This is a genomic window from Pseudonocardia sp. ICBG1034, from assembly GCF_020131375.1.
GTDB classification, from domain to species: domain Bacteria; phylum Actinomycetota; class Actinomycetes; order Mycobacteriales; family Pseudonocardiaceae; genus Pseudonocardia; species Pseudonocardia alni.
Window position 1 is genome coordinate 1081166 of record NZ_JAHLEK010000017.1, and the last position, 57225, is coordinate 1138390.

General features: G+C 76.2%; 50 protein-coding genes and 2 pseudogenes (1 of these 52 running past the window's edge). 27 read left to right on the top strand and 25 right to left on the bottom strand.

Annotation, left to right across the window (positions count from 1 at the left end):
- From KPF22_RS19755 to KPF22_RS33225, 4 genes are all read left to right on the top strand, one after another.
- Positions 1-1121: the 3' portion of a HAMP domain-containing sensor histidine kinase gene (locus tag KPF22_RS19755; protein ID WP_224402920.1), read on the top strand. The gene continues 175 nt to the left of window position 1, outside the view; the window shows 1121 of its 1296 coding nt (coding positions 176-1296); its start codon lies off the left edge, out of view; its stop codon occupies positions 1119-1121.
- A gap of 84 nt (positions 1122-1205) precedes the next feature.
- The gene (locus tag KPF22_RS19760) at positions 1206-1574 is read left to right on the top strand and encodes a hypothetical protein (protein WP_208824480.1); all 369 of its coding nucleotides are present in this window, start codon (positions 1206-1208) and stop codon (positions 1572-1574) included.
- A 112-nt stretch (positions 1575-1686) separates the two neighbouring features.
- Positions 1687-2373, top strand: a complete 687-nt coding sequence (locus tag KPF22_RS19765) for a hypothetical protein (RefSeq protein ID WP_224402921.1) — start codon at positions 1687-1689, stop codon at positions 2371-2373.
- Positions 2374-2552: 179 nt separating this feature from the next.
- On the top strand, positions 2553-3167 hold the full coding sequence (locus KPF22_RS33225; protein WP_308010436.1) for a C40 family peptidase: 615 nt from the start codon (positions 2553-2555) through the stop codon (positions 3165-3167).
- Positions 3168-3234: 67 nt separating this feature from the next.
- Here the strand turns inward: KPF22_RS33225 and KPF22_RS19775 are convergent, their stop codons facing one another.
- Positions 3235-3639, bottom strand: coding sequence for an STAS domain-containing protein (locus KPF22_RS19775; protein ID WP_224402922.1), 405 nt, complete (start codon positions 3637-3639; stop codon positions 3235-3237).
- Positions 3640-3956: 317 nt separating this feature from the next.
- Here KPF22_RS19775 and KPF22_RS19780 point away from each other — a divergent pair, with 317 nt between their 5' ends.
- Positions 3957-4646, top strand: coding sequence for a TVP38/TMEM64 family protein (locus KPF22_RS19780; RefSeq protein ID WP_208824475.1), 690 nt, complete (start codon positions 3957-3959; stop codon positions 4644-4646).
- A 4-nt stretch (positions 4647-4650) separates the two neighbouring features.
- Here the strand turns inward: KPF22_RS19780 and KPF22_RS19785 are convergent, their stop codons facing one another.
- From KPF22_RS19785 to KPF22_RS19795, 3 genes are read right to left on the bottom strand one after another with little or no spacing between them, the layout of a single operon-like run.
- On the bottom strand, positions 4651-5442 hold the full coding sequence (locus KPF22_RS19785; protein ID WP_224402923.1) for an endonuclease/exonuclease/phosphatase family protein: 792 nt from the start codon (positions 5440-5442) through the stop codon (positions 4651-4653).
- An 8-nt stretch (positions 5443-5450) separates the two neighbouring features.
- A complete protein-coding gene (locus tag KPF22_RS19790; protein WP_307799692.1) occupies positions 5451-7016 on the bottom strand; it encodes an FAD-dependent oxidoreductase in 1566 nt (521 codons plus the stop codon).
- On the bottom strand, positions 7013-7897 hold the full coding sequence (locus KPF22_RS19795; RefSeq protein WP_224402924.1) for a carotenoid biosynthesis protein: 885 nt from the start codon (positions 7895-7897) through the stop codon (positions 7013-7015). Before KPF22_RS19795 ends, KPF22_RS19790 begins: the two co-directional genes overlap by 4 nt.
- A 126-nt stretch (positions 7898-8023) precedes the next feature.
- On the opposite strand from KPF22_RS19795, the gene KPF22_RS19800 reads away from it, so the two are divergent.
- Both KPF22_RS19800 and KPF22_RS19805 read left to right on the top strand, forming a co-directional pair.
- Positions 8024-9163, top strand: coding sequence for a glycosyltransferase family 2 protein (locus tag KPF22_RS19800; protein ID WP_224402925.1), 1140 nt, complete (start codon positions 8024-8026; stop codon positions 9161-9163).
- Complete coding sequence (locus KPF22_RS19805; RefSeq protein WP_224402926.1) at positions 9160-10713, top strand: NAD(P)/FAD-dependent oxidoreductase; 1554 nt, start codon at positions 9160-9162, stop codon at positions 10711-10713. The genes KPF22_RS19800 and KPF22_RS19805 overlap by 4 nt, the downstream gene beginning before the upstream one ends.
- Here the strand turns inward: KPF22_RS19805 and KPF22_RS19810 are convergent.
- Positions 10613-11293, bottom strand: coding sequence for a CDP-alcohol phosphatidyltransferase family protein (locus KPF22_RS19810; RefSeq protein ID WP_224402927.1), 681 nt, complete (start codon positions 11291-11293; stop codon positions 10613-10615). The two genes, KPF22_RS19805 and KPF22_RS19810, sit on opposite strands and share 101 nt — an antisense overlap.
- A 36-nt stretch (positions 11294-11329) precedes the next feature.
- On the opposite strand from KPF22_RS19810, the gene KPF22_RS19815 reads away from it, so the two are divergent.
- Complete coding sequence (locus KPF22_RS19815) at positions 11330-12142, top strand: YhjD/YihY/BrkB family envelope integrity protein (RefSeq protein ID WP_208824465.1); 813 nt, start codon at positions 11330-11332, stop codon at positions 12140-12142.
- A gap of 25 nt (positions 12143-12167) precedes the next feature.
- Here the strand turns inward: KPF22_RS19815 and KPF22_RS19820 are convergent, their stop codons facing one another.
- A complete protein-coding gene (locus tag KPF22_RS19820) occupies positions 12168-12962 on the bottom strand; it encodes an SDR family NAD(P)-dependent oxidoreductase (protein ID WP_062402044.1) in 795 nt (264 codons plus the stop codon).
- 153 nt (positions 12963-13115) lie between these two features.
- On the opposite strand from KPF22_RS19820, the gene KPF22_RS19825 reads away from it, so the two are divergent.
- Positions 13116-13751 (top strand): TetR/AcrR family transcriptional regulator, encoded by a 636-nt coding sequence (locus KPF22_RS19825; RefSeq protein ID WP_208824463.1) that lies wholly within the window; start codon positions 13116-13118, stop codon positions 13749-13751.
- A gap of 10 nt (positions 13752-13761) precedes the next feature.
- On the opposite strand, the gene KPF22_RS19830 is transcribed toward KPF22_RS19825, so the two are convergent.
- Complete coding sequence (locus KPF22_RS19830; RefSeq protein WP_178375313.1) at positions 13762-14541, bottom strand: SDR family NAD(P)-dependent oxidoreductase; 780 nt, start codon at positions 14539-14541, stop codon at positions 13762-13764.
- A gap of 135 nt (positions 14542-14676) precedes the next feature.
- Between KPF22_RS19830 and KPF22_RS19835 the strand changes: the two genes are divergently transcribed.
- Together KPF22_RS19835 and KPF22_RS19840 are read left to right on the top strand one after the other, a co-directional pair.
- The gene (locus KPF22_RS19835; RefSeq protein WP_224402928.1) at positions 14677-15918 is read left to right on the top strand and encodes a CdaR family transcriptional regulator; all 1242 of its coding nucleotides are present in this window, start codon (positions 14677-14679) and stop codon (positions 15916-15918) included.
- Positions 15919-15991: 73 nt separating this feature from the next.
- Positions 15992-16822: an alpha/beta fold hydrolase gene (locus KPF22_RS19840; RefSeq protein ID WP_224402929.1), complete on the top strand. Its 831-nt coding sequence runs from the start codon at positions 15992-15994 to the stop codon at positions 16820-16822.
- 6 nt (positions 16823-16828) lie between these two features.
- On the opposite strand, the gene KPF22_RS19845 is transcribed toward KPF22_RS19840, so the two are convergent.
- The 5 genes from KPF22_RS19845 to KPF22_RS32745 form a co-directional block, all read right to left on the bottom strand.
- Complete coding sequence (locus KPF22_RS19845) at positions 16829-17596, bottom strand: IclR family transcriptional regulator (RefSeq protein ID WP_224402930.1); 768 nt, start codon at positions 17594-17596, stop codon at positions 16829-16831.
- Positions 17597-18802: a cytochrome P450 gene (locus tag KPF22_RS19850; RefSeq protein WP_224402931.1), complete on the bottom strand. Its 1206-nt coding sequence runs from the start codon at positions 18800-18802 to the stop codon at positions 17597-17599.
- Positions 18803-18840: 38 nt separating this feature from the next.
- Positions 18841-19821, bottom strand: coding sequence for a 2Fe-2S iron-sulfur cluster-binding protein (locus KPF22_RS19855; RefSeq protein WP_374107513.1), 981 nt, complete (start codon positions 19819-19821; stop codon positions 18841-18843).
- 54 nt (positions 19822-19875) lie between these two features.
- Positions 19876-21546 (bottom strand): FAD-binding dehydrogenase, encoded by a 1671-nt coding sequence (locus KPF22_RS19860; protein ID WP_224402933.1) that lies wholly within the window; start codon positions 21544-21546, stop codon positions 19876-19878.
- A gap of 140 nt (positions 21547-21686) precedes the next feature.
- Positions 21687-23090, bottom strand: coding sequence for a CARDB domain-containing protein (locus tag KPF22_RS32745; RefSeq protein ID WP_224402934.1), 1404 nt, complete (start codon positions 23088-23090; stop codon positions 21687-21689).
- Positions 23091-23487: 397 nt separating this feature from the next.
- Here KPF22_RS32745 and KPF22_RS19870 point away from each other — a divergent pair, with 397 nt between their 5' ends.
- Together KPF22_RS19870 and KPF22_RS19875 are read left to right on the top strand one after the other, a co-directional pair.
- Complete coding sequence (locus KPF22_RS19870; RefSeq protein ID WP_224402935.1) at positions 23488-24387, top strand: serine protease; 900 nt, start codon at positions 23488-23490, stop codon at positions 24385-24387.
- Between the two features lie 53 nt (positions 24388-24440).
- Positions 24441-25352 (top strand): arsenic resistance protein, encoded by a 912-nt coding sequence (locus tag KPF22_RS19875; RefSeq protein WP_307799897.1) that lies wholly within the window; start codon positions 24441-24443, stop codon positions 25350-25352.
- Positions 25353-25365: 13 nt separating this feature from the next.
- Here KPF22_RS19875 and KPF22_RS19880 read toward each other — a convergent pair whose 3' ends face one another.
- The 4 genes from KPF22_RS19880 to KPF22_RS32750 all read right to left on the bottom strand — a co-directional run bounded on the left by KPF22_RS19880 (position 25366) and on the right by KPF22_RS32750 (position 30724).
- A complete protein-coding gene (locus KPF22_RS19880; protein ID WP_208826136.1) occupies positions 25366-26565 on the bottom strand; it encodes a homogentisate 1,2-dioxygenase in 1200 nt (399 codons plus the stop codon).
- Complete coding sequence (locus KPF22_RS19885; RefSeq protein WP_224402936.1) at positions 26540-28258, bottom strand: FAD-dependent monooxygenase; 1719 nt, start codon at positions 28256-28258, stop codon at positions 26540-26542. The genes KPF22_RS19880 and KPF22_RS19885 overlap by 26 nt, the downstream gene beginning before the upstream one ends.
- 24 nt (positions 28259-28282) lie before the next feature.
- The gene (locus tag KPF22_RS19890) at positions 28283-29242 is read right to left on the bottom strand and encodes an MBL fold metallo-hydrolase (protein ID WP_224402937.1); all 960 of its coding nucleotides are present in this window, start codon (positions 29240-29242) and stop codon (positions 28283-28285) included.
- A 171-nt stretch (positions 29243-29413) separates the two neighbouring features.
- Entirely contained in the window at positions 29414-30724 is a 1311-nt protein-coding gene (locus KPF22_RS32750; protein ID WP_308010438.1) for a TetR family transcriptional regulator, read from the bottom strand.
- A gap of 212 nt (positions 30725-30936) precedes the next feature.
- Between KPF22_RS32750 and KPF22_RS19905 the strand changes: the two genes are divergently transcribed.
- Positions 30937-33453 carry a hypothetical protein gene (locus KPF22_RS19905; protein ID WP_224402938.1) on the top strand — a complete coding sequence of 839 codons (2517 nt, stop codon included), beginning with the start codon at positions 30937-30939 and terminating at the stop codon, positions 33451-33453.
- Between the two features lie 120 nt (positions 33454-33573).
- On the opposite strand, the gene KPF22_RS19910 is transcribed toward KPF22_RS19905, so the two are convergent.
- Positions 33574-34290, bottom strand: a complete 717-nt coding sequence (locus KPF22_RS19910; protein ID WP_062401998.1) for an alpha/beta fold hydrolase — start codon at positions 34288-34290, stop codon at positions 33574-33576.
- Between the two features lie 166 nt (positions 34291-34456).
- Between KPF22_RS19910 and KPF22_RS19915 the strand changes: the two genes are divergently transcribed.
- The 6 genes from KPF22_RS19915 to KPF22_RS19940 all read left to right on the top strand — a co-directional run bounded on the left by KPF22_RS19915 (position 34457) and on the right by KPF22_RS19940 (position 39589).
- Positions 34457-35647: an FAD-dependent monooxygenase gene (locus KPF22_RS19915; RefSeq protein ID WP_224402939.1), complete on the top strand. Its 1191-nt coding sequence runs from the start codon at positions 34457-34459 to the stop codon at positions 35645-35647.
- 110 nt (positions 35648-35757) lie between these two features.
- Entirely contained in the window at positions 35758-36678 is a 921-nt protein-coding gene (locus tag KPF22_RS19920) for a LysR family transcriptional regulator (RefSeq protein WP_224402940.1), read from the top strand.
- Positions 36675-37778, top strand: a complete 1104-nt coding sequence (locus KPF22_RS19925) for a mandelate racemase/muconate lactonizing enzyme family protein (protein ID WP_224402941.1) — start codon at positions 36675-36677, stop codon at positions 37776-37778. Before KPF22_RS19920 ends, KPF22_RS19925 begins: the two co-directional genes overlap by 4 nt.
- Positions 37779-37804: 26 nt before the next feature.
- Positions 37805-38644 (top strand): catechol 1,2-dioxygenase, encoded by an 840-nt coding sequence (catA, locus tag KPF22_RS19930; RefSeq protein ID WP_224402942.1) that lies wholly within the window; start codon positions 37805-37807, stop codon positions 38642-38644.
- On the top strand, positions 38644-38928 hold the full coding sequence (locus KPF22_RS19935; RefSeq protein ID WP_208825673.1) for a muconolactone Delta-isomerase family protein: 285 nt from the start codon (positions 38644-38646) through the stop codon (positions 38926-38928). The genes catA and KPF22_RS19935 overlap by 1 nt, the downstream gene beginning before the upstream one ends.
- Before the next feature lie 226 nt (positions 38929-39154).
- Positions 39155-39589: a hypothetical protein gene (locus KPF22_RS19940; RefSeq protein ID WP_224402943.1), complete on the top strand. Its 435-nt coding sequence runs from the start codon at positions 39155-39157 to the stop codon at positions 39587-39589.
- On the opposite strand, the gene KPF22_RS19945 is transcribed toward KPF22_RS19940, so the two are convergent.
- A complete protein-coding gene (locus KPF22_RS19945; protein ID WP_208825669.1) occupies positions 39576-40208 on the bottom strand; it encodes a TetR/AcrR family transcriptional regulator in 633 nt (210 codons plus the stop codon). The two genes, KPF22_RS19940 and KPF22_RS19945, sit on opposite strands and share 14 nt — an antisense overlap.
- 117 nt (positions 40209-40325) lie before the next feature.
- Here KPF22_RS19945 and KPF22_RS19950 point away from each other — a divergent pair, with 117 nt between their 5' ends.
- Both KPF22_RS19950 and KPF22_RS19955 read left to right on the top strand, forming a co-directional pair.
- Complete coding sequence (locus tag KPF22_RS19950; protein ID WP_224402944.1) at positions 40326-42356, top strand: fatty acid desaturase; 2031 nt, start codon at positions 40326-40328, stop codon at positions 42354-42356.
- Positions 42353-42625 carry a hypothetical protein gene (locus KPF22_RS19955; protein ID WP_208825665.1) on the top strand — a complete coding sequence of 91 codons (273 nt, stop codon included), beginning with the start codon at positions 42353-42355 and terminating at the stop codon, positions 42623-42625. The genes KPF22_RS19950 and KPF22_RS19955 overlap by 4 nt, the downstream gene beginning before the upstream one ends.
- A gap of 8 nt (positions 42626-42633) precedes the next feature.
- Here KPF22_RS19955 and KPF22_RS19960 read toward each other — a convergent pair whose 3' ends face one another.
- Together KPF22_RS19960 and KPF22_RS19965 are read right to left on the bottom strand one after the other, a co-directional pair.
- Positions 42634-42837, bottom strand: coding sequence for a hypothetical protein (locus KPF22_RS19960; protein WP_139282678.1), 204 nt, complete (start codon positions 42835-42837; stop codon positions 42634-42636).
- A gap of 204 nt (positions 42838-43041) precedes the next feature.
- Positions 43042-44475, bottom strand: coding sequence for an amidase (locus KPF22_RS19965; protein ID WP_208825661.1), 1434 nt, complete (start codon positions 44473-44475; stop codon positions 43042-43044).
- A 98-nt stretch (positions 44476-44573) separates the two neighbouring features.
- On the opposite strand from KPF22_RS19965, the gene KPF22_RS19970 reads away from it, so the two are divergent.
- Both KPF22_RS19970 and KPF22_RS19975 read left to right on the top strand, forming a co-directional pair.
- Positions 44574-45521, top strand: a complete 948-nt coding sequence (locus KPF22_RS19970; RefSeq protein ID WP_208825658.1) for a helix-turn-helix transcriptional regulator — start codon at positions 44574-44576, stop codon at positions 45519-45521.
- A 146-nt stretch (positions 45522-45667) separates the two neighbouring features.
- Positions 45668-50689 carry a SpoIIE family protein phosphatase gene (locus KPF22_RS19975; protein WP_224402945.1) on the top strand — a complete coding sequence of 1674 codons (5022 nt, stop codon included), beginning with the start codon at positions 45668-45670 and terminating at the stop codon, positions 50687-50689.
- 49 nt (positions 50690-50738) lie between these two features.
- Here the strand turns inward: KPF22_RS19975 and KPF22_RS19980 are convergent, their stop codons facing one another.
- Entirely contained in the window at positions 50739-51683 is a 945-nt protein-coding gene (locus KPF22_RS19980; RefSeq protein ID WP_224400897.1) for an alpha/beta hydrolase, read from the bottom strand.
- On the opposite strand from KPF22_RS19980, the gene KPF22_RS33230 reads away from it, so the two are divergent.
- The 3 genes from KPF22_RS33230 (at position 51663) to KPF22_RS19995 (ending at position 53453) form a co-directional block, all read left to right on the top strand.
- Positions 51663-51938 (top strand): hypothetical protein, encoded by a 276-nt coding sequence (locus KPF22_RS33230; RefSeq protein ID WP_224400896.1) that lies wholly within the window; start codon positions 51663-51665, stop codon positions 51936-51938. The genes KPF22_RS19980 and KPF22_RS33230 overlap by 21 nt on opposite strands.
- Before the next feature lie 244 nt (positions 51939-52182).
- Positions 52183-53241, top strand: coding sequence for an acyl-CoA desaturase (locus KPF22_RS19990; protein ID WP_224400895.1), 1059 nt, complete (start codon positions 52183-52185; stop codon positions 53239-53241).
- A 50-nt stretch (positions 53242-53291) separates the two neighbouring features.
- Positions 53292-53453 (top strand): RGCVC family protein, encoded by a 162-nt coding sequence (locus KPF22_RS19995; RefSeq protein WP_224400894.1) that lies wholly within the window; start codon positions 53292-53294, stop codon positions 53451-53453.
- A gap of 35 nt (positions 53454-53488) precedes the next feature.
- Here the strand turns inward: KPF22_RS19995 and KPF22_RS20000 are convergent, their stop codons facing one another.
- The 4 genes and pseudogenes from KPF22_RS20000 to KPF22_RS33650 form a co-directional block, all read right to left on the bottom strand.
- Positions 53489-55735, bottom strand: coding sequence for a methyltransferase (locus KPF22_RS20000; RefSeq protein ID WP_224400893.1), 2247 nt, complete (start codon positions 55733-55735; stop codon positions 53489-53491).
- Positions 55666-56202 carry an ATP-binding cassette domain-containing protein gene (locus KPF22_RS32220; RefSeq protein ID WP_308010439.1) on the bottom strand — a complete coding sequence of 179 codons (537 nt, stop codon included), beginning with the start codon at positions 56200-56202 and terminating at the stop codon, positions 55666-55668. Before KPF22_RS32220 ends, KPF22_RS20000 begins: the two co-directional genes overlap by 70 nt.
- A 31-nt stretch (positions 56203-56233) precedes the next feature.
- Positions 56234-56884: pseudogene (locus KPF22_RS33645) on the bottom strand (ATP-binding cassette domain-containing protein); the annotation flags it as partial.
- Positions 56853-57152 (bottom strand): annotated as a pseudogene (locus KPF22_RS33650) (ATP-binding cassette domain-containing protein); the annotation flags it as partial. The pseudogenes KPF22_RS33645 and KPF22_RS33650, both read right to left, overlap by 32 nt.
- Positions 57153-57225 lie beyond the last annotated feature (73 nt).

A 57225-nucleotide genomic window follows, 5' to 3' on the forward strand; every position in this document is an offset into this window, starting at 1 on the left:
GGGTCCCGGCCCGGCTGCCCGACGGCCGCGACGACGACACCGCCGTCGCGCTCTACGACTCCGACGGCGACCGCACCACCGGCGACGGCCCGCCGGAGGGCGACGAGGGCGTCGACCGGGTCCTGGACCGGGGTCTGTCCTCCTCCCCGCCGGGGCAGCTCGTCGCGGTGTCCCCGGTGACCGACGGCGACGACGTCGTCGGGGTGGTGCGCGCGGCCCGCCCGACCTCGGCGGTGTGGTCCTCGCTCGTACCCCTCTACCTCGGCATGGTCGCGCTGGCCGGGCTGGTGCTGGTCGCGGTGTGGGCGCTCGCGATGCGCCTGGCCGCGCACCTGTCGGCGCCGCTGGAGTCGATGGCCCGCGACGCGGCCCGGCTCGGCGAGGGCGACTTCGGGGTCCGTCCCGCGCCCACCGGCATCGGGGAGCTCGACCGCGTCGGGTCCGCGCTCGGCCACACCGCAGGCCGCCTCGACGACCTGCTGGCCCGCGAGCGGGCGTTCTCCGCGGAGGCCTCGCACCAGCTGCGGACGCCGCTGGCCGGGCTGCGGCTGCGGCTGGAGTCCGCGCTCGACGACCCGGCGCTGCTGCGGCCGGCGACCGTGGAGGACGGGCTGGCCTCGGTCGACCGGCTGGAACGCACCATCGACGAGCTGCTGCTGCTCGCCCGCGAACGCAGCCGTGACGCCGTACCGGTCGACCTCGCCCGGCTGTTCGACGAGGCGCAGGCCGAATGGGGCGACCGGCTGGCCCGCGCCGGGCGGTCGTTCTCGGTGTCCCGCGACGGCGCCCTGCCCGACCCTCCCGCCTCCGCCGCGGCGGTCCGCCAGGTCGTCGCCGCGCTGCTCGACAACGCCGTCCAGCACGGGGCCGGCGCGGTCACGCTGACCGCCCGGGAGGCCGGGCCGGACGCCGTGGCCGTCGACGTCGCCGACGAGGGGCCCGGGGTGGCCGAGGAGGACCTGTCGGGCAGCGACGGCCGGCGCGGCCTGGGGGTCGCCCTCGCCCGGCGGCTCGCCGAGGCCGAGGGCGGACGGCTCACCGCCCGCCGGTCGCCGTCGGTGGTCACCCTGCTGCTGCCGCTGGAACCGGTCCGGGACGGCCGATCGCTTACCTCCTCCTAACCTCCACCTCATCCCCCGTGGCACACGGGCTCCCTACCGTCGGTACCGGACATGATCGACGACGGTCGGCACCGGGAGGCCCGCATGACCACGACGCCCGACCAGCGGATCCGCGACGCCCTCGCCACCGACCCGGTCCTGCGGACCCTCGGGTTCGACCACCGCACCGTCGGGTCCGCGCCCCCACCCGCGGGGCCGGGCATCGTGCTCGGCTGGTCCGGGCAGTGGGCCGCGTCGGGTTCGGCGGCGCTCGGCACGGTGGTCGTCGACGTCGTCGGCGTCGACGGACGCACCCGCACGGCGGTGCTGGCCCGGATCGAGGTCGTGCTGTCCGGGCTGCGCGACGGCCCCGTGCGACGGGTCGGGGCCGGGTCCCCCGCGGACGGTGTCACCGTGCTCGCCGGCACCGGCGAACCCGCCGGCCGGACCGCGGCCGGCGCGACCGTCGGGTAGCGACCGGTCACCGCCCCCATCCGGTGACGGGCCCGACGGAACGGACACGACGGCGTATCCGCCCAGGTGGGGGGCCGTCACGGCGATCTTGACCTCGCGTACGGTGCGGCCCATGGCTTCCGACACGAGCAGGCCCACGGACGGCAGCACGGCGACCGGCACCCCGGAGACCGACGACGCGGCCGGCTCCGTCGCGACGGACCGGGCGACCGCCGACGGCCCCGCCACGACCGACACCGACACCGCCGATGGCGCGGCCACCGGCTCCACCGCCACCGACGGCACCGCGACCGCGGGCGCGGCCACCGATGACGCCGCCGGCACCCGCCGCGCCGCCCCCGTGCGCACCGCGGCCGCCACCCCCGCCGGGGCCCCGGCCGACACCGCCTCCGGCGGCGGCCTCGCCGGGGCGGGCGCCGTCGTCGCCGCGGGGCTCGGTCTCGCCTCGCTGACCGGCACCTCGGTGGGCGACATGCTGCGCGAGCGCGAGTCGCTCGTCGGGCAGATCCAGGCCGCGACCGGCGGCCCGGGCGACACCATCGAATCCTTCTACGGCGCGCCCTGGGACGTCGCCGCCGTGGTCAACGGCGTCGTCGCGCTGGTCGCGGTCCTCGTCGGGCTCGTCCTGGTCCTCGGCCCGGCCGCCCGGCCCGCCGCGGGCGCCTGGGTCCGGCCGGTCGCCCTCGGCGGCCTGGTGCTCGGCGTCCTGGGACTGCTGGTGTCCGGCGGCATGTACCTCGACCTGTTCGCCTCGACGCCGGTGCTCCCGCAGATGCCGGGCATCCCGGGCCTGGGCTGACCCGCCCCGGTCGGTGCCGCGCCGGTCCCCGGACCCACGCGGCACCGACCGGGTCACCCCGTTCACCCGCTCGATCGCTTCCGCTTCCGGTCGCCGCGGTCCCGTCCCTAGGTTCGGCGCAGGTCACCGCCCGGTGGCCCCGTCGCACCCGCCGACCGCGGGCGACCGGGAGGAACGCCGTGCCGCTTCGGTCCCCGTTCGCGACGACGCTCGCCGCCGTGGTCCTGCTGCTGGTCACCGGCGGTGTGGCCGCGGCCGGGCCGGCGGTGACGCCCGAGCAGCGTGCGGCCACCGCGGTCGAGGTCGCCCTGCGCCAGATCGGGCTGCCGTTCGTGTGGGGCGGCAACGGGCCGGAGAACGGCGACCGCGGCTTCGACTGCTCCGGGCTGACCGCGTTCGCCTACGGCAAGGCCGGCGTCGTCCTGCCGCGGACCGCGCACGCCCAGTACCGCCGCGGCCCGCGGGTCCCCGCCGGCTCCCCGCTGCGCCCGGGTGACCTGGTCTTCTACGGCACCGTCGCCAAGGTCCACCACGTCGGGCTGTTCGTCGGGCAGGACCGGATGGTGAGCGCTCCGACGTTCGGGCGGCCGGTGCAGACCTCCTGGTACCGGTGGCGCGGCGACGACTACCTCGGCGCGACACGACCGGCGCAGGCCACCGACGGCGTCGGGGACCCGGCGGTCCGGGAGACGCCGGACCCGTCGATCCCGGACGAGCCCTGGTTCGACGCCCCCGCCGCACCGCCGCTGCCCCCGTCACCGGCGGCCCCGCGGCAGGCCCCGGCGCCCCGCTGACGCCGCCGGTGGCACCGGCGGCGTGGACCGGCGGCGTGGACCGGCGACGGCGGCGGCACCCGCCCGGTCAGGACGCGTCGGCCACCGGGGTGTCGACCGCGACCACGGTGAGACCGAGGCAGGGCACCAGCCTCAGTGCCCGGGCCGCAGGCGCCGCCGGGTCCAGTACCACCACGACCGCGGTCCCGTGGTCACGGGCGCGGTCGGCGGCCGCGCGCAGGATCGAGACCCCGCGCAGCCCGAGGAAACGGACGGCGTTGAGGTCGAGTACGACCCGGCCACCCGCCGCGAGGTCGACGGCGGCGAGCACCCGCACCTCGACCGCGGGTCCGGTGGCGAGGTCGAGGTCGCCGGACACGCCGACGACGACGGTCGCGGCGGGACCGCACCCGACCTCGACCTGCGGGTCGGCGGGAGCGGGGTCGGGCTCGGGGACGAGGAGGAGACGACGGGATGGCGTGGGCGCGGTCATGGGTCCGCCAGGAGGGAGGTGGGGCCGGTCCCGGCTGCGGGGACGGTCGGCCCGTGGTGCCGTCGGGGCACTGAGCTGTACCGGACGGCTGAACGGCGACGGCTCCGAGGAGGCGTCGCCCGAAGGTGCGTCGAGCTGGACCGGGATCGTCACGGTCGACGGGCCCGGTCCGTCACCGTAGCCGTCGCCGACACCGGGTGTCCAGGGTGCGGTCCGCTCCCCCGGCGGTTCGGCGCCCCTGCGGGGATACTCACGACGATGCCGACCGCACCGGAGATCCCCCGGGCCGCCGGGCCCCGACCGCCCGCCGGAGCCCGGTGACCGGGCCCGTCGTCGCCCGCCTCTGGCGTCCCGTCCTGCTGGTGGCGCTGGTGGGTGTCGCGGTCGCCGTCGCGGTCGCCGTCGGGGTGCCCTCGGTGGAGCAGCTCCGCGACGGCCTGGCCGGGACCGGATGGGCGGGACCGCTGCTGTGGGCGGCGCTGTACGCCGGGCTGTCGCTCACCCCGGTGCCGGTCAGCCTGCTCGCCGTGCTCGGCGGGGTGCTGTTCGGGTTCGGCGAGGGGCTGCCCGCCACGCTCGCCGGGAAGTTCGCCGGCGCGGCGGTCGGGTTCGCCCTGGCGCGGCGGCTGGGCCGGGACACGGTGCTGCGGCTGGTGGACCGCTCGGGCCGGGGTGCGGAGCGGATGGCGGTGGTCGACGACGTGGTGCGCCGTCGCGGCCTCCTGGCCGTGGTGGGGGTCCGGCTCGCGCCGGTCCTGCCGTACTCGGTGCTGAACCTGCTGTGGGGGCTGACCGCGGTCCGGTTCCGGCACTACCTCCTCGGCACCGTCCTGGGGGTCACCCCGGGTACGACGGCGCTGGTCGCGGTCGGCGCGTTCGGCACCGACCCCGGGTCGCTGCCGTTCCTGGTGTCGGTGGCCGGGCTCGCGGTCGTCGTGCTGACCGGGGTCGTCCTGGCCCGGCGCCGGCCGGTCCGCTCACGCGCCGACCCGCCCGCGGACGGCTGAGGACTCAGCCGGGCCCGACCGTCGCGGCGACGGCGCGGTGGTCACCGACGTCGAGCTGCAGCACGGCCGGGTCCCGCCCGGTCAGGCGGCCGAGCGCGATCAGGTGGTCGAGCTGGGCGCGCGGCGTCGCCGCCGGGAACGTCCGCCCGTCGACGAGCCGCCGGCCGCCGGTCACCGTCGCGGGGAGCGAGCCGGGCAGGTTCAGGTCCCCGGCGAGGACCACCGGCCCGGGCAGCCGTGCCGTCCAGCGCCGCAGCGCCCGGAGCTGGCGGACCGCCGTCGGCGGGGCGAACGACAGATGGGTCGCCACCACCGTGAGCATCCCCAGCTCCGCGGCGACGGCGACGCGCGGCTCGTCGGGGAACCAGGCGAGCCGGGTCCCCCCGCCGGGGGCGGGCACCGGCACCGGCAGCCGGGCCCGGCCGGCCTCGAACCCCAGCACGTGCCAGCGGCGCACCGGGAGCCGGGAGAACAGCGCGACGCCGTAGCGCGGCCCGGGCGCGGGGTCGCCGGGACCGCGCAGGACCGGGGGGTCGAGCGGGGTCCACGACGGCAGCGGGTCCGGACGCGGCTCGCCGTGCATGGTCGCGGCGCAGCGCCAGTCCACGGCACCGAGCCCGGCCGCGAGCAGCGACGGCTGGTCGTCGCCCGCCGAGCGGGACTGGCCGGTGTCGACCTCCTGCACCGCGACGACGTCGGCGCCGACCCCGGCGACGGCCGCCCCGAGCGCGGGGCCGGTCAGGTACCGCCCGTCCGCCCCACGTCCGGAGGCGAGGTTCAGCGACGCGACCCGCACGGCCGCGGTCAGCGGGTCGCGGCGTGGCGCCCGCGGGCCCCGCGCAGCGCCGGGACGCCGGCGAGCAGCCCGCGCTGCGGGATCCCGTCGACCGGTTCGGCGGCCGCCCCCAGCTCGGCGAGCACGTCGTTCGCCGCGAGCACCCCCGACATCGACGAACGCTCCATCAGCCCGGCGAGGTAGGGCGTCTCCACGAAGTCGCCGGCCACCCGCAGACCGCGCGCGTCGGTCCGCACCCCCGGCCGGGTGCCCGCCGTCCCGGGCGGGAACGCGGGCGCGGTGGCCTCCAGCCGGTCGTACCGGTCGAGGACCGTCGCGTCCGCGGTCTCGGGCCACAGCACGGCCAGCTCGGCGCGCAGCGCCGCCGCGGCGGACGCCGCGTCGGGCTCGGCGCAGGAGTAGGAGTGCAGCTCCACCACCGACCCGCCGGTCCCGGCGGCCCACCGGGCCGAGGGTTCCTCCAGCCGGGAGTAGACGGTGACCGAGTCCAGGGTCGGCTGCCCGCTGACGGCGCTGAACACCGCCCGTCCCGGGTCGACGTCGCGGTCCAGCCACAGCCTGCTGACCGCGAACGGGGGCGCGACGCGCAGCGCCGCACACTGTGCGTGCAGCCGCGGCGCCGTCGTCGCCAGCCCGGGTGAGCCGGTGACCACCGCGCGCAGCGCACCCGGGTCGAGGGCGAGCACGAGGTGCCGGGTGGTGGTCGCCCCGGGGCCCTCGACCCGCCAGCCGGCACCGTCGGGGTGCACCGCGGTGACCCGCGCCCCGGTGCGGACCTGCGCCCCGAGGGAGGTCAGGTGGCGCCACAGCGGCTGCCACACGGCGGTGGCGTGGTCGGTGCACGGGGCGTCGAAGGCGATGCCCTCGGGGTTGCCGAGGAAGTAGTAGTGGAACATCGCGACGAGCTCGGCGGCGGACAGGTCGCCCTGGTTGCAGAAGAACGACCGGGCGAACGCCTCGAACAGCATGCTGCGGGTGCGCTCGGTCATCCCGAGCCGGTCGAGGAACGACGCGGCGTCGACGCCGTCGAGCTCGGTCGTGGTGGTGGCCCGGTCGTAGGCCAGCAGGGCGCGTCCGGCGTCGGGGTCGGCGGAGGTGAGCTCCCGGCGCGACAGGCTCCGGCTGCGCAGCGCCAGCGCGAGCAGGTTGAACGGCGGGGCGGCGGGCAGCCCCGACAGGTCCTCGTCGGGCCACCGCGCGGAGATCACCGGGTAGTGCCCGACCGGGCGCAGGAACGACAGCTGCGGGTCGGCACGGCGCAGGATCGACCGCCAGGTGTAGTACTGCCGGAAGAAGGCGTGGAAGCCGTGCTCGACCTGCGCGACGGTGCCGTCGGAGAGGGTGTGCGGCCAGGCCCCGAGCCGTCCGCCGAGGTGGTCGGCCGCCTCGAGCAGGGTGACCCGCACCCCGCGTTCGGCCAGTACCACCGCCGCGGACACCCCGGCGATCCCGCCGCCGACGACGACCGCCTCCGACCCGGCGGGCACCGCACGCGGCAGCAGCGGGTCGGGGGTCACCAGCCGTCGTCGGCGCATGCGCAGCGGTGCGGCGCGGTGCCGCAGCGGGTCGGTCACAGGGTCCCTCCGGGACGGACGTGCGGACCGTGTCCGCCGGGGTGGCGGGCAGCGGAGTCGTGGGCAGCGGAGTCGTGGGCACCGCGGTGGCGGGCCCCGGGGCGGTGGGCGGCGCGGTCGCGGCGCAGGACGAGCGCGTACGGGACCGCGACCAGCCCCATCAGCACCCCGCCGACCAGGGCCGAGCCGGGCAGGCCGAAGAACACCAGGTGGGCGAGCACCGAGGAGGCGTAGACCCACAGGTACAGCGCGGCCGCGGGCCCCGAGCGCCTTGGGCCGCCGGGCAGCGCACGGTGCAGCGTCCCGACGATCAGCAGCGAGACGACCAGCCAGCCGGCGTAGTTGGTCAGCGGGATGCCGGGCACCAGCGGGAGACCCGGGTCGGGACGCGCCCAGACCCAGTGGCCCGCGTCGACCATCTGCGGGTCGAGGAACACGTCCCAGGCGGCCAGGGCGAACGCACCGACGGCGACGGTCCCCGCCCCGCGCCGGGCCAGCGCCCTGCCCACGACCAGCGCGGGCCACGCCATCATCGCCCAGGCCATCGGCACGACCAGCGGGACACCGGCCACCTCGGCGCCGAGGGTCCCGGTGTAGGCGTAGGCGCCGAACGGCCACCCCGTGGCCAGCCCGACGGACTCCGCGACCAGTCCCCCGCCGCCCGCGACGCCGAGCAGCACCAGCCCGCCCCGGGTGCCGTGCACCCGGACGACGTCGGCGACCGCGGCCAGGAAGAACACCGCCACGCTCAGCACCGTCACCGACGTCCGCAGCGGGGCGGGGGTGAGCGGGTAGAGGATCTGGACGGTCACCGCTCCGGCGACCAGCACCCAGGCGGGCAGGGCCGTGCGCAGTGCCCGGGGGGAAGCGGCCAACGCCACGCGGGAACCTCCACACGGTCCGGTCGGGGGTGGTCCCACGGTGCCACCACCCGGGCACACCCGCGCGTCGTCCGCGGCCGCGGCGACGTCGCGCGGCCGGGCCGCCCCCTCCGTAGGGTCGCCTGCGTGCTCCTCCGCCGGCCGCTGCGCGCCGTCCGTCCGCTCGTGGCCGCCGGGTCCGTCCTCGCCGCGGCCGGGACGGTGCAGGCCTGGGTGAACCGGGCCGGGCTGCGACGCCCGCCCGCCGCGCCGCCCACGGTGACCGTGCCGGTGTCGGTGCTGGTCCCGGCCCGCGACGAGGCACACCGGATCGCGCCGACGGTGCGGGCGCTGACCGGGCAGCGCGGGCTGGCCGACGTCGAGATCCTCGTCCTCGACGACGGCTCCACCGACGGGACCGCCGCCGTCGTCCGTACCGCGGCCGGCGGTGACCCCCGGCTGCGGGTGCTCACCGGCACCCCGCCCCCGCCCGGGGTGCTGGGCAAGCCGCACGCCTGTGCCGCGCTGGCCGCGGCCGCCCGCGGCGAGGTCCTCGTCTTCGTCGACGCCGACGTCGTCCTCGTCCCGCACGCCGTCGCCGCCGCGGTGGCGCTGCTGCGCGACCGGGACCGGCCGCTGGACCTGCTGTGCCCGTGGCCGCGGCAGATCGCCTCCGGCCCGCTCGGCCGGCTGGTGCAACCGCTGCTGGCCTGGTCGTGGCTGACGACGCTCCCGCTGGCCGTCGCGGAACGGTCCGGACGGAGATCGATGGCCGTCGCGAACGGACAGTTCCTGCTGGTCGAGGCGGCCGCACTGGCCCGGGCGGGCGGCTGGGCGGCGGTGTCGGGCGCCGTGCTCGACGACATCGGGCTGGCCCGGGCGGTCCGCGCCGCCGGGGGCCGGACCGGCATCGCCGACGGGTCGCAGGTCGCGTCCTGCCGGATGTACGCGACCGGCGCGGAGCTGCGGGCGGGCTACCGCAAGTCGCTGTGGGCGGCGTTCGGCTCGCCCGCCGGGGCGGTCGCGGTCGGCGCCGGGCTGGTACTGGTCAACGTGCTGCCCGCGCTCGCCGCGCTGACCGGGTCGCGGGCCGGGCTGCTCGGGTACGCCGCCGCCGTCGCCGGGCGGGTGCCCGCCGCGCGGTGGGTCACCGGGCCGTCGGGCGGCGGCGGCGCGGTCGACGCGCTCGCCCACCCGGTGTCGGTGCTGGCCCTGCTCGGGCTGCTCGCGTCCTCGTGGGCGGGCAGGCTGCGCGGCACGCTGAGCTGGAAGGGGCGTGCGCTGTGAGCCGGGTCGTGGTGGTCGGCGCCGGGCTGGGCGGGCTCGCGGCGGCGGCGCGGCTGGCCGCCGCCGGGCACGCGGTCACCGTGTTCGAGCGGGCCGACACCCCGGGCGGGAAGCTCGGCGTCGTCACCCGGGACGGGTTCACCTTCGACACCGGCCCGTCGCTGCTCACGATGCCGGACCTGCTCGACGACCTGTTCGCCGCGACCGGCGGTCCCGCGGACCTGCCGGTCACGCCGGTCGACCCGGCCTGCGGCCACGTCTTCGCCGACGGCACGCGGCTGGACCTCCCGCACGCCACGGCCGCGGTCCCGGCCGCCCTCGACGCCGCCCTGGGCGACGGCGCCGGCGCGTCCTGGACGGCGCTGCACGAGCACTCGCGACGGCTGTGGGACCTCGTCGGCGAGCCGGTCCTGCGCCGCCCGCTCACCACGGCCGCGCTCGCCCGGATGAGCGCCCGCCCGTCCGACCTGCGCGCGGTCGCGCCGTGGCGGACCCTCGACGGGCTGGGCGCGCGGCTGCTGCCCGACCCGCGGCTGCGGACCTGGCTGAACCGCTACGCCACCTACTCCGGTTCCGACCCGCGTCGCACACCGGCGGTGCTGGCGGTGACCGCCTTCGTCGAGCAGGAGTTCGGCGCGTGGTGGGTGCCGGGCGGGCTGCGCCGCATCGTCGACGCCGTCGTGGACCGCTGCGTCGCCCTCGGCGTCACGCTGCACCCGGGCACGGCCGTCGACGAGGTCGTCGTGGAGCGCGGCCGGGCCGCCGGTGTCCGGGCCGGGGGCCGCGAGGTGCGCGCCGACGTCGTCGTCTCCGGGGTCGACGCGCACGTGCTGCACGAGCGGCTGCTCCCCCGCGACGTCGCGCGCCGGGCCCGCAGGCGGCTGCGCCGCACGCCCCGCTCGACCGCCGGGTTCGTGCTGCTGCTCGGGCTGTCCGGCCGGGAGCCCGGGCCGGCGCACCGGGTCTGGTTCCCGCGCGACCAGCACGCCGAGTTCGACGCGATCTTCGGTCGCGAGCCCCGCCCGGTGCCCGACCCGACGGTCTACGTGCACGCCCCCGACGACCCGGCGCTGCGCCCCGACGACGCCTCCGAGGGCTGGTTCGTGCTGGTCAACGCACCCCTGCACGCCCCGGGGCGCGGTGTCGACTGGGACGCCCCCGGGCTCGCGGAGCGCTACCGGGACCGTGTGCTCGGCGTGCTCGCCGCCCGCGGCGCCGACGTGCGCGACCGCCTGCGGTTCGCCGAGGTCCTGACCCCGGCCGAGCTGGAGCGGCGCACCGGTTCGCCGGGCGGCGCGATCTACGGCACCGCCTCGCACGGCCCCCGGGCCGCGCTGCGCCGGCCCGCCAACCGCGGACCGGTGCCGGGCCTCTACCTGGTGGGCGGGTCAGCGCACCCGGGCGGCGGCATCCCGCTGGTGCTGATGTCGGCCGAGATCGTCGCCGGGCTCATCGGCCCGGCGGGGACTCCGGGAACCGCGGCGGGATCGTCCGGACCACGCCCACCGCGAGCTGCGCCAGCCCGACCGCGCCCAGGACCGTCCAGGTGAGGGCGAAGACGGTCCCCCACGACACCCCGACCAGCGGCGGGCCGGCCGGGAGCACCGCCGCACCGAGTGCGGGCAGGGCGACCACGACCAGCCGGGTCGGCCGCTCGGCGACGGTCACCGCGCCCACCCCCGGCATGCCGACCGACTGCGCGCGGGCCCGCAGGAACTCGTGCACGAACACCAGCGCGAGCGCCGCGAGGACCCAGCCGGGCGCGGCGCCGAGCGCGACCAGCACCGCCCCGAGCAGCAGGTCCCCGAGGCGGTCGGCGACGGCGTCGACCACCGCACCCAGCGGCCGGGCCCGCCCGGTGCGCAACGCGACGGCGCCGTCGAGGCCGTCGAGCACCCCCGCGGCGACGACGAGCAGGGCCGTCGCCGCCGTCCACGGCGCCCCGGCCAGCGCGACCGCCCACGCCCCGGCCAGCACGACCACGCCGGACGCCGACAGTACGTCCGGCGGGACCCGGGCCACCGGGCCCGCGGAGAGGACCCGCACCATCCGGAGCCAGCCGCGCACCACCGGGGAGGGCCGGATGCCGCCGTGCAGGACCGACCAGCCGTCGTCGTCCCCGGTCGTCATCGGACCAGCGTGCCAGCGCCGCAGCGGGGGCGCGCCGTGAACCGGGCCCGCGCCCTCGCCCGCCGGCTCGGGAGCACCTTCCCCGGCAGCGACATCGCGCTGTGGGCCGCCGGTGCGACCTACTTCGGGGTGATCGGACTGGTGCCGCTGGCGATGGTCGCGCTGTGGGGCGTCGGCGCGCTGGCCGGGCCGGGGACGGTGACCACGGCGATGGAGGCGGCGATCGGCGGGCTCCCCGGCGGGCACGGCACGCCCGAGGCGCTGCGCACACTGGCCGCGGTGTCGCTGTCGATGGCCTGGTGGCAGGCGCTGGTCGTGCTGTTCCCGGCCAGCCTCTACGGCGAGGGCCTGCGCCGCGCGTTCGTCCAGATGTCCGCAGCCCGCGACCGGCTCACCGGCTGGCGCGGCCGCGCCGGGCTGCTCGGGGTCGCGGCGGTCGCGCCGTTCCTCGTGCTGGTCGTGCTGGGCGCGGCGCCCTACGTCGGGCCGCTCTACGCCGCGGGTGGCTGGTCGCTGGTGTGGGGCGTCGTCGTGGCGTTCCACGTGGTGTGGGTGACGCTGTCGACCGCGCTGCTCGCGGTGTTCGGGCTCGTCGGGCCGGGGCGGCTGGGCCGGCGCGCGCTGGTGCTCGGCGCGTTCGGCACCGGGTCGGTGCTGGCCGGGTTCCTGCAGGGTTTCCTGCTGTTCCTGGCCATCCCGATCGAGTGGTCGGCACCGTTCGCCGGGCTCCCCGTGGTGGGGACGGTGTCGGCGCTGGCGCTGTGGCTCTACCTGCTGCACATCCTGGTGCTGTGCGGGTTCCGCGCCACCGTGGTGCTCGACGAGGTCCTCGCCGCCCGGGACCGGTGATCCCGGGCGGCGGGGACCCGGCGGGTCACATGCCCATGCCGCCGTCGACCGGCAGGCCGGCGCCGTTGACGAACCGGGCGGCGTCGGAGGCCAGGAAGGCGACCGCGTCGGCGATGTCGGCGACCTCGCCGAGCCGGCCCGACGGGGTCAGCTCGACCACCGCGCCGACCGCGGCCTCCGGGCTCTCGAACAGCCCGAGCCCGGCGGTCTCGACGGCGAGCTTCTGCCCCATCGCGGTCGGGACGAGTCCGGGGTACACGCAGTTGACCCGCACCCCGTAGCCGAGCTTGCCCGACTCCATCGCCGCGACCCGGGTGAGCCGGTCGACGCCGGACTTGGTCGCGGAGTAGCCGCCGATGGAGGGGAACGCGATGGTCGCGGCGACCGAGGCCACGTTGATCACGGCCCCACCGCGGCCCGCCGCGCCACCCGGGCGCATGGCACGGAAGGCGTGCTTGATGCCGAGCATCGTGCCGAGCAGGTTGACCTCGAGCATCCGGCGGACGTCGTCGGGCTCGGTGTCGACGAGCAGCTGGGTGACCTCGACGCCCGCGTTGTTGACGACGACGTCGAGGCCGCCGAACCGCTCCACGGTCTCGGCGACCGCGGCGGTCCACGAGGCGTCGTCGGTGACGTCCAGGTGCACGAACCCGTGCTGCTCCCCCAGGGACTTCGCGAGCGTGCCGCCCGCCTCGTCCTGCAGGTCGGCGACGACGACCCGGCCGCCCGAGTCGGCCAGCGCGCGGGCCATCCCCTCGCCCAGCCCCTGTGCGCCCCCGGTCACGAGCACGGTGCGTCCGGTCAGGTCGATCTGCGTCACGGCGACTCCAGTGTCGATCGGTGATGTGGGCCACACCCTGCCGCGATCTCTGACCAGTTGTCAAGATATCGTCGGGCGGGCGTCCAGAACGACGGCGCCGGAGGCGCAGCGGTCGGTTACAGTGGCTCCCGGCGGACGACGGGAGGGGGCCGCGTGGCACGGGCGAACCCGGTCGACAAGCACGACGCGCGCCGCCGAGCGCTGGCCGACTCGGCTCTGCAGACCCTCGGCGAGCTCGGCTACGCCCGGGCGTCGCTGCGCGAGATCGCGCAGAACTCCCCGTACAGCCACGGCGTCGTGCACTACTACTTCGCCGACAAGCTGGAGCTGATCGTCTACTGCGTGCGGCAGTACAAGGCGGTGTGCGTGACCCGCTACGACGGCGCCGTCGCCGACGCGACGACGGCCGACGGCCTGGTCACCGCGTTCGCGGACAAGCTGTGCGAGACGATCGTCGACGAGGCCCCGATGCACCGCCTCTGGTACGACCTGCGCGCCCAGAGCATGTTCGAGCCGAACCTGCGCGAGGCCGTCGGGCAGATCGACCGCACCCTGGAGGACATGGTGTGGCGGGTCGTCACCCGCTACGCCGACCTCACCGGCACCGCGGTCGCGCTGAGCCCGCACGCCGCCTACGGGATGGTCGACGGCGTGTTCCAGCAGGCCCTGCTGGGGTTCCTCACCGGCGACGACCCGCACGCGTTGGACACCCTGCGCGCCGAGGTCCGCGACCTGCTGCCGCTGACCCTGCGCCCGGTGCCGGTCGGCGCGGGCGCCGGGACCTGCTGAGCGCCGGGCCTCACCGCGACCGCGCGGACAGCCCGCCGTCGACGGGCAGGCAGACCCCGTTGACGTAGGCGGCGCGGTCCGACGCGAGGAACAGCGCGGCCTGGGCGACGTCGTGCGGGGAGCCCATCCGGCCGGTGGGGCTCACCTCGTGCCGGGCGGCCAGCGCGCCGGGGTCGTCCACGACCTGCTCGCGCACCATCGGGGTGTCGATCAGGCCGGGCAGCACCGCGTTGGCGCGGATCCCGTCGCGGGCGTAGGTCAGCGCCAGCGACACGGTCAGCTGGTCGACGCCGGCCTTGGCCGCGCTGTAGGCGGGGTAGACGTAGCCGGTGTCGCGGATCGCGGCCAGCGACGACACGTTCACGATCGCCCCGCGCCCGGCGGCGCGCATGTGCGGCAGCGTGTGCCGGCAGGTCAGGTAGGCGCTGGTCAGGTTCAGCGCGAGCGCCCGGTTCCATCCGGCGAGGTCGAGGTCGACGACCTCGCCGAGCACCGCGGCGCCGACGTTGTTGTGCAGCACGTGCGGCACCCCGAGGGTGTCCACGACCGCGGCGACGGCGCGGGCGACGTCGTCCTCGTCGGTGACGTCGGCGGTGACCGCCAGCGCCGCGCCACCGGCCCGGGTGATCTCCCCCGCCACCCGGGCGGCCTCGGCGGTGTCGCGGTCGACCGCGGCGACGACCGCACCGGCCCCGGCGTAGGCCAGCGCCGCGGCCTCGCCGTTGCTCGTCCCCCGCCCGCCCGACCCCGCGCCGAACACCACCGCCACCCGGCCCTCCAGATCCCGCACCGGACCCTCCCCGCCTCGTCGTGCCTGCCGCGCCGTCCCCTGCTCCGGGCCACGGTGCGCCCGCGGTGCGTGCGGCCGACACCGTCCGCCGACGAACGGGGCGGCCGCGGTGTGCTCCGTCTGTAGGATCGCCGGGTGCTCGGTGACGCGGCGACGGCGCTGATCGACCGGCTCGCCGAGGAGCTGTCCCGGTCGGTCGTCGTCGACGACCCCGCCGTGCAGGTCCTCTACGCGAGCGCGCACTACGGCGACGCGGACCCCACCCGCGTCGCGGCGGTGCTCAACCGCGGCGCGGAGCCCCGCGTCCGCGGCTACGTGCTCTCCCAGGGCGTGCTGTCCTGGACCCGTCCCGGGATCATCCCGGCCAGCGACGAGCTGGGCATGCACGCCCGGGTGTGCGTCCCGGTCCGCTGGGAGGGCCGGCTGCTGGCGCTGCTGATGGTGATGGACGCCGACGGCTCGCTGACCACCGGCGAGCTCGGGCGCATCACCGCGGTCGCCGAGCAGCTGGCCCTGTCGCTGCAGGACCTGGCACGCACCGCCGACGCGGCCCGCGAGGACGAGCGCCGGGTGCTCGACCTCGTCGGCGACGACCCGGTGGCCCGGGGCCGGGCGGCGGCCGCCCTCGCCGCGGCGGGCCGGGCGCCGGAGCCGGGCACGACGGCCGTCGTCGTCGTGGTGCCCGGGGCGGACGGGCACCACGAGCACGCCGGGATCGCCCTGCGCACGGCCCTGTCCGGGCGCCGCCGCGACGGGACCGACGGGTGGCTCACCGCCGTCGCCGGCGGCACCGCGGTCCTGCTCGCCGCGCCGCCGACGCCCGGTTCCGAGGACCTCCCCGCGCGGGTGCGCCGGGTCGTCGACCGCGTCGGCGAGCTGGCCCACGGCCGCTTCCGCTGCGTCGCCGGGATCGGCGACCCGGCCCCCGCACCGGGGCTGCTGGCCGGGTCGGCGGCGCGGGCCCGGACCGCGTGCACGGCTGCCGAGCTGGGGCTCCGCCCCCCGGTCGCCCGGTGGGCCGGGCTCGGGGCGCTCGGCCCGCTGCTCGCTCTCCCGCCGGCCCTGCTGACCGACGACGTCGTCCCCGACGAGGTGCGCCGGCTGCGTGCCGCCGACCCCGACGGACGGCTGGTGGCCACCGTCCGCGCCTACCTCGACGAGGCGGGCAACGGCCCGGCCGCGGCCGCCCGCCTGCACATCCACCGCACCTCGCTCTACTACCGGCTCGACCGGGTCACCCGGCTCACCGGCCTCGACGTCTCCGACGGCGCGACCCGGCTGGCGCTGCACCTGGGGCTGGTCGCGCTCGACGTCGTCGCGGCCCGGCACCCGGCACCCGGCCGGGAGCTTCGACAGACGGAGCACGGACCGGCCTGATCCCTCGACCACCGGCGGTGGTGACCGGCGCCACTGCGGCCCAGACTCCTCCGCGGACCCGAGGAGGACACCGATGCCCACCTTCACCACCGCCGACGGTGTGACGCTCGACTACCGCGACTCCGGCGGGGAGGGCGTCCCGCTGGTGATGCTGCACGGCTGGGGCCAGACCCAGGCGATGTTCGCCCACCAGTTCACCGGCCTCGGCGCGCGGCGCCGCGTGGTCACCTACGACCAGCGCGGGCACGGCGTCTCGGACAAGCCGCACCACGGCTACCGCATCGCCCGGCTCGCGCAGGACCTCGTCGAGCTGCTCGACCACCTCGGTCTCGACCGTGCCGACCTGCTCGGCTGGTCCATGGGCGCCTCGGTGCTGTGGAGCCACATCGACACCCACGGCACGGGCCGGATCGGCCGGCTGGTGCTGGTCGACCAGCCCGCGGCCGTCGCCGCGGTGCCGTGGATGCCGGCGCAGGAGCAGGCCGGTTCGGGCGCCATCTTCGACGTCGGCGGCCTGCTGGACCTCGCCGGCAGCCTCGCCGGCCCCGACGGGGACACGGTGCGGGAGGCGTTCGTCCGCTCGATGTTCTCCGGCACCCCCGCCGACGACGTCTGGACCCTGGTCGCCCGGGAGATCACCCACACCCCCGCCCACGCCGGGGTACCGCTGCTGTTCGACCACTGCGCACAGGACTGGCGCGACGTGCTCCCCCGGATCGACGTCCCGACGCTGGTCCTCGGGTGCGAGGGCAGCCACGTGAGCCCGGAGTCGCAGCGTTGGATCGCCGACCGTGTCCCCGGCGCGGTGCTGCACGTGTTCGGGTCCGACGAGGCGAACTCGCACTTCGTGTTCCTGGAGAACCCGGCCGCGTTCGACGCGGTGGTGGAGAAGTTCCTCGGCTGAACGCACTCAGGGCGCGGGGTCTCCCCCTCCGTGCGCCCGGGCGATGCCGTGGGCCGCGGCGCGCAGCGCCGGGACGAGGGTGCGGGCCCGGCCGTCGTGCGGCTGCACCGTCGACAGCGCCGCGACGACGGCCCCGTCCCGGCCACGCACCGGGACCGCGACACCGGTCGCGTCGGGGTGCACGTGGCCCTCGGTGACGACGTGGCCGTCGCGCCGGACACGGGCGAGCAGGACCCGCAGCCGGTCCGGGTCGGTCACCGTGGCGGGGGTCCGTCGTTCCAGGGGCGCCGCGAGCACCCGTTCCTGCTGCTCGGGCGGTGCGTGGGCGAGCAGCACCAGCCCCGACGACGAGACGTGCAGCGGCAGCCGCCCGGCGATCCGGGTCAGGTTGACCACCGCCCCGGGCGCGGAGAGCCGCTCCAGGAAGATGACCTCGTCGCCGTCGAGGACACCCAGCTGCACGTGGTGCCCGACGACGGCGTGCAGGTCCCCGAGGAACGGCAGCGCCGCGGCCCGCAGGGTCAGCGTCGGCGACGCCCGCTGCCCCAGCTCCCACAGCCGCATCCCGATCCGCAGCCGCCCGGAGCCGGTGCGGGTGAGCAGCCCCTGCTCGACGAGCTGCCCGACCAGCCGGGACGCGGTCGCGACGTGCAGCCCGGAGGCGCGGGCGATCTCGGCGACGCCCAGCTCGGCCCGCCCGGGCTCGAACACCGACAGGATCCGCACCGCCCGGGCCAGCACCGGTTCGCCCGCGACCACGGGTGGAGTCTGCACCTAGACGGGTGTGACCCGCAGCGGCATCGACGCCCAGGCGCGCATGGTGTTGTTCGGCCGCCGGCGCGGCGGTCCGGCGGGGGTGATCGTCGCGACCCGCGCGGCGAGCGCGGTCAGCACCGCCTCGGCCTCCAGCCGGGCGACGTGCTGGCCGACGCACTGGTGCAGACCCATCCCGAACCCGACGTGGCCCGACGGGTCGCGGTCGAGATCGAAGGTGCCCGCGCCGGGGCCCCAGTGCCGGGGGTCCCGGTTCGCCGAGCCGAGGAACATCAGCACCTTGCGCCCGGCCGGGATCGGCACGCCGGCGAGCTCGGTATCGGTCGCCGTCGTGCGGAAGAAGGTCTGTACCGGTGACTCCCAGCGGACCGCCTCGTCGAACGCGACCCGGGCGAGCCCGGGGTCGGCGCGCAGCCGCGCCCACTGCTCCGGGTACCGGGCGACGGCGTGCAGCACCGCCGCGAGCCCGGTGACGGTGGTGTCGACCCCGGCCGACAGGAGCGACCGCACGACCAGCGGAGCCTGCTCGGCGGTGATGTCGCCGCGGTCGGCGGCGGCCCAGATGTCGGCGCCGAACCCCTCCCCGGCCAGGGCCTCGCGGGCGCACTGGGCGTTCACCCAGGCCGAGAGCTCCCCCAGCCGCGGGAGCTTCTCCTCCAGCAGCGCGTTGCGCGGGCCGAAGGCGTTGAACAGCAGGTCACCGTAGGGCAGCAGGTTCTCCCGGCCCTGCTCGGGCAGCCCGACGGCGTCGGGGAACACGCGCAGCGGGAACGCCTCGGCGATCGCGGGGACGGCGTCGAACTCGTACCCGCCGGCCAGCACCTCGTCGACGAGGATCTCGGCGTCGGCCGCCCAGCGTTCCCGCAGCACGCGCAGCGCCCGGGGGCCGAGGACCTTCCCGAGCACGCGGCGGGGCGCGTCGTGGTGCGGCGGGTCGGCCTCCAGCAGCAGCGACGGCGGCCGCCACGGCGCCTCGGTGTGGAAGTTCGCGAGCCCCACCCCGGCCCCGGACCGGAAGGACTGCCAGTCGACGAGCGCGGCCCGGACATCGGCGTAGCGGCCGAGGGCGAGCACGTCGTGGCGGGTGAGCCGGACCAGCGGGCCCGCGGCGCGGAGCTCCTCGTGGAACCCGAGCGGGTCGGTGAGGACCGCGGGGTCGAACGGGTCGACGTCGGTGGTGGGCAGGTGGTCGAGCGCGGCCGTCATGGGCGCCGCCTTCCGGTCGGGTCGGGTCGGGGTACGGCTCAGAGGTCGAGGACCAGGCGCGGGCCGACCGAGCGCGAGACGCAGACGAGCATGCAGTCGGCGGCGGCGCGCTCGTCGTCGTCGAGGACGGAGTCGCGGTGGTCCGGCTCGCCCGCCAGCACGGTCGTCTCGCAGGTCCCGCAGGTGCCCTGCCGGCAGGAGGACAGGACGTCGACGCCGGCGTCGGCGACCGCGTCGAGCACGCTGCGCCCGGGCGGCACGGTCACCTCGGTCCCGCGGCGGGCGAGGTGGACCGCGAAGGCGGTGTCGCGGACCGGGCCGGTCGCGCGCGGCACGAAGCGCTCGGTCCGCACCGTGTGCGACGGCCACCCGGCCGTGGTCTCGGCCAGCGCCGCGAGCAGCGGGGCGGGACCGCAGCCGTACACCCGGGTGTCCGGGGTGGGCCGCCCCAGGAAGCCGGGGAGGTCGAGCAGGCCGTGCTCGTCCTGCGGGACGATCCGGACCCGGTCCCCGTGGACCTCGAGCTCGCGGGTGAACGCCATCGACGCGCGGGTACGGCCGCCGTAGAGCAGCGCCCAGTCCGCGCCGAGCAGGTCCGCCGTGGTGATCATCGGCAGGATCGGGGTGATCCCGATGCCGCCCGCGACGAACAGGTAGCGCGGGGCCGGGACCAGCGGGAAGTTGTTGCGCGGCCCGCCGAGCCCGATCTCGTCCCCGACCGCGAGGCGGTCGTGGACCCAGGCCGAGCCGCCGCGTCCGGCGGGCTCGCGCAGCACGGCGACCCGGTAGCGGTGGGCGTCCCACCGGTCCCCGCACAGCGAGTACTGACGGGTGTGCCCGCCGGGCAGCACGAGGTCGACGTGCGCGCCGGGGGTCCAGTCCGGCAGCCGCCCGCCGTCGGCGGCGACCAGCTCCAGCGACACCACGCCGTCGGACTCCCGGTGGCGGCCCGCCACCCGGACCGTGCGGTTCTCGGCACCGGTCACCGTCGCTCCCCTCGTCGTCGAGGAGCCGAGCATCCGTCGCGCGGCCACCGCCCGGGAAGGCGACTCTCGCTCAGTGAGAGACCGGGTTCAGACGGTTCCCGCGAGACTCCGCCCGGCGGCCCGGCCGGATAAGATGCAGCCACCGAGGAACGTGCCCTCCAGCGCGTTGTAGCCGTGCACCCCACCCCCGCCGAACCCGGCGGCCTCCCCCGCCGCGTAGAGCCCGGGGATCGGTTCGCCGTGGGCGTCGAGGGCGCGGGAGTCGAGGTCGGTCTGGATCCCGCCGAGGGTCTTGCGGGTCAGCACGTGCAGCTTCACCCCGATCAGCGGACCGGCGGCGGGGTCGAGGATCCGGTGCGGCGCCGCGACCCGCCCGATCCGGTCACCGAGCGAGCGGCGGGCGTTGTGGATGCCCTGGACCTGGGTGTCCTTGCTGTAGGGGTGGGCCAGCTGCCGGTCGCGGGCCTCGATCTGGCCGCGGATCAGGGCCGGGTCGAGCGGCGGGGCGTCGGTGAGGGCGTTCATCCCCGCGACGAGCTCGTCGAGGGTGTCGGCGACGACGAAGTCCTCCCCGTGGGTCGTGAACGCCTCGACCGGGCCGGGCGCACCCCGGCTGAGCAGCCGTTCGCGGAGGAAGGCGCTGCGGCGACCGGAGGTGATGTCGGGGTTCTGCTCGGAGCCCGACAGCGCGAACTCCTTCTCGACGATCTTCTGGGTGAGCACGAACCACGAGTGGTCGTAGGGCGCGATGTCCGGGGTGGTGCGCAGGTGGCGCAGGGTGCCGAGGGTGTCGTAGCCGGGCAGGTACGGCGCGGGCAGCCGCCGCCCCAGCGCGTCAAACCACATCGACGACGGCCCGGGCAGGATGCGGATGGCGTGGCCGGGCCAGACCGGGTCCCAGTTCACGACGCCCTCGGTGTAGTGCCACATGCGGTCGCGGTTGACCAGCCGCACGCCCGCGTCGGCGGCGATGTCGAGCATCCGGCCGTCCACGTAGGCGGGCACCCCGGTGATCATCGACGACGGCGGGGTGCCCATCCGCTCGGGCCAGTACCGGCGGACCATCTCGTGGTTCGCGCCGATCCCGCCGGTGGCCAGGACGACCGCGGGCGCGGAGAGGGTGAACTCCCCGGTCACGTCGCGGTTGCTGGGGGCGCCGCGCGGCGAGTCGTCCGGCGCGAGGACGGCGCCGCGGACGCCGGTGACGGCGCCGTCGGTACGGACCAGCCCGTCGACGCGGTGCCGGTGGTGGAAGGTCACCAGCCCGGCCTCGGCGGCGCGCAGGGCGGAGTCGACGAACGGTCCGACGACGCCCGTGCCGGTCCCCCAGCTGACGTGGAAGCGGGGCACGGAGTTGCCGTGGCCGGTGGCGGTGAGGTCGCCGCGCTCGGCCCAGCCGACCGTGGGGAGGAAGGAGATGCCCAGCTCGGTGAGGTAGGAGCGCTTCTCCCCCGCGGCGAACTCGACGTAGGCGCGGGCCCAGCGCGCGGCATGGGTGTCCTCGTCGTCGAGGCGGTCGAACCCGGCGCTGCCCTGCCAGTCGCTCCAGGCCAGCTCGACCGAGTCGTGCACCCGCATGCGCCGCTGCTCGGGGCTGTCGACGAGGAAGATGCCGCCGAAGGACCACCACGCCTGCCCGCCCAGGTCGACCGGCCCCTCCTGGTCGACGACGGCGACCCGGCGGCCCCGCCGGGTCAGCTCGTGGGTGGCGACCAGACCGGCCAGCCCGGCCCCGACGACGATCACGTCCGCGTCCATGCCACTCCCGTTCGTCGCCGGCCCACCGCACCCCGGCAGGGGCGGCCGGTGTGCACAGACGTATCAGATCCGGAGCCGGGAACGGGTGACGGGCGGGTCGCGGCGCCCGTGCGCCGCGATCCGCCCGTCGGGACCCCGGGTCAGCGCACGACGGTCGTGGTCACCCGTGCGGCGTTGTTCGTGAGCTTCGGGTCACGGACCTGCGACGGGGCGACGCCCGCGTCGAGGGTCCGTGCCCCGGCCGCCGTGCGGTCCACGGTCACGGTGACCGTGAAGGTCCGCTCGGTGCCCGCGGCGATGCTCGGGACCAGGTAGGCGACGCTGCGGCCGCCGCTGACGATCCCGCCCGGGGCCGCGGTGGCCCGCAGGCCGGTCGGGAGGGTGACGGCACCGGCCACCCGGGTCGCGGCGGCCGGGCCCGCGTTGCGGATGGTCACGGTGACGGGGACGGTGGTGCCCGCCTTCATCGTGTTCGGCACGCCGAGCACGATCGAGAGGTCGGCCTCCCGCGGGATCACCGGCGCGGGGGTCACGGTGAGGGCGAAGGTGGTGCTCAGTGTGCCGGCGGTGGCGGTGACCGTCACCGGGCCCGCGGTGGCACCGGCCGACAGCGCCGGGCTGGTGGCGACGCCGTCGGCGCCGGTGGTGGCGGTGGCGGTGGCCCCGCCGGGGAAGGCGGCACTGCCGCCGGTCACCGTGAAGGTGACGTCCTGGCCCGCCACCGGGGCGTTGCCCGCTCCGGTGAGGGTGGCCGACAGCGGCTGGGCGAAGGCGGTGCGGACCTGGGCGCTCTGCCCGTTGCCGCCGGTCGCGGCGAGCGCGGTGGGGACGACCGGGTTGTCGAAGTCGACCGTGGTGCCGTTGATCCGCAGGTTGTCGACGCCGGAGCGCAGCCCCGGGTTGCCGCTGCCCTGGTTGACCGCGATCCCGCCGGTGATGACGGCGTCGGGCAGCGCGGCCTTCACCGCGGCGAAGTCGGCGGTGTAGCTGTCGAAGCCGTACTTGTTGGGCACACCGGTGACGGGGTCCGTCCCACTGGCCCACCACCCGCCGCCGGTGCTCGACGCCGGCCACGTCTGCCAGGTCCCGTCCTGCAGCGGCGTGGTCGCGGTGTAGACGGGCTCGAACACCAGCGTGGTGAACGTGGAGCCTGCCTTGTTCGGGTTGACCGGGATGTTGAGCGCGGGGACCTGCCGCGAGTCGTTGCCCTGCTCGACGAGGGTCTGGTACTCGAGGTCGGTGATCTCCGAGAGCTTGCGCCCGTTGAAGGCCTGGGCGTACACGGTGACCTTGTCACCGCCGCCGGGGGTGTCCAGGCGCAGGTAGCCGCGTCCGGTGCGGGCCCGGGCGTCGTCGACGACGGCGGCGGTGCCGGCGTTACGGACGGCCGTGCAGTAGCCGGTCGGGCTCACCGTCGCGCCGCACGCCGGGATCTGGTCGTTGCCGACCCGGACGCCGTCGGCGGCGGCGGCGGTCCCGGCGACGAGCGGGACGAGCCCGACCGCCGCCACCAGCGCGGCCGCCAGCAGGCGTCGTCCGCCCACCCGTGCTCCGTGCTCCCCGACCCGACGCGCCATGACTGCCTCCACCGCTCCGCCCGTCCCCGGGCCGTCGTCGCCGGGGCCTCTGCGCTCCCGACGGCCCGTGTGTCGTGGCGGCGGTCACGGGCGCTACACGACCTCATCAGAGCTGATGAACCACTCGGAGCATCACCAGGTGAGCCGGTCGGGGCACGGTCGGCTCCCACCGTCGACGCAACGGCGACACGCGGGCGGACACGCCGGACCGGTCGTCGGACACCGGCCTCCGGTCCGCCCGCGGGCGGGGCCGACCACCCGACCGGACCGGGATCCACAGCGCGTCCACAGCGGTCCGGCCGACGGATCACAGGAGTGCCCTCTACCGTTGATCCGGTCAGCGGGACGAGCGGGGGAGGTGGACGTGCGGACCGACACCCGGCCCGGCCACGGCCCCTCCTCCCCGCGGTGGCACGTCCCCGGGCTGATCGGCGCCGCGCTCGCGGCGTCCGTCGGCGTCGCGCTCGCGGTTCCGTCGTGGACGCCCACGACACCACCGCAGGTGACGACCGCCGCGGCGGCGACGGCCGGCACCGGTGCCGACCCGGCTGCGGTCGTCCCGGTCGTGACAGGACCGTCCCTCCCGGCCGTGACGGCCCCCGACGGCACCCCGGTCGCGCGGCCCGCGACCGGCGCCCTGTTCGACGGGGCGGCGGAGGACCCCGGTGACCACTTCTGCTCCGCCTCGGTGGTCGAGTCCGCCACCGGCGACCTCGTCGTCACCGCCGCGCACTGCGTGGCCGACGGCGACGGCACCCCGGCCCGGACGGGCATGAGCTTCGCCCCCGGCTACGACGACGGCACCGCCCCCTTCGGCTACTGGACCGTCACCGCCGCCGCGGTCCCCCCGGGCTGGCTGGAGAGCGGCGACCCCGACTCCGACGTCGCGTTCCTGACGGTCTCCCGGCCGGACGCCCCGCCGATCCAGCAGGTCACCGGCGCCTACCGGCTCGCCTTCGGCGCATCCGGCACCGGCGGCGACGACACCCCCGTGACCGCGGTCGGCTACAACGACGGCGACGAGGACGCGACGACGGTGTCCGGCACCGCCGGGACGCTCGACGAGGACCAGTGGCAGCTCGACCAGCCCGGCCTCGACCAGGGTTCCAGCGGCGGCCCGTGGCTGACCGGCCCGGACGACTCCGAGATCCTGGCCGTCACCGGTGGCTACCAGGAGGGCGGGGACTCCCCCGACGTCTCCTACGGCGCCGACCTCGGCCCGGCCGTGCAGTCGGCGTACCGCTCGGCCGGGGGCACCGACTGAGCCGGCTCGTCGCCTGGTGGGACCGCCGCCAGGTCGCGCTGTACCTGGCCGCGATCCTCGCCGGGGCGCTCCTCGGTCTCCTCGCGCCGCGGGCCGCGCCCGCGCTCGCCGCGTCGGTCACCCCGCTGCTCGCGCTGCTGTTGTTCGCGACGTTCCTCGCGGTCCCGCTCGTCGACCTCGCGCGGGCCCTGACCGGTACCCGTTTCCCGGTCGTCGTGCTGGTGGCGAACGCCGCGGTGGTCCCGCCGGTCGCGATCGGGCTGTCGCGCTGGGTCGCCGACGACCGCGGCCTGCTCGTGGGCGTCCTGCTCGTGCTGCTGACGCCGTGCATCGACTACGTCGTCGTGTTCACCGGGCTCGCCGGTGGCGCCCGCGCGCAGATGCTCGCCGCGACGCCGCTGCTGATGGTCGCGCAGATGCTCCTGCTGCCCGGCTACCTGTGGCTCGCGGCCGGACCGGAGGTCCTCGCCGTGGTCGAGGCCGGGCCGTTCCTGCACGCGTTCCTCGTACTGGTCCTGGCCCCGCTGGCCGCGGCGGCCCTGGTCCAGGGCCTGCGACGACGGCGCCCGGCCGGCCGCGCAGCCCGTGTCGAGGGCGCCGTCGCCGGGGCGATGGTGCCGCTGATGGCGGCGACCCTGGCCGCGGTCGTGGGCTCGCAGACCGCCGCCGTCGGGGCGCAGGCGCTCACCCTGGTGCGGCTGGTGCCGCTCTACCTGGCGTTCGTCGTCGCGGCCGTGGTGATCGGTCTGCTCACCGCCCGGGTGGCCCGCCTGGACGTGCCGGCCACCCGGGCGGTGGTGTTCTCGGTGACGACCCGCAACTCGCTGGTCGTCCTGCCGCTCGCGCTGGCGCTGCCCGGCGCGCTCGCCCTCGCCCCGCTCGCCGTCGTCACCCAGACCCTGGTCGAGCTCGTCGCCCTGGTCGTGCTGGTACGGCTGGTGCCGGTGCTCGTCCCCGCCCGGTGAGCGGTCGACCCGGTCACCGGGCCGGGCCGCGCCCCGCCCAGCTCCAGGCGTAGGACGGGTCCTCACAGGCCCGTCCGCCCTCACCGAGGGCCAGCGGCCGGAACGTGTCGACCATGACCGCGAGCTCGTCGAAGGACTCCGCGCCGAGTGCCCGCTCGACGGCGCCGGGCTGCGGTCCGTGGCTGTGCCCGCCCGGGTGCAGCGAGATCGACCCCTGCCCGATCCCGGAGCCCTTGCGGGCCTCGTAGTCGCCGCCGCAGTAGAACATGACCTCGTCGGAGTCCACATTGGCGTGGTAGTAGGGCACCGGTACGGCGAGCGGGTGGTAGTCGACCTTGCGCGGCACGAAGTTGCAGATCACGAAGCCGGAGCCCTCGAAGACCTGGTGCACCGGCGGCGGCTGGTGCACGCGGCCGGTGATCGGCTCGAAGTCGGCGACGTTGAACGTGTACGGGTACAGGCAGCCGTCCCAGCCGACGACGTCGAACGGGTGGGTGGGCACCACGTAGCGGGTGCCGGTGATCCCGTCGGGCCCGCCGCGGTGCTTCACCAGCACCTCGACGTCGGTCTGCTCGACGAGCAGCGGCGCCCCGGGTCCGTGCAGGTCGCGCTCGCAGTACGGGGCGTGCTCGAGCAGCTGGCCGTAGCGCGACAGGTACCGCTTGGGCGGGGCGATGTGCGACGACGCCTCGATGGCGTAGGCGCGCAGCGGCTCGGACCCGGTGGGGACCCAGCGGTGGGTCGTCGCCCGCGGGAGGACGACGTAGTCGCCCCCGGCCACGTCCAGCGCGCCGAACACGGTCTCGACGATCGCCGACCCGGACTCCAGGTAGACGACCTCGTCGCCGACGGCGTTGCGGTAGAGCGGGCTGGTCTCCCCCGCGACGACGTAGGAGATCCGCACGTCGGCGTTGCCGAGCACCAGCCGGCGCCCGGTCACGACGTCGACCGACTTCCAGTCCGGGGTGCCGAGGTCGTGCAGCCGCAGGTGGCGTGGGAGGAGCGGCCGGTTGTCGGTCAGCGACTGGTCCCCCGGGTCCCAGGGGGTGGCGTCGACGATCGCCGACGGGACGCCCGCGTGGTAGAGCAGCGAGGAGTCCGAGGAGAAGCCCTCCTCCCCCATCAGCTCCTCGTGGTACAGCGTCCCGTCGGGGCGTCGGTGCTGGGTGTGCCGCTTCGGCGGGACGTCACCGGCTCGCCTGTAGTACGCCATCGTGGCCCTCCTCCGGTCCGTTCGATGTCCGTGTCCGTGGCGGTGGCGCCGTCGTGCCGCGGGCGGTCGCGCGGGCGAGGGCGGCCGCGACGTCGTCGCGGGACGGGGCGGCGAGCACGGCGGCGACGTGGGCGTCCGGGCGGAGCAGCCACACCTCGTCGGGCCGGGCGGCCAGGGCGGCCGTCACCGTCGGACCGCCTCCGTCCCCGTCCCCGTCGAGGGATCCGGTGTCCGTGCGGCCGTCCAGCTCGGCGAGGGCGAGCACCCGGACCGGGCCGGGCGCCCCGGCCGCCGCTGCGGCGACCGCGTCCGCGTCGGCCAGTGGGCCGGTGAGCAGCAGGAACCCGTCGCGGGCCAGCGCGCGCAGCCGTCCCGGACCGGCCGGGGTGCGCACCGGGGCGTCCGGGACGAGCACGCCCGGTCCGGCGGGCGGGACCTCGCCGCGGGCGGGGCGCCCGGCGAACGGCCGCCGCGGGTCGGCGGTGGTCAGGGCGGAGTCGACGTACCAGAACGGCTCGGCCAGCCGGCCCGAGTCGACCCGGGCCCGGGCCGCGGGGTCGGTCGCCGCTGCGGCGAGGACCTCGGCGCGGGCCCGCGCCCGCTCCGCGTCCCGCGGGACCAGGAAGTCCATCGTCGCGGTGGTGACGGCGACGTTCTCCCGGGCGGCCGCGTGCCGCTCGCCGTGGTAGCTCTCCAGGAGCTCCTCCGGCGCCCAGCCGCGGCCGACCCAGGCGATCTTCCAGGCGGCGTTCTCGGCGTCGGCGACGCCGGAGTTCAGCCCGCGGGCACCGAACGGGGACACCAGGTGCGCCGTGTCGCCCGCCAGCAGGACCCGGCCGCACCGCATCCGGTCCACCACGCGCGAGTGGAACCGGTAGACCGAGGACCAGACCACCTCGTGGTCGACGTCCCCGATGACCGCGCGGATCCGGGCGTCCAGCGCGCCGGACGCGGTCTCGGCGTCGAGGTCGTACCCGGCCGGGACCTGCCAGTCGATCCGGAACGTCGAGTCCGGGCAGGGGTGGACCAGCACCTGGCGGCCCGGGTTCGCGGCGGGGTCGAAGTGGAAGCGGCGCTCGGTGGCCCACCCCGGGAGGTCGGCGCGGACGTCGCAGATCAGGAATCGGTCGTCGAAGCTGGTGCCCTCGAAGGTGACTCCGAGCAACCCGCGCAGCGCGTCGCCGCGGGCACCGGCACAGACGACCAGGAAGCTCCCCGCGACCCGCCCACCGCCGTCGAGGGTGACGGCGACACCGTCGGCGGTCTGCTCCACGCCGACGACGTCGTGCCCCCAGCGCAGGTCCACCAGGGGCTCGTCGGCGATCCGCTCGTCGAGGATCTGCTCGGTCCGGGCCTGCGAGAGGTTCACGAACGGCGGGAACGCGGGCCGCCCCGGCTCGGCGAAGGTGTGGGCGAACAGCTCGGTGCCGCGGTGGAAGGTGCGCGCGGTGGTCCAGGTGACGCCCTCGTCGGCGATCCGGCGCCCGGCACCGACGGACTCCCAGACGTCGAGGACGTCGCGCTGCTGGCAGATCGCCTTCGACCCGGCCCGGTCCCGCTCCGGGCGGCGGTCCAGCACGACCGTCGGGACGCCGTGGCGGGCCAGCAGCAGCGCGGTGGTCTGCCCGACCGGCCCGGCGCCGAGCACCAGGACGGGGAGCGACGGCCAGGCCGGCGCGGCGGACGTCGACATGGGTTCCCCTCCCTCACCGGTGTCTCAGCCCTGCAGCCGGGCCCAGACCTCCTGGTCGCGTTCCGCGGTCCAGATCACCGGACGCTCCACACCGGACAGCTCGTCCCACAGCCGGGAGACGTCGAACGGCAGACAGTGCTCGAAGATCGGCCAGTGCCCGTAGTCGTCGACGAGTGCGGCGTGGGTCGCCTCGAACGCCTCCTTCAGCGTGCCGCCGCGCCCCTGCACCGCGCCGACCTCCCGGATCATGACCTGCAGGAACCCGCGGGTCTGGGCGATCGCGGCGTCGACCTCGGCGCGGCCGCGGCTGACCGCGCCGCGCCCGCCGACGAGCTGCTCGGCGCCGAGCGCGGCGAGCCGGTCGAGGGTGCCGCCCGCCCAGTCGCGGTGGAACGCGTCGCCGGTGTAGAGCGCGGCCCGGGCCTCCACGAGGTCACCGGCGAACAGGATCCGGTGCCGCGGCAGCCAGGCGGTGATGTCGCCCTCGGTGTGGCCGCGGCCGTGGAACTGCAGCACCAGCTCGCCACGGTCACCGCCCAGGTCGAGGGTGAGACGGTCGGCGAAGGTGAGCGTCGGCCAGGTGAGTCCGGGCACGGAGTCGGCGGCCTCGGCCAGCCGCGGCATCCGCGCGAACTCCGAGGCCCAGTCCTCCATGCCACGCTCGGCGATCAGGGCCGCGGTCGCCTCGTGCGCGACGACGGTCTGCGCGTCGAACGCGCTCGCGCCCAGCACCCGGACCGCGTGGTAGTGCGACAGCACGAGGTACCGGACCGGCTTGTCGGTGTGCTCGCGCAGCATCGCGAGCCACTTCCGGGCGGCGACCGGGGTGGCGAGGGCCTCGAAGCAGACGACGAAGTCCTCCCCCTCGATCGCGCCGATGTTCGGGTCGCCCTCGGCGGTGAGGGCGTAGACGCCGTCCTCGAGCACCTCGAGGGTCTGCTCCTTGGCGGCGGTGTCGGCGGAGGAGGCGAAGGGCTTGGCCACGGCGGGTGTCCTCTCGGAGCCGGGAGACGGGCGGCGACCGCGGCGACCCGTCGTCGGGACCTCCGACCGGCCGGGCACCCCAGACGATCAAAGGTTGAATCACTTGTGCAGAACCGTAGAGGGCCGCGCCGCCCGACGCCAGGGCCGATCCGGCGGCGCGCGCCGAGCGGTTCAGGTCCGCCGGTTGATCCAGTCCGCCCGGTGCGCCGCCCGGGCGAGACGGACGAGCAGGGTGTTCAGGGCGGCGAGGTCGTCGGCGCCGAGCAGCGCCGCCCACTCCGACTCGCGACGGTTGTGGGTGCCGAACGCGGCGACCAGCCGGTCGGTCCCCGCGTCGGTCAGCGACAGGTGCACGGTCCGCCGGTCGCCGGCGGCCGGCGTGCGCCGGACCAGCGCACCGGCGGCGAGGGTGTTGGCCAGGCTGGACACCGCGGCCCGGCTCATCCCGCACAGCTCCGCCGCCCGGCCCGCCTCCTGCCCGCCCGCGACCCACAGCGTGAACAGCAGCCGGAACGCCGACCAGCTCCATCCGGCGGGGCGGTGCACGGTCGACTCGAGGTCGTAGACCAGGGAGCCGGCGATCCGGTGCAGGTTCAGCACCAGCGCCATGGCCTCGCGGTCGGTGCCGGGGAGCCGATCGCCGGTGCGGGCGAGCGCGACGTCGGTGAAGGTGAGGAACCCGTCCGCGCCGTTCCCGCTGCCGTCCGCGCCGTTCCCGCTGCCGCCCACGCCGCCCACGCCGTCGCCGGCTCCGTCCCGTGCGGCCGCCGCCCGGCCCGGTGACCGCGCCCCGGCTCCCGGCGGGTCCCCGCCCGGCCCGGCGGTCCCGGCCCGGGTCGCGCCGCCACCGAGCCCTGCGAGGAACGCGGCGACCACCTCGCCCGGCGCCGTCCCCGCTCCGCCCGGCCCCGGCGCCGTCCCCGCTCCGCCCGGCTCCGACGTCGTTCCCGCTCCGCCCGGCTCCGGCGTCGTTCCCGCTCCGCCCGGCCTTGGCGCCGCCAGTGCCTGCACCCCGTGGAGCAGGGCCAGCAGCTGCTCCACGAGCACCCCGTCGGGGGCGGGGGCGACGATCCCGCCCGCCCGCCGGCCCTCCTCGAACCGGGCCGTCAGCCGGGTCCGCCAGCGCACGGTCACCTCGGCGAGGACCGCGGCCGGCCCGGGTCCGGACGCCGCGACCCGCGCGAACGGCGTCCCGGTGTGCGCGATGACCTCCTCGCAGAACACGTGCAGCGCCGCGACCCCGGACAGCCCGGCCGCACGCCGCGCCACCCGGGCGTCGAGGTCGTCGAGGGCCCGCCGGAACGCGCACTCCAGGATCGCGGCGCGGCCCGCGAAGTAGTGCGCCGGCGCCCCGTGTGCGACCCCCAGTGCCGCGCTGACCTCCCGCAGCGTGACCGCGTCCGGACCGCGCTCGGCGATCAGCCGCCAGGCGGCGTCGGCGATCTCGCCCCGGCGCTGCTCGTGGTCCACCCGCTTCGGCACGGCCACTCCTCGTGGTAGCTCCCGTTTTTCTACACCAGGAGAACCATGATGGCAGCATCCAGATCCGGACGATCCTAGTCCATTCGGGCTAACGATAAGTCGTCGTCGCACGTCACCGGGCTCATGGCGGATCAGTTGAGGCAGGCGACGGGGCCGCCCGCATCCCGTCGCGCAGTGAGGCGCGACCGGGCGGCGCCGGTGGAAGGCTCCCGATGAAGAAGACGAAGCGAGCCGGTGTGGCGCTCGTCGTCGCCGGCCTGATCGCCGGTGCGGCGGTCGGCGCCGGGTCGGCGCTCGCGGCGCCCGGCGGACGGGCGGACACGGCGGGTCCCGACCTGCTGCGCGCCCCCGCCGTGGACGCGCCCCAGCTGCAGAACACCGGCATCTGGTCCGCCGACCCGATCGGCGTCTGCATGACCAGCGCCTACCGGCACGGCGAGTACGTGCACCAGGGCTGCGTCTACGACGACGAGGGCGGTGGCAACCAGTACCGCTGGCCCAACGACACCCTGCTGCGCAACTACACCTACCCCGAGGACGCCGCCTACCGGCGCAACGCCGCGGACATCCTCGAGGTCCGCGCGAAGCCCCAGGACGACGCGACCGCGTTCCGGGTCACGATGAACACGATGACCGACCCCGGGCTGCTCGGTCTGACCCTCGCGCTCGGCGGCTCGGACGCCCCGCGCGAGGCCCCGCACGGTGCGAACACCGTCATGCCGGCCCAGGTGTTCGTGACGGTGCACGGCAGCGGGGGCGACATCGTCGACGCGGCCACCGGGCGGACCCTGCCCGACGCACCACAGGTGCACGTCGACGTCGAGCGGCGCCAGGTCGAGATCCGCGTGCCGCACTCCGCGTGGGACCCCGCCGACGGCACGCAGCGACTCGCCGCCGCGGCCGGGCTGTGGGACCGCGACGCCGACGCCTACCTCGTCCCGCAGGTCACCGCGGACGCGACGCACCCCGGCGGCGCCGTCGTCGGCGACCCGACGCCGTCGGCGTTCTTCGACGCGGCCTTCCGGTTCCACGAGCCCTTCGAGGCGCCCTACCGGAACAACGACCAGAAGCGCGCGATCGCGAACGGCGACCTGTCGGAGTTCTTCGCCGACGTCGACTTCGGGAAGCTCCGCGCCGGCACCGACGACGAGTCCGGTGTCCCCACCTCCGGCTACGTGACCCGGGTCTTCGCCTCGCACTCGGAGAAGGCCCAGGGCCGCAGGCTCCCGTCGGACCCGGGTGGTCCCGCACCGGGCACCGGGCTGCAGCAGGGCGGCATCGCCACCGGCTCCGGCGAGGGCTCCGGGGACCGGCGGCCGAGCCTGTCGTTCGGCTACCCCTGCCGCGACGACTGCGTCCCCGACCTGCCGGGCCGGATGCAGCGCTACACGGTCTACGTCCCCGAGGCCCCCGCGCCGTCGCACGGCTACGCCTCGATGGTCTGGACCCAGGGCTACGCGCTGCGCCCCGGCGACGACGTCGCCGGCGACCGTGACCTCTACCGGCAGTTCGCCGACCGGCCGGGCGACCCCACGATGGTGATCGACGTCGACTTCCGCGGCGCCGACAACTGGGGCTACGGCGAGGGCGGCGCGATCGTCTTCGAGGCGCTGGCGGACGCCCGCCGCCACTACGACCTCGACCGCGAGCGCACCGCGATGGGCGGGTTCTCCTCCGGCGCCTACACCGCGAACAAGCTGTCGCTGACCTTCCCCGACGTGTTCGCCAGGGCGTTCATCTGCGACGGGCTGAACGTGGCGCCGTCGCTGCCGGGGGTGAACGGGGTGGCCGACGAGGTCGCCGAGACCGCCGGGGTCGACACCGTCACCAGGCACGAGCCCGGCTCGAAGATCTCCGAGCTGCTGCCCAGCCGCCGCAACCAGCCGGTGATGGAGTGGGCGGGGGTCAACGACGACTTCATCCCCTACCCGATCACCCGCGAGCGCGCCGACCTCTACCGGGCCGGGGACTACGACTACGAGTTCGTCAGCCACGTCGGCCTCGCCGCCGAGCACCTGGTGATGTGCAAGAACGGCATGTGGGACCTGGCCGCCCGCTGGATGGGCGACGAGCCGCGCGCGGTCGACCCGCCGCACGTCACCTACGTGCGCAACCCGCTGATGGACGACCCGGAGGCCGGCCTCGTCGGCGACCACGCCTACTGGCTGTCGGGCATCCAGAGCCGCGATCCGCACGAGCTGGGCGCGATCGACGTCATCACCCGGGGGCAGGGCCGCGCCGACGCGCCGGTCCCGGCGGCCGGGCAGGAGGTCGGTCAGGTCGAGGGGACGTTCTCGCCGGTCAACCCGTACCTGCGGGAGTTCCGCCACCTCGACGCGCCGGTCGACGCCGACGCCGAGGACGTACTGGAGATCCGCTCGGCCGGGGTCGGCACCGTGACCGTCGACCCGGAGCGCGCCGGCGTCGGGTGCGACGCCCGCCTCGACGTGCACACCGACGGCCCGCTGACCGTCATGCTCGACGGCTGCGGCCGGACCGAGTCCTTCGACGGCAGCGACTCCGGTGGCCTGGCGAAGCCGGCGACGTTCGCGCCGGCCGACCCGCTGGCGCCGCTCGGCAACCCGGCGCAGGGCACGCCGCTCCCGCCGGAGGTGGGCAACGCCCCGCAGGCGCCGCTGCAGGAACTCCCGCCCCTGCGGTTCCCGCCGAACCAGCTCGGCCAGGACCCGGCGCCCGGTGACGGCGCGCAGGAGTCCCCGACCGGCTGACCCCCGGATCCGCGCGAACGGGCCCCTCGTACGAACCTTCCGTACGAGGGGCCCGTTCGTGCGCGACGGCGGGGCGGGGTGGGGTGGGGGGCGGGGGGCCGGGGCGCGCGGCGGCGGGGGTCAGGCCTTCAGCAGTGCCTCGGCCAGGGCGTCGGGGCGGGTGAAGCAGCCCTCGTGGCTGCCCGGCACGGTGACCGGGGTGACCCCGAGCCGCTGCGGGAAGCGGTCCCAGCCGTACTCGCCGGGCGGCAGCGCGACGTCCTCGGTCGAGAGCACGTAGGCCACCGGTACCCCGAGCGTCGCCGGGTCGATCGGTTCCACGGTCTCGGTGAAGTACTGCAGCGGCTGCGGCACCAGGAGCTCGTGCACCAGGCGCTGGACCGGCTCGTCGGCGTCGTTCATGAATGCGCCCTGCCACACCTCGAACGGCAGCGCCACGGAGTTGTCGCCCGAGGCGGCGGCCTGGCCCTCGAACAGCTCCCGGTACTGCGGGGGCACCTCGTCGTTGAGCGAGCGGCCCGCGGCGGGCACGAACGCGCTCCAGTAGACGAGCTTGCGCAGCCGGGAGGAGACCCGGTGCGCGGCACCGGTGATCACGTAGCCGCCCCAGCTGTGCCCGACGAGAGTCACGTCGGTCAGGTCGTGCGACTCGATCAGGTCGACGACCGCGTCCACGGTGTCGGACAGCCGGTAGCGGGTCGGGTCGTCACCGTCGTGCAGCCCCGGCAGGGTGGGGGTCAGCACGCGGTGTCCCGCAGCGCGCAGCCGCTCGGCGACCGGGCGCCAGGCCCAGCCCCCGTGCCAGGCACCGGTCACCAGCACGAACGTCTCGGACATCACTCACTCCTCGTCGAGGTCGGAACGGGGCAACGGCCCCCGGCGGGTGAGCCTGGCGGACCGGCGGGGCCCGGAGAAGAGGCCGTGCGGGTCGTGCCGAAAGGGGTCCCGACTGAGACGATCAGTGGAGGAATACCCCCTCGGTATCCGTGTCAGGATCAGAGTCATGGACGAATCAGTGGTGATCGTCGGTGCCGGGATCGGGGGCCTCTCGCTGGCCCTCTCGCTGCACGCCCGCGGCGTCCGGGTCACCGTGCTCGAGCGGGCGGCCGAGCTGCGCGAGGTCGGCGCGGCCGTCGCGCTGTCGGCGAACGGGCTGCGCCCGCTGGACGAGCTCGGCCTGCTGGGCGAGCTGGAGAAGGTGTCCGCCCAGCCGACCGAGCTCATCCACCGCGGCTGGCGCGACGACGAGCGGGTGACCGCCTTCCCGGTCGGCTCCGACGGCAGCTACCGGCGCCGCTTCGGCGCCCCCTACCTGGGCATCCACCGCGCCGAGTTCCAGCGGGTCCTCGCCGGCGCCTGCCCCGCCGGGATGGTGCGGCTCGGCTGCGAGGTGACCGCGGTCGACCCGGACGGGACGGTCACCCTCGCCTCCGGGGAGCACGTACGGGGCCCGGTCGTCGTCGGTGCGGACGGGGTGCACTCCCGGGTGCGCTCGGTCGTCGACCCCACGGCCCGCCCCCGCTACACCGGGACGTCGGCCTTCCGCGGGATCGTCGACGTCGCCGACGCCCCGCTGCTGCCCGACCCCGGCGCGATCCAGTTCTGGATGGGCCCGGACGCGCACGTGCTGCACTACGCGATCGGCCCGCACGCCGAGCAGATCAACTTCTTCGCGGTGCTGGAGGGCCCCGACCCGTGGACGGGCGAGACCGGGCCGACCGACACCGACCCCGGCACCCTGGCGCGGGCCTTCGACGGCTGGTCCCCGGGCGTCGTGCAGATGCTGACGGCGGTGCCGCAGTCCCCGCGCTGGCCGCTGTACACGCTTCCCCCGATGACGCGCTGGTCCCGCGGCCGCGTCGTCCTGCTCGGCGACGCCGTGCACACGATGCTGCCGCACCACGGTCAGGGCGCGAACCAGTCCATCGAGGACGCGGCGGTGCTCGCCGACCTGCTCGCCGCCCCCGGTGCGCTCGACGGCGGCCACACCGCGGTGTTCGACCGCTACCAGCGGCTGCGGCGGGCGCGGACCCGGTCGATCCAGCGCAGCTCGCTGGTCACCAGCGGCCTGCTGCACCTGCCCGACGGCCCGGCGGCCGACGCCCGCAACGCGGGGCTGACCGGGCTGGACCCGTGGTTGACCTGGATCCACGGCGTCGACGCGCGGGCCGACACCCGGCCCGTACCGGCCTGACCCGAGATTCAGCTACTCCACCTCTGAATCTCGCCTTTTCCGGTCTTTGTGTCTACAGAGTCGCACGCCTACCGTCAGGTGATGCGCCGGATGCGAGGGAGGTGACGGACATGGATCTGCGGCAGCTGCGCTACTTCGTGGCGGTCGCGGAGACGCGGCACTTCGGCCGCGCCGCCGAGCGGCTGCACATGGCCCAGTCCCCGCTCTCCCAGGCCATCCGCCAGCTGGAGAGCCAGGTCGGCGCCACCCTGTTCGAGCGCACCACCCGACGGGTCGACCTGACCCCGGCGGGAACGTCGCTGCTGGAGGACGCGCGGCGGATCCTCGCCGGCGTCGATGACGCGCGGCGCCGCGTCGAGCAGGTCGCCGCGGGCACCGAGGGCGTGGTGACCGTCGGTGCCACCGACCTCGCCGCCTATCGGCTGCTGCCGCGGCTGGCCCGGGTCGCCGCCCGCCGGATGCCGGGCGTCTCGCTGCGGTTCCTGCCCGGGCTCCTCACCGCGGCCCAGGAGGACGCGCTCGACGAGCGCCGCATCGACCTCGCCGTGCTGCGCCCGCCGGTGGTGCGCCCGGAGATGTCGGTCCGCCCGATCGCCCAGGAACGGCTCCTCGCGGCGCTGCCGGCCACGCACCGGCTCGCCGGGGCCGGGACGGTCGCGCTGGCCGAGCTGCGCGGTGACGACTTCGTCGCCTACGGCGCACCCGGGTCGGTGGTCGACTCGGTCGCCACCCAGGGCTGCCTGGACTCCGGGTTCCTCCCGCGGCGCCGCACCGAGGCCCGCGACACCCCCATCCTGCTCACCCACGTCGCCGCCGGTGCCGGGGTGGCGTTGCTGCCCGAGTCGGTGCGCGCCCTGGGCACCGAGGGCGTCGTCTACGCCGACCTGGACCGCGAGCTGCGCGTCGACCTGGCCCTGGCCTGGCGCACCGACGACGACTCCCCCGCCCTCGTCCGGCTGCTCGACGTGCTCGCCGAGCGCGCCCACGAGCTGGACCCCCGCCCCGCCACCGTCCCCGGAGGACAGCAGTGAAGATCGTGGCCGTCGAGGCGATCCCGTTCGCCGTGCCCTACCGCAAACCGCTGCGGTTCGCCTCCGGCGAGGTGCACACCGCCGACCACGTGCTGGTGCGGGTGCACGCCGAGGACGGCGTCGTCGGCGTCGCCGAGGCCCCGCCCCGCCCCTACACCTACGGCGAGACCCAGGCCTCCATCCGCGCGGTGGTCGACACCGTGTTCGCCCCGGAGATCGTGGGCCTGAGCGTGTTCGAACGGGAACGCATCCACGCCGTCCTGGACCGCACGATCGGCAACCCCACCGCGAAGGCCGCGATCGACATGGCCGTCTGGGACGTCATCGGGCGCCGGCTCGGCGTCGGCGTCTCCGAGCTGCTCGGCGGATACACCGACCGGATGCGGGTCTCGCACATGGTCGGCTTCGCCCCCGACGACGTGATGGTCGCCGAGGCGCAGCGGATGCGCGACGAGCACGGCGTCACCACCTTCAAGGTCAAGGTCGGCCGCCGCCCCGTCGCGCTGGACACCGGCGCCTGCCGGGCGCTGCGTGAGGCGCTGGGCCCCGACGTGGAGCTCTACGTCGACGGCAACCGCGGCTGGACCGCGTCGGAGGCGGCGCGGGCCCTGGACGAGATGACCGACCTCGGCCTGACCCTGTCCGAGGAGCTCATGCCCGCCGACCAGGTGCTCGGGCGACGCTGGCTCACCGCCCGCACCACCGTCCCGACCGTCGCCGACGAGTCCGCCACCCGGCCCGGCGAGGTGACCCGCGAGCTGCTCGACGGCGCCGCCACCATGATCAGCATCAAGACCGCGCGGACCGGGTTCACCGGCTCGCAGCGGGTGCTGCACCTGTGCGAGGGACTCGGCACCGAGGTGGTCATGGGCAACCAGATCGACGGTCAGCTCGGCACCGCCTGCACGGTCGCCTTCGGCGCGGCGCACCGCCACACCAGCGCCCGCGCCGGGGAGCTGTCGAACTACCTCGACATGAGCGACGACCTGCTCACCGAGCCGCTGCGGATCAGCGGCGGCGAGCTGCGCGTCCCCGGCGGGCCCGGGATCGGCGTCGACGTCGACCCCGACAAGCTCGCCCACTACCGCACCGACACCTGAGCACCGCCCCACCACAGGAGAGAGACATGTCCGAGACCGCCACCGCCGCCGGCTCCGGCGCGAACGCCACCGCCACCTTCGCGAGGAAGGAGCGCACCGGCGCCGCCGCCGACCCGGCCCGGGTGTCCGCCATCGCCACCGACACCCTGCAGGCCCTGCACGAGGTCATCCGCAAGCACGAGGTGACCTACGCCGAGTACGACGCGCTCAAGGCGTGGCTGATCCAGGTCGGCGCCGACGGCGAGTGGCCGCTGTTCCTCGACGTGTTCGTCGAGCACGTCGTCGAGGAGGTCGCCAACGCCGACCGCCGCGGCGCCGTCGGCACCATCGAGGGCCCGTACTACGTGCCGGGCGCCCCGGTCATCGAGTCCGGGTCCGCGATGCCGATGCGTCCCGACGAGAAGGGCACCCCGCTGCTGTTCCAGGGCACCGTCACCGACCTCGACGGCACCCCGGTCGCCGGCGCGACGGTCGATCTCTGGCACGCCGACGACGAGGGCTACTACTCCCAGTTCGCCCCGGGCATCCCCGAGTGGAACCTGCGCGCGGTCGTCCACACCGGCGCCGACGGGCGTTTCGCGTTCCACACCATGCAGCCCGCGCCGTACCAGATCCCGACCGACGGCTCGACCGGTGCGTTCATCACCGCGGCCGGCTGGCACCCGTGGCGCCCCGCGCACCTGCACCTCAAGGTGTCCGCACCCGGGAAGCAGCTGGTCACCACCCAGCTGTACTTCGACGGCGGCGACTACGTCACCGACGACGTCGCCCAGGCCGTCAAGCCGGAGCTGGTCCTGCGGCCCGGCCCGGCCGCCGACGGCACCGGCAACGAGGTCACCTACGACTTCGCGCTGGACCCCGCCTGATGGCCCGCTTCGCCGTCCGGATGGAGGTCGATCTCCCCGCCGACATGGACGCCGACGTCCGGGCCGACCTGCTGGCGCGGGAGAAGGCCTGGTCGCAGCAGTGGCAGCGCTCGGGTGAGTGGGTGAGCATCTGGCGCTGCGTCGGCGAGTACGCCAACCTGTCGATCTTCGAGGTGCGCGACAACGAGCAGCTCCACGAGATCCTCTGGGGCCTGCCGCTGTTCCCGTACATGACGATGCAGGTGACGCCGCTGGCCACGCACCCGTCGGACATCCACGCCTGAGCCCCGCCGGGGCGTCCGGGCCTGGTGACGGGCGTCCCGGCGGCCGCGTCGACGCCTACCTCGACGCCTTCACCGCCTCCGGGCACCCGGCCCGGGACCGGTTCGGCGAGCACCTGCCCGGCTGAGCCCGGCCCGTTTTTACCGTCGGCTTCCCCAGGGCTGTCCGCGGGCTGAGGTGGGGCGTCCTACCGTCGGGGACACAGCGACGACCGTCCCCGGAGGCCCGATGATCCAACCGGATCTGCAGCTCGTCGGACCCGCCGAGTTCGCCCGCGACCAGACCCTGCTGCTGCTCGCCGGCGCCCCGGCCCTCGCCCGGCTCGGTGTCACCTTCGCGACCGTCGTCGCGCTGCCGGGGATCGGCGGATCGTTCGCCGTGCCCGCCCGCGCGACCGAGGACGTGCTGGCCCTGACCTGGTCGCCGCCGCGCGCCGCGGCCGACGGCACGGTGTGCCAGCGCGTGTGCCTGTCGGTGGTCCCGCCCCGTGACGGGCACCGGCGCCGGGGCGCGGCGGTCCTGCGGGCCGCCGGGCGGGCGCTGCTCGGTGCGGGCGGCTCGGTGCCCGGGGTCGCCGCGATCGGCATCGCGCGGCCGCACATCCAGCGCTGCGTCGGCGACGGCGTCGTCACGACCGGGTTCGACGTCCTCAGCCGGGGCTGACCCCGCTCCTGCCCGGCCGGGCGGCGCCGTCGAGGAAGCCGCGGAGCAGCCACTCGGCCTGTGTGACCGCCGGCTCGGTGGAGTCCCCCGGTGACGTGGCGTGGCTGACCACCAGCCGCACCACCCCGTCGACGAGCCGGGGCAGGTCCGCGGCACCGGCCAGGGCCGGGTGGAGCGCGGAGATCTCGCGCAGCAGCGCCGTCGCCGCCCGGTCGCGCACCACGTCGGGCCGGGCCGTCACCAGCGGGAGCAGGCTCTCCCCCGCGCCCTCGTCGACGGTGAGGATCGACGTCAGGAGCGCGTTGTGCGCCCCGTACTCCAGCACGTCACGGACCGCGGCCACCACGCCGGCGACGGCGTCCGAGGGGTGGGCACGCATCTGTTCGCACATCACCGCGACGAACCCGTCGGTCTCGCGGCCGACCAGTGCGCTGCCCAGCTCCGCCTTGGTGCCGATCTCGTTGTAGAGGTGCTGGCGGCTGATTCCCGCACGCCCGGCGACGGCGCTCATCGTCAGCGACGACCACCCCGACTCCGTCGTGATGTCCCGCGCGGCGTCGAGGAGCCGCGTGCGGAGGACCTCCCGCCTCTCCCGCCGGAACGCACCCGAGCCCGCCACGCCTGCACTGTACAGAGCAGCCACCGATGACTGATCTGTTGACATATGACCCATAACTGTCAAGTATCCCCACGGGCGGTCGACGACGACCGCGCTCCGTCCGGTCAGGAGGCAGCCATGAGTACGGCGGCGGGAACCACACGCGAGGGAGCCGGCGGCGACCGGCCCGCGGACCCCGGGCGGCCCGTACCCACCCCGGGGATCACGCTCCCCGTCGTCGCACTGCCGACCCTGGCGTTGTTCCTGGGCTCGCTCGCGGCCTGGGTGGGGGCGACCGCCCTGGTCCTGACCGGGACCGACCCGTGGCGCTACCTGGTCACGGTGCCGGTGCACGCCCTGGTCACGTTCGCGATGTTCACGGTGCTGCACGAGACGGTCCACCTCGCGGGCGGACGCCTGCGGTGGGTCAACGAGGTGCTCGGCCGGCTGTCGATGCTGTTCGTGGTCGCCTGGGCCGCGTTCCCGATGCTGCGCTACCTGCACATCGAGCACCACCGCAACACCAACGAGGACACCTCCCGCGACCCCGACGCGTGGACCGAGTCGGGCCCGGCGTGGAGCTGGCCGCTGCGTTGGATGACCATCGACCTCTGGTACGTGCGGTTCTACCTGCCCCGGATCCCGAGCAGGCCGCGGGCCGAGGTCGTCGAGCAGGCCGTGGTGTTCCTCGTCGTGGTCTCCGCGTTCGTCGCGACGGCGGTGACCGGCCACGGCTGGGAGCTGCTGGTGATCTACCTGATCCCGCAGCGGCTCGGCATCGCGCTGCTCGCCTGGTGGTTCGACTGGCTGCCCCACCACGATCTCGGGGAGACCGCCCGGTCCGACCGGTTCGCCGCGACCCGCATGCGGGTCGGCTGGGAACGCCTGGTCACCCCGTTGATGCTCGGCCAGAACTACCACCTGGTCCACCACATCCACCCGACCGTCCCGTTCTACCGCTACCAGGACGTGTGGCGCCGGGCGATGTCGGACTGGCTCGACCGCCCGGTCCCGATCACGACGGTCCTCGGCTCGAACCTGTCCCCCGCCGAGTACCGGGCGTGGCGACGGCTGACCTCGCACACCGACCGCGACGCCGACCTCCCGACCCGCCCGCACCCGCTGCGCGTGACCGCGGTGGACCGGCTCACCCCGGACGCGGTCGCGGTCACCCTGGAGGTGCCCGGCGAGCTGCGCGACGTGTTCGCCCACCGCCCCGGCCGCCACGTCACCGTGGGCGCGCGGATCGACGGCGAGCTCGTGCGGCGCAGCTACTCGATCTGCTCCACCGACGGGTCGGCGCTGCGCATCGCCGTGCGCCGCGTCGAGGGCGGACGGTTCTCGACGTGGGCGGGCTCCGCGCTCGCCGTCGGCGACACCCTCGAGGTCACGCCGCCCTCGGGGCAGTTCGTCCTGCCCGCAGGCCCCCGCGGGGGCCGCACCGTCGCCGCGGTCGCCGCGGGCAGCGGCATCACCCCGGTCATCGCGATCCTCACCGCCGCCCTGGACGAGGACCCCGACCGTCGCGCCGTCCTGCTGTACGCCAACCGCGACACCGAGCACACGATGTTCGCCGACGAGCTCGACGAACTCGTCCGCCGCTCCGGGGGCCGGCTCACCGTCGTGCACCACCAGTCGCGGTCCGGCGCCGCCGGGTCCGCACCGGACGGCACGACGCGCACCGTCGTCCCGGGCCGCCTCGGCGCGGACCGGTTCGCCGAGCACCTCACCACGCTGCCGGTGGACGACGCGGACTGGTTCCTCTGCGGGCCGCCGCCGATGCTCGACGAGCTCGTCGGCGTCCTCGACGCCCACGGTGTCACCCCGGACCGGGTCCACCGGGAGTTCTTCGTCGCCCCCTCCGGCGACGACGGCGACTCCGTCCCGACCCGTCCGGCCGTGGTCACCGTCCGCCGCGGCGGGCAAGAGACCGTCACCCGGAGCCGGGGCACCGCATCGCTGCTGGAGACCGCACTCGACGCCGGGGTCGAGGCCCCGTACCTGTGCGCCGGCGGCATCTGCGGCACCTGCCGCGCGCAGGTCGTCACCGGCGCGGTGCACATGCAGCAGAACTACGCCCTCACCGACGACGAGGTGGCCTGCGGCGCGATCCTCACCTGCCAGTCCCGGCCCACCACCGACGAGGTGACCATCGACTACGACCGGTGACCACGCACATTCCGGCCTCGGTGTCGCGGTTCGTCCCGGCACGATCCGACCACGGCGCCGCGATCAGTGGGAAGACCCTGGTCGCGATCGACGACGACACCGTGGTCGGCGCCGGGGTGGTCGTCCACTCGGTACGGTCGTCGGCGACGGTGCCGTGCCGGACCCGTTCCCCGTGCAGGGCGAGCGCGTCGGCGCGGGCGGGGTCCGGGCCGGGACCCGGCGGCACCGGCGACCGCGGGACCGGCCGGGGAGTGGGCGCGGTCCGCTGACCGGCCGGTCAGATCGCGCCGGTCAGCTCCCCGGTGACCACGCGGCGCTCGTTCTCCGTCCGCCAGGCGCGGTAGTCGGCGTCGTCGGCGGCGGTCCCGATCCGGGCGATGCAGTCGGCGCAGAGGTCCGCGACCTGCAGCAGGCAGTCCTGGCCGCAGTCCCGGCACGCGATGAGCTCGGCGATGGGGTCGTTCACGGTCGCTCCGGACATGACCCCGAGCCTACCGAGGGCGCCCGGCCGGCCCCGGCGTGGCCGGTCCGACACACGGGACCGGCCCTGGCGTCGACGCCGGTCCACCAGCCGGTCCGGAGGCGTCCCGGCGAGCGCGACCACGACCGCCCGGTCACCACGGAGGTGCTCCTACCGAGGTGGTCGTGGGCGCGCCGGCGGTGGTCCGGTCGGGATCTCCCCCGGTCAGCCGACGAGGGTCCCGGGGCGGCGGTCCGCCCAGGGCAGCGCCCGTTCCAGGTCGGCGGCCAGCGCGAGCAGCGTCGCCTCGCCCGTGTAGGGCGCGACGAGCTGGACGCCGACCGGCCAGCCCTCCGCCGAGGTCCCCAGCGGCAGCGAGATCGCCGGGTTCCCCGTCATGTTCGACAGGGCGGTGAACCCGGCGGTGCTGAAGATCCGGTCGTACCAGCCGCGGGCACCGAGGGACGCGTCGTCGGCGTCCAGGTGCCCGGCCGCGGTGTTGGGGACGTTCATGGTCGGCGTCAGGATCAGGTCGTAGGTGCGGTGGAAGTCCGCGACGGTCCGGCGGACGGCGTTGACGACCCGGTCGGCGGCGAAGAGGTCCGCGGCACGCAGCGTGCGGCCGTGCTCGACGCAGGCGAGCGTCGTGGCCTCCAGGTGCTCCGGGCCGGGGGTGAGGTCGAGGGCCTCGGCGAGGCCGTCGACGCCGTCGGCGAGGAACGCGGTCCAGGCGATGAAGTTGGCGTCGTCGAACGCCGCACCGTCGAACTGCGGCGCCGCCCGTTCGACGTGGTGGCCCAGCTCCTCCAGCACCCGGCCGGCGGCCTCGGTCGCCTCGACGCAGCTCGCGTCCACCGGTCCGCCACCGGAGAAGGGGGCGGTGTGCAGCGCGATCCGCAGCGGGCGGCTGCCGGCTCGGGCCTCGTCGGCGTAGGGGCGGACGGGGCCGGGCAACGCGTGGCGGTCGCCCGGCTCGTGGCCGTGGACGGCGTCGAGGACGGCGGCGCAGTCGCGCACCGTCCGGGTCAGGACGAACTCCACCCCCATTCCGAGGAGCGGGTCGGCGTGGTCCGGGCCGGGTGAGGTGCGGCCCTGGCTGGGCTTGAGCCCGACCAGTCCGCACGCGGCGGCGGGGATCCGGATCGAGCCACCACCGTCGTTGGCGTGCGCGACCGGCAGGGCTCGGGCGGCGACCAGGGCCGCCGAACCGCCGCTCGACCCGCCGGGGCTGCGGGACAGGTCCCACGGGTTGCGGACCGAGCCGGTGGCGACGGCCTCGGTGTTGGCGTTGAAGCCGAGCTCCGGGGTCGCGGTCAGCCCGAGTGTGGCGAACCCGGCGCGGCGGAAGCGCGCCACGAGGTGGGTGTCGGTCGGCATCGGGACGCCGTCGCCGAGCAGGCGGGTACCGGACCGGGTCGGGACGCCCGCCGCGTGCGCGATCAGGTCCTTCAACCCGAAGGGGACCCCGGCGAACGGCCCGTCCGCGGCGTGGTCGAGCGGCCTGGCGAACGGACCGTCGACGAGCCCGTTCACCGCGGGCTGGACCGCAGCGAGTGCCTCGGTCGCGGTCCGTGCGACCTCCTCGGCGGTCACCTCGCCGTCGCGGATCAGCGCTGCGAGGGCGGTGGCGTCGAGCTCGGCGTACTCACCGGGTTCCATGGTTCCTCCTGCCGTGGGGTGGGCGAACCGTAGGCGGGCGACCGGCTGCGGGAATCGGTCGATTGACGGATCCCGCGTGCCCGTTAGCGTGCTGGGGCATGACCGCGCTGGCGACGGCACGCGAGCTGGGCGCCTTCCTCCGCCGCAACGGTGGCCGGACCCCGGGCTCGGCCGCGGTCGTGCTCGACGGGCTGGCGGCGCTGGTGTCGTCGGACTGCGCCGCGCTGTCGGTGTGGGACCCGGCGCTGGGCCGCCACCGCGCCCTGGCCTCGACCTACCCGTCCGACCTGACCGGCTTCATCGACCACGCCATGCACACCGACCCGCTGTTCGTCACGGTCCGTCGTGGCCGGGTCCCGGTCCGGGTCCGCGACCTGCCCGTGGCCCGACGGCGCGGCCGGATCTTCGACGCGGTCATCGGCCCGAACGGGTTCCGCGACGGCATCACGCAGTGCCTGTTCGCCGCGGACGGCCGCTACGTGGGGATGGTGAACGCCAGCACGCTCGGCACCCGCCATCCCGACGACGACGCCGTCGCCCTGCTCACGCTGCTCGGCTCCGACCTCGCCGCCTCCCTGGACCCGGTGCCGCGGCTGCAGCTCTGCACGGCCGGTCTCGGCGACGACGACCGGGAGGGCCTGCTGCTCCGCCCCGACGGTCGCGTCGTCGCGCTGACCTCCCGGGCCCGGGTGGGTCTCCTGGAGCCGCCGGCACCGCTGCACGGGGCCGCCCGGCGCCTGCACGGCGGACCGGCCCACCACCTGGTGGTGCACGGCGGCACCGTGCACGACGTCGGTCTCCACCGCGCCGAGACCGGTGTGGTGGTCGTCCACCGCGAGGTCGCGGCGCCCGCCGGGCTGACGGTGCGGGAACTGGAGGTGCTCGCCCGGGTGGCCGAGGGACTGAGCAACGGCGGGATCGGGGCGGTGCTGGGCATCGGGCCGCGGACCGTCGCGACGCACGTCGAACACGTGCTCGCCAAGTCCGGGTGCCGCAACCGGGCCGCCGCGGCGGCCACGGCGGCGAGGTGGGGGCTGCTCGTCTGACCCGCGTCGACCGCCGAACGGCTCCGCGGACCCCGGCCGGGCCGGGAGCCGGACGACGGTGTCGCGCCGCGGAGATGAGTGGCGCACGTCCGGACGAGGTCGGCTAGATTTTCCACGGCCACCCGACGGGGCCGAGGAGGTGGTTCATGCGCGGCGACGACGACGCGGTCGAGAGCACGCGGTCCGACCTCGTCCACGCCGCGATGGCGGCCCACGACTGGTCCTCCCACCCGCTCGGCCCGCCCGAGCGCTGGTCACCGGACCTGCGCAGCGTCGTCCGGATGCTGCTCGACTCCCGGTTCTCGATGTGGATGGCGTGGGGCCCGGACCTCACGATGTTCTACAACGACGCCTACCGGCGCGACACGCTGCGCGACAAGCACCCGTGGGCGCTCGGCCGATCCGCGCGCGAGGTCTGGGCCGAGGTCTGGGACGACGTCAGCCCGCTGATCGGGTCGGTGCTCGCCGGCGGTGGGGCCACCTGGGACGAGGACCTCCTGCTGTTCCTCGAACGCAGCGGCTACCCCGAGGAGACCTACCACACCTTCTCCTACAGCCCGCTGCACGAGGACGGCGTCGTCGCCGGGATGCTGTGCGTGGTCACCGAGAACACCGACCGCGTGCTCAGCGAACGCCGCATGCAGACGCTGCGCGAACTCGCCGCCGACCTGGGGCCGACCCGCACCGGGGCGCAGGCGTACGCCGCGGTCGGGCGTGCGCTGGCCGGCAACCCGCAGGACGTGCCGTTCGGGCTGGTCTACGAGTTCACCGAGGACGGCGGGACCCGGCTCGCCGGCTCCACGGGCATCGCGGCCGACGCTCCCGGTGCCGACCCGGCGTCCTGGCCGCTCGACCCGGTGCGCGGGGGCGGCACCGCGGTCCTCGAGGACCTGGCCTCCCGCATGCCGGGCCTGCCCCACGGCGCCTGGGACCGGCCGCCGTCGCACGCCGTGCTGGTCCCGCTCGCCGGGGCGCAGGGCGAGACCAGGATCCGGGGGGCGCTGGTCGTCGGGCTGAACCCGTTCCGGACCTTCGACGAGCGCTACCGGGCGTTCGTCGACCTCCTGGCGGGCCAGGTCGGGGCCGCGCTGGTCGCCGCGGGCGCCTACGAGGCCGAGCGCGAGCGGGCCGAGGCGCTCGCCGAGCTCGACCGCGCCAAGACCGACTTCTTCTCGAACGTCAGCCACGAGTTCCGCACGCCCCTGACGCTGATCATGGGACCGGTCGAGCAGCTGCGCGACGACCCGCCGGGGCCCGACCGGCTCGCCGCGGAGCTCGACGTCGTGCACCGCAACGCGCTGCGCCTCGGACGGCTGGTCACCACGCTGCTCGACTTCTCCCGGCTGCAGGCCGGACGGCTGCGCGCCACGTTCGAGCCGACCGACCTCGCCGCCTTCACCACCGAGCTGACCAGCCTGTTCCGGTCGGCGATGGAGCGCGCCGGGCTGGACTACACGGTGGACTGCCCGCCGCTGCCCGGGCCGGTCCACGTCGACCGGGAGTCCTGGGAGAAGGTCGTCCTCAACCTGCTGTCCAACGCGCTGAAGTTCACCCTGGACGGCCGCGTCGCGGTCGCCCTGCGCGCCGACGGCGACGACGCGGTCGAGCTGACCGTCGCCGACACCGGGGCCGGGATCGCGGCCGAGGAGCTGCCCCGGCTGTTCGAGCGGTTCCACCGCATCGCCGGCGCCCGCGCCCGCTCGACCGAGGGGTCGGGCATCGGGCTCGCCATGACCCGAGAGCTGGTCACCCTGCACGGGGGGACGATCACCGCGGCGAGCACCGCGGGCGCGGGCACCACGTTCACCGTCCGGATCCCGACCGGCACCGCCCACCTCGACCCGGACCGCGTCACCGACACGGCGTCGGGCGGCGCACCGACCGCCACCTCGGAGGCGTTCGTCGGCGAGGCGCTGCGCTGGCTGCCCGGACCGGCACCGGCGCCCGTCGTCGTCGACGGGACGGGCCCGGGTGCACCGGCCTCGGCGGGCCGGATCCTCGTCGCCGACGACAACGCCGACATGCGCGAGTACCTGCAGCGGCTGCTGGCCGACCGCTACGAGGTCCAGCTCGCCGAGGACGGGAAGGCCGCGCTGACCGCGGCCCGGGAACGCCCGCCGGACCTGGTCGTCACCGACATCATGATGCCGGTCCTCGACGGCATGGAGCTGCTCGCGGCGCTGCGCGGCGACCGTCGTACGGCCGGGGTGCCCGTCCTGCTGCTCTCCGCCCGGGCCGGTGAGGAGGCCGCGATCGAGGGCCTCGGCGCCGGCGCGGACGACTACCTGGTCAAGCCCTTCTCCGCAGCCGAGCTCGTGGCCCGGGTCAACGCCCACCTGAAGCTGGGCCGGGTCCGCCGCGACGCCGAGGCCCGGTTCACCGCCATGGCCGACCTGGCCCCGGCCCTGATCTGGGTCGCGGACCCGGACGGCGCGCGGACCTACGTGAACTCCGGCTGGCAGGAGTTCACCGGCCGCGACGTCCCCGCGGACCTCGGCGACGGCTGGACCGACGGGCTGCACCCCCAGGACCGGCAGCGCTACCGCGACCGCGTGACCCCGGCGCTCGCGTCCGGGACGGGCTGGCAGATCGAGTACCGGCTCCGCCGCGCCGACGGCGCCTTCCGCTGGATCCTCGAGCACGCCGTCCCGCTGCACACCGGCACCGACGGGACGGTCACCGGCTGGGTGGGCAGCGGCACCGACATCAACGTCCGGTACCGCGAGTCCGAACGCCAGACGCTGCTCGCCCGGCTCAGCCGGGAGCTGGACGGCTCCGACGGCGTCGACGACCGGCTGCGGCGGCTGACCGCGCTGCTCGTCGAGACCCGGCTGGCCGACGTGTGCACGGTCCGCCGCGTCGACGACGCCGGGCAGCTCGTCCGCGTCGCCCGGTACGGTCCGGACGCCGCGACCGGGGAGGCGCTCGACGAGCGCCCCGCCGAGACCTCGTTCGGCCTCCGGGTCCTCGACACCGGCGCCGCCGTCCTGTGGGACGACACCGCCCCCGGCGCGACGGTCCCCGGCTCCTCGATCCCCGCACGCTCCGCGGTCGGGGTGCCGCTGTCCGCGCGCGGCCGGACGCTGGCCGTCCTGGTGCTGGTCCGGGGCCCGCGGACCACGCCGTACACCCCTGACGACATCGAGCTCGTCACCGAGCTCGCCGACCGGGCCGCGCTCGCGCTCGACAACGCGCTGCTGCTCGCGGACGAGCGGGCCAACGCCGACCGGCTGGCGCTGCTGCAGCGGGCCACCGCGCAGCTGTCGGCCGCCGCCGACCCGACCGAGGTCGCCCGGACCGTCGTCACCCACCTGACGGCGCTGCTCGGCACCTGCCGGATCGCGGTCTACGAGCTCGACCCGGCCGGGCAGCAGCTGCGGGCACTGGCCCTGCACGGCGTCACCGACCCGCAGGCGTGGCGCGAGGTGCCGCTGACCTCGCCGGTGCCGGCGGCGGTGACCGCCCGCCAGGCCCGCGCGCTGTGGCTGGAACCGGGCACCGACTGGCGGGAGCGCCACCCGGAGACCGCCACCCTGCTCGACGGCCTCGGCCACGCGACCCTCTTCACCCTCCCGCTGGTCACCGCCGCCCGCACCGTCGGCGTCATCGCGGTCGCGTTCGGGACGCCGCGCCCGCTGACCCCGAACGAGCGCGCCACCCTGCTCGCCCTGACCGACCCGGCCGCGCAGGCGCTCGAACGCGCCCGGCTCTACCGCGCCGAGCGGGAGGTCGCCCACACCCTGCAGCGCACGCTGCTGCCCACCCGGCTGCCCGACCTCGACACCGTGGAGATCGCGGTGCGCTACCAGGCCGGCGCCGCGGGCACCGAGGCCGGCGGCGACTGGTACGACGTCGTCGACCTCGGCGACGGGCGGATCGGGCTGTCGGTGGGTGACGTCGTCGGACAGGGCGTCGCGGCGGCCGCGGTGATGGCCCAGCTGCGCACCGTGCTCTCCGGGGCCGTCCGGCAGGGCCGCGACCCCGCGTCCGCGCTGGAGCTGCTCGACGAGTTCGCGACCTGGATCCCCGGTGCCCGCTACTCGACGGCGGCCTGCGTGGTCGTCGACCCCGGCCGCGGGGAGCTGCGCTGGGCGCGGGCCGGGCACCTGCCCGTGCTGGTCGTCGACGAGAACGGCAGCCGTTACCTCGCGGGCGGCCACAACCCCGTCCTCGGCGTCCGCGGCCGGCCGCCCTTCGGCGAGGGCGTCGCCCCGATCGCGGCCGGGCAGACGCTGGTCCTCTACACCGACGGGCTCGTCGAGCGCCGCGGCGAGGTCGTCGACGAGGGGCTGGACCGGCTGGCCCGGATCGCCGCCGAGGTCGCGGGGCTGCCGCCCGAGCAGTTCGCCGACCAGATCGTCGGCCGGGCCCTGGCCGGGGCCGCCCACACCGACGACGCCGCGCTGGTCTGCGTCCGCGTCCTCCCGCCCGACATCGACCTCACCGTCCCCGGGTCCGCCCGGGAGCTGCCGGCGATGCGCCGCCGGGTCCGGCGCTGGGCCGGCCATGTGGGCCTGGCCGAGGACCTCGGCGACGACCTGGTCCGAGCGATCGACGAGGCCGCCGCCAACAGCGTCGAGCACGGCTACGCCGAGTTCGACCCGCCCGGCGAGGTGCACCTGCGTCTCGGCTACACCCCGCACGACGGCGTCCGGGCCCGGGTCGCCGACACCGGCCGCTGGCGGCCGCCGCCGCCCGACCCCGGCTACCGCGGACGCGGCCTGCAGATGATCCGCGCCATCGCCACCACCGCCGAGATCGACACGGCGGGCGGGGGCACCGTGGTGCGCATGCAGATCACCCCGGACCCGCGCACGCCCGCCGTGGCGCAGCACCCCGCGCCGCCCGTACGGCCCTCCCCCGGACGCCGGCGCACCGAGCTGCACGACGACGGCCGCAGCGGCGACGCCCGCCGCCTCACCCTGGCCGGCGACCTCGACCTCGCCGGGGCAGCCGAGATCCGCGACCGGCTCCTGGAGCTGGTCACCGCCGGGCCGGTGCTCCTCGTCCTCGACGGACCGACCTACGTCGCGAGCAACGGCGCCGCCCTGCTCGCCGAGGCCGCCGACCGGGCGGGCGCCCGCGGGCACCGGCTGCGGGTCGAGGTGCCGCCGGGTCCGGCGCGGCACGCGCTGGAGCTCTCCGGGCTGCTCACGCTCCTGGGGTGAGGGCCCGGCGGCCCGGCACACAGCTGCCTGCCGAGCCGCCGCGAGCCGGTCAGCGGCAGACCACGTCGTCGGGCGGGAGTGTCCCGTCGACCAGGTACGACGTCGTGACCCCCAGCGCGCACGGGGTGTTCCCGACGCCGGCGTAGACGCCGTGGCCGCTCCCGTTCTCGACGACGAGCCGGGCCCGGTCGCCGAACTTCTCCCGGAGGAGCTCACCGCCGCGCAGCGGGGTGACCGGGTCGTGGCGGTTCTGCACGATCAGCACGTTCGCCGGGCCCTCGTCGAGCACACGGACCGGCGGCTCGGCCGGCTCGTACGGCCAGAAGGCGCAGGGCAGCACGTTCGCGCTCGCCGCGCCGTACACGGGGAACCGCTCGCGGTCCTGCGCCACCGCCCGCTGGTAGGCCGCGACGTCCCGCGGCCAGGCGACGTCGTTGCAGGTGGTGGCGAGGAACGCCGTGTACGCGTTGTCCTGCGGCGACGGGCCCGCGGGCGGTGCCGGGGCGGGCGGCGCGTCGCCGGACAGCAGCGACTGCCAGGCCGCGGCGGTGCTGCCGTAGAGGGTCGGGCCGTACAGACCGACGAAGGTGGCGGCCCGGAACACCCGCCCGTCGACCCCGGCCGACGGCCGGTCGTCGAGCCGCGCGGCGAGCCGGAGATAGGTCTCCCGCACCTCCTCCGGGGTGGCGCCCAGCCCGTAGGTGTCGTGCCGGTCGGCGGCCCAGCGGGCGAAGTCCCCGAAGGTCTCCTCGGCGCCGAGTGCGTAGCGGCGGATGCCGTCGGGGTCGAGGTGGGTGTCACCGACGTTGCTGTCGAGCACGACGCGGTCGGAGCGGTCGGGGAACAGGGAGGCGTAGGCCGCCCCGAGCGCCGACCCGTAGGAGAAGCCGAGGAAGCTCGCCTTCTCCTCGCCGAGCGCGGCCCGGATCCGGTCCATGTCCCGGGCGACGTTGGCGGTCGTGACGTGCCGCAGGTGCCCGTTGCGGTCGTTCACCGCGCACCGCTGCGCCACCTCCCGCGCGACCTCGGCCGTCCGCAGGACCGCCGCGTCGTCGGCGGCGTACGGCGGGATGTTGCCGATGTAGTCCAGGTCGGCGCCGCCCCCGCCGGCCGGAACAGGCGCATCCGGGCGTCGTCGTCGAGCCGCAGGACGGCCGCGAGCGCCTCCAGCACCGTCGCCTACGCGGTCGACACCTCCCCCGAGATCGACGTCGACGAGATCCTCGTCCGGCCGGTCCGGCAGCGCTGAGCGCCGGCCGGGCCGCCTCCTGAGGAGGCTCCCGGCCGGGCTGCGACCGGGCGTGGGTGTGCGGGGCGGCGACCGGTGTGCCACATTACGGGGGCGTGACCGTGCCGTCCCGTGGTGCGGTCCCGGCCGTTCCCGCACCGGCCAGGTCGCGTGGTCGCTGTCCTGGCGGCTCGTTCCGACGCGTGAGCCGTGCGGTCGTGAGGACCGCTCGTCCCGTGTCCCGAGGGTCGACCGGAGAGCACGCATGACGACGTCCCCGCCCACCGGCACGTCCCCCCGTCGTACCCGTCCGACGACGGCGGGCGGGTTCGGCGAGCTGGCCGCCCTGGTGTCCGGGGCGGGTCTGCTGCAGGAGGCCCGCCGCACCTACCTGCTCCTGTTCGCGGCGAACGCGGTCCTGCTCGCGGGCGGCCTCACGGTGTTCGTGTGGCTCGGCCCGTCCTGGTGGCAGCTGCTGCTGGCGGTGTTCTTCGCGGTCGTGACCACGCAGCTGGCCTTCATCGGCCACGACGCGGGCCACCGTCAGATCTTCGCCGGCCGGCGTGCCAACGACGTCGTCGGCTACCTGCACGGCGGGCTGGTCGGGCTGAGCTACGGTGCCTGGGTCACCCAGCACACCGCGCACCACGCCCATCCCAACCACGCCGACGACGACCCGGACATCGACATCCCGGTGCTCGCCTTCAGCCCCGAGCAGGCCGCCGCCACGCGGGGCCCCGTCCGTTGGATGGTCGGCCACCAGGCGTACCTGTTCCTCCCGCTGCTGTTCCTGGAGGGGTGGAGCCTGCACCTCACCGCCGTCCGGGCGATCCTGCGCCGAGAGGTCCCCCGCCCGCGGCTGGAGGCGGCGTTGCTCGTCGCGCACGCCGTCGGGTACCTGGGGGCGGTGTTCTGGGTCCTCGCGCCGGTGCAGGCCGTCGCGTTCGTCGTCGTGCACCAGGGGCTCTGGGGCGTGTACATGGGCCTGGCGTTCGCTCCGAACCACAAGGGGATGCCGGTCATCCCGGCGGGCCGTCGACTGGACCACCTGCACAAGCAGGTGCTGACCTCGCGCAACGTGCTCGGCGGCCGGGTGCTCGACGTCGCGCTGGGCGGCCTGAACTACCAGATCGAGCACCACCTGTTCCCCCGCATGCCGCGCCCGCACCTGCGCCGCGCTCAGCCGATCGTGCAGGAGTTCTGCACCACCCACGGCCTGCCCTACACCCGGACCGGTCCCCTGCGTTCCTACGCCGAGGTCCTCCGTCACCTGCACGAGGTCGGCGCCCCGCTGCGGCGCCCCACCGGGCCACCGGCCGGCTGACCCGTCCCCGGGTCCGCTCGGGGCGACAACCCCGAAGGAGAACCACCAGCATGGACGACCCGACCCCCTCGACCGCCTCCGACCACACCCCGGACGAGCTGTGCCCGGTCTGCCCGCACCCCTGGGAGGACCACGACGCGATCGACCGGAGGTTCTGCTCGGCGAAGATCGCGGGTGGGTCCTCGCAGGGGTGCGTCTGCGCGAAGGGGTGACCGCACCGCGCCGTACCGCCGCCGGGGCGGGGTGACTACGTCGTCGCCACCAGCAGCTGCTGCCCCAGCGCCCGCAGCGGGTCCGTGTCACCGGGCAGCGCCGCGACCGGCCGCAGACCGGCGGCGGCGAGCTCGGCCCACCACTGCCGTTCGGTCAGGAAGATCCGGTCGGTGCCGGCGCGCAGGTCCCCGCTGCCCGCGGCGGCCGCGCCCGGACGCGCGGACATGAGGAACTGCATCGACACCAGCGCCGGGAGGTGCTCGCGGGTCGACTCGACCAGGGCGAGCACCCCGCCGGGGGCCAGTACCCCGCGGACGGCGGCGAGCGTCGCGCGGACGTCGACGGCGTTGTGCAGGACGTTCGCCGCGACGACGAGGTCGTGGCGGCCGTCGTGGGCGGCCAGGTCGGTGGTGACGTCGAGCAGCGCGGTCCGCACCCCGGGGAACCGGGTCGCGGCCAGGTCGAGGAAGAACCGTGAGACGTCGGTGAACAGGTAGTCGACCGGCGCCTCCCCCAGGCCGTCGAGGACGGCGCGGGTGCTGCCGCCGACGCCACCCCCCAGCTCCAGGACGCGCAGCGGCTCCGCCCGGGTCCGTGCGGTGGTCGCGGCGAGGTGGGCCAGCGCCCCGTTGAGGTAGGTGTTGATCGTGTTGTCCTGGTAGCTCGCCAGGGCGGTGGCGATCTCGCCGTCGGGGAACAGCAGCGCCTGCAGCGGCACCTCGTCGCGCAGCAGCGCGGGCAGGTGGGCCATGGCGGCGGCGAAGAACTCGACCATCGCGGGCGGGTAGCCCAGGTCGGTGCACGCCGCGTGCAGCGCGCCGTCCGGCTGCGGCCCGGGGTCGCCGTGCGCGGCGAGCTCGGCCCGCCACCGCCGCACCAGCCACGCGTGCCGCGGGGCGACGTCGGGGTCCCCGGCGTCGAGCACCGAGGCCATGGCACGCAGCGCGACGGCGTCGAGCCGGGCGACCGCGTCGGCAGGGCCCGCGTCGCCGGCCGGTGCGCCGCCGGGCAGCGCGGCCAGGCCCGCCGCGTCGGCCGCGGCGACGTCGTCCGGCCCGGCGACGGGCAGCAGGACCGTCGCGTCGGTGCCGGTGAGACGCCGCGCGAGCGGCCCGACCCGGCTCCGCACGAACGCGGGGAACGGCTCGTGGGCCCGGCCCGGGCCGGCCAGCCCGGCGGCGGGCCGGGCGGCCGCGGCGGCGGGCCGGGCGACCGCCAGCAGCTCGGGGTCGTCCGGGTCGAGGAGGACGGCGGCGTCGTGACCGGCGAGGTCGGTGCGCAGCCGGGCCGCGGTGACCGCGTGCGGGCCGGGACGCAGCAACGCGTTGGGGATGCCGCGCAGCAGGACCGGCTCCGCCCCGGCCAACGGGTCGCCGGTCCAGTCCAGGACCTGCGGGACCGGCGAGGGTCCGGCGTCGACGTGCAGGACGGCGTCGAACCGGTGGCGCGACAGCTCGGTGTCGTCGGTGAGGGTCTTGGCGTGCACGGCGACGGCGATCCGGCGCCCGCCCGCGAGGGCCGCCGTGGCGAGGGCGGCCGGGTCGACCAGCAGCTCACGGTCCGTCGCGGCGCGCTCGGCGACGGTGCGCGCCAGGGCGTCGTCGTCGGGGGCGGGCCCGGTGGCGGTGACGGTCTCCCGCCAGTGCCGCAGGTGCAGGCCCGCGTGCCGCACGTCGCCGACGACGACCGTCCCCCCGGCCGCGACGACCGCGGTCGCGGTACGGAGCACCTCGGTCAGGTAGGCGAGGTCGGGGAAGCACTGCGTCACCGAGTTGATCACCACGCAGTCCGGTGCCCGCCCGCCGAGCGCCTCCCGGACGGCGGCCGAGCCGGCCTCGTGCGCGGCGCCCCGCACGACCCGCACCCCGGGCGCGGCGGCGGCGCGGTGCCGGTCGACGACGTCGCCCGCGATGTCGGTGCCGACGTAGGCCTCGACGTGCGGGGCGATCCGCTCCAGCAGCATCCCCGTGCCGCAGCCCAGCTCCAGCACCCGGCGCGGGCGCGCGGCGAGCACGAGCTCGGCCGTGCGGTCGGCCCACTCCCCCATGTGCGCGGCGGGCAGCGGCGCACCGGTCCCCGAGGCCCGCCAGCCGGCCAGCGGCGACGGGTCGGAGTAGGTCCAGTCGTAGACCTCGGTCCAGTGCTCGCGGTGCTCGACGACGAGCGCGCCGTCCGGCGGGACGAGCGCGGCCGGGTCGACGACGACCCGGGTCAGGTCCTCGTCCCGGGTGATGCGCGCGATCCAGGGGTGGGTCGGGTCGGCGGTGGGTTCGGTGCGCACCGGGCGGTTCCTCTCGGTCTGGGTGACGGGGTCGGGGCGGGGTCGACGAGGTCGACGACGTGGTCGGCGCGTTCGACCAGCGCGCGGTCGTGGGTGGTGGCGAGCACGGCGAGGCCGTCGGCCCGGGCGGCGTCGAGCAGGTCGAGGACGGCGGCCGTGGTCGCCGCGTCCAGCGCGGAGGTCGGCTCGTCGGCGAGCAGGACCGCGGGCCGCACGGCCAGCGCACGGGCCAGCGCGACCCGTTGCCGCTGCCCGCCCGACAGCGCCGCCGGGCGCCGTCCCGCCACGTCGGGCGGCAGGCCGACCGCGCCCAGCAGCCGGACCGCCTCGGCGCGGGCGACGGCGGCGGGCATGCCGTGGAGCCGGCGCAGCGGGCGGGCGACGGCGGCCCCCGCGGTGCGGGCCGGATTGAGCTCGTGGACGGGGTGCTGCCCGACCAGCGCGACGACGCCCGGGTGTGCGGTCACCCACCGGCCACGGCGTGGCGGAACCGGCCAGTGCGAGGGTGCCCCCGGTGACCGGCCGCACCCCGGCCAGTGCCCGGAGCAGGGTGGTCTTGCCGCAGCCGGACGGCCCGGTGACCACGGTCAGCCCGCCGGGCCGCACGGGAACGTCCACGTCCGCGGCGGCCCCGGGGACGGCCGTGGTGACGTGCCGCGCGTCGAGGACCGGCACCGCGGTGGGCGACGGCGGCGTTCCGGCCCGGGACGGCGGCGGACCGGCCGGGGCCGGCGGCGGCGCGGGGGCGCCCACCCGCACGACCCGGTCGGCGACCGCGGCGACGGCCGGGTCGTGGGTGACGACGAGGGTGACGCCGCCGCGGGCGCGCAGCAGCTCGACGACGACGGCGGTCGCGGCGGGGTCGAGGCCCGCGGTGGGCTCGTCGAGCACGAGCAGGGCGGGGTCGCCGGCCAGCGCCCTGGCGAGCGCGACCCGGCGGGCCTGGCCCCCGGAGAGCCGGTCGGGCCGCAGCCCCCCGACGGCCCCCGGGTCGAGGCCGACCGCACGCAGCGCCGCGTCCGGGTCGGGACGGGCAGCTGGGCCCGGCGTCGCGCAGCGGGTGCAGCGCCGGGTCCTGCCCCAGCAGCCCGAGCGTGCGCCGTCGCCAGCGGCGTCCCCGGGGCAGCGGAGCGCCTTCCCAGCCGACACCTCCCGAGACGGCGCGCAGGCCCCCCGGCAGGGTGCCCAGGACCGCGTGCAGCAGCGTGGTCTTGCCGCTCCCCGACGAGCCGACGACGGCGACGACCTCCCCGGGGTGCGCGTCGAGGTCGGGGCCGTCGAGGACGACGCGCCCGTCGGGATCGAGGACGCGCAGCCCGCGCACGGTGAGCCCGGGGCCGGTCTGCACCGGGCCGCCGGGGACCCGCGTCGTACCGGTGCGTGCGGGCACGAGCCGCAGCGACACCACGGCCAGCACCGTCGCGCGACCGCACCGAGCGCGACGGCCGGGGCGAGCACCGCGCCGGGTTCACGGTCAGCCCCGGCAGGTT

Bases quoted from the DNA above. Each gene is read 5' to 3' on its own strand.
- KPF22_RS19920 (WP_224402940.1), top strand. From the start codon at position 35,758: ATGGATCTGCGGCAGCTGCGCTACTTCGTGGCGGTCGCGGAGACGCGG.
- KPF22_RS19860 (WP_224402933.1), bottom strand. From the start codon at position 21,546: ATGGACGCGGACGTGATCGTCGTCGGGGCCGGGCTGGCCGGTCTGGTC.
- KPF22_RS19855 (WP_374107513.1), bottom strand. From the start codon at position 19,821: ATGCTCGGCTCCTCGACGACGAGGGGAGCGACGGTGACCGGTGCCGAG.
- KPF22_RS19885 (WP_224402936.1), bottom strand. From the start codon at position 28,258: ATGTCGACGTCCGCCGCGCCGGCCTGGCCGTCGCTCCCCGTCCTGGTG.
- KPF22_RS19935 (WP_208825673.1), top strand. From the start codon at position 38,644: ATGGCCCGCTTCGCCGTCCGGATGGAGGTCGATCTCCCCGCCGACATG.
- KPF22_RS19810 (WP_224402927.1), bottom strand. From the start codon at position 11,293: ATGACGACCGGGGACGACGACGGCTGGTCGGTCCTGCACGGCGGCATC.
- catA (WP_224402942.1), top strand. From the start codon at position 37,805: ATGTCCGAGACCGCCACCGCCGCCGGCTCCGGCGCGAACGCCACCGCC.
- KPF22_RS19975 (WP_224402945.1), top strand. From the start codon at position 45,668: ATGCGCGGCGACGACGACGCGGTCGAGAGCACGCGGTCCGACCTCGTC.
- KPF22_RS19880 (WP_208826136.1), bottom strand. From the start codon at position 26,565: ATGGCGTACTACAGGCGAGCCGGTGACGTCCCGCCGAAGCGGCACACC.
- KPF22_RS19970 (WP_208825658.1), top strand. From the start codon at position 44,574: ATGACCGCGCTGGCGACGGCACGCGAGCTGGGCGCCTTCCTCCGCCGC.
- KPF22_RS19960 (WP_139282678.1), bottom strand. From the start codon at position 42,837: ATGTCCGGAGCGACCGTGAACGACCCCATCGCCGAGCTCATCGCGTGC.
- KPF22_RS19775 (WP_224402922.1), bottom strand. From the start codon at position 3,639: ATGACCGCGCCCACGCCATCCCGTCGTCTCCTCCTCGTCCCCGAGCCC.
- KPF22_RS19765 (WP_224402921.1), top strand. From the start codon at position 1,687: ATGGCTTCCGACACGAGCAGGCCCACGGACGGCAGCACGGCGACCGGC.
- KPF22_RS19905 (WP_224402938.1), top strand. From the start codon at position 30,937: ATGAAGAAGACGAAGCGAGCCGGTGTGGCGCTCGTCGTCGCCGGCCTG.
- KPF22_RS19910 (WP_062401998.1), bottom strand. From the start codon at position 34,290: ATGTCCGAGACGTTCGTGCTGGTGACCGGTGCCTGGCACGGGGGCTGG.
- KPF22_RS19915 (WP_224402939.1), top strand. From the start codon at position 34,457: ATGGACGAATCAGTGGTGATCGTCGGTGCCGGGATCGGGGGCCTCTCG.
- KPF22_RS19940 (WP_224402943.1), top strand. From the start codon at position 39,155: ATGATCCAACCGGATCTGCAGCTCGTCGGACCCGCCGAGTTCGCCCGC.
- KPF22_RS19760 (WP_208824480.1), top strand. From the start codon at position 1,206: ATGACCACGACGCCCGACCAGCGGATCCGCGACGCCCTCGCCACCGAC.
- KPF22_RS19840 (WP_224402929.1), top strand. From the start codon at position 15,992: ATGCCCACCTTCACCACCGCCGACGGTGTGACGCTCGACTACCGCGAC.
- KPF22_RS19950 (WP_224402944.1), top strand. From the start codon at position 40,326: ATGAGTACGGCGGCGGGAACCACACGCGAGGGAGCCGGCGGCGACCGG.
- KPF22_RS19995 (WP_224400894.1), top strand. From the start codon at position 53,292: ATGGACGACCCGACCCCCTCGACCGCCTCCGACCACACCCCGGACGAG.
- KPF22_RS19850 (WP_224402931.1), bottom strand. From the start codon at position 18,802: ATGACGGCCGCGCTCGACCACCTGCCCACCACCGACGTCGACCCGTTC.
- KPF22_RS19965 (WP_208825661.1), bottom strand. From the start codon at position 44,475: ATGGAACCCGGTGAGTACGCCGAGCTCGACGCCACCGCCCTCGCAGCG.
- KPF22_RS19990 (WP_224400895.1), top strand. From the start codon at position 52,183: ATGACGACGTCCCCGCCCACCGGCACGTCCCCCCGTCGTACCCGTCCG.